Origin of the sequence: Actinomadura fulvescens (assembly GCF_039533225.1) — a bacterium.
Classification (GTDB): Bacteria; Actinomycetota; Actinomycetes; order Streptosporangiales; family Streptosporangiaceae; genus Spirillospora; species Spirillospora fulvescens.
In genome coordinates this window covers 53,682-110,637 of sequence record NZ_BAAATD010000018.1, presented here as the reverse complement: position 1 = coordinate 110,637, position 56,956 = coordinate 53,682, and the positions used below count along the sequence as shown (strand labels likewise).

Annotated in this window: 53 protein-coding genes (2 of these 53 only partly in view); 23 read left to right on the top strand and 30 right to left on the bottom strand. The window is 71.2% G+C overall.

The features are described 5' to 3' along the window. On the bottom strand, positions 1 to 301 hold the 5' portion of the coding sequence (locus ABD333_RS42465; protein WP_344548324.1) for a GNAT family N-acetyltransferase. Its footprint begins 188 nt before the window's first position; 301 of the gene's 489 nt are visible here — the first part of the coding sequence; its start codon is at positions 299 to 301; its stop codon lies beyond the left edge, outside the window. 77 nt (positions 302 to 378) lie between these two features. Here ABD333_RS42465 and ABD333_RS42460 point away from each other — a divergent pair, with 77 nt between their 5' ends. From ABD333_RS42460 to ABD333_RS42430, 7 genes are all read left to right on the top strand, one after another. After that, positions 379 to 612 carry an acyl carrier protein gene (locus tag ABD333_RS42460; RefSeq protein WP_344548323.1) on the top strand — a complete coding sequence of 78 codons (234 nt, stop codon included), beginning with the start codon at positions 379 to 381 and terminating at the stop codon, positions 610 to 612. Next, entirely contained in the window at positions 605 to 1,354 is a 750-nt protein-coding gene (locus ABD333_RS42455; RefSeq protein WP_344548322.1) for an SDR family NAD(P)-dependent oxidoreductase, read from the top strand. Before ABD333_RS42460 ends, ABD333_RS42455 begins: the two co-directional genes overlap by 8 nt. A gap of 71 nt (positions 1,355 to 1,425) precedes the next feature. Further along, positions 1,426 to 2,832, top strand: coding sequence for an AMP-binding protein (locus tag ABD333_RS42450; protein ID WP_344548321.1), 1,407 nt, complete (start codon positions 1,426 to 1,428; stop codon positions 2,830 to 2,832). After that, on the top strand, positions 2,829 to 3,932 hold the full coding sequence (locus ABD333_RS42445; RefSeq protein WP_344548319.1) for a LuxE/PaaK family acyltransferase: 1,104 nt from the start codon (positions 2,829 to 2,831) through the stop codon (positions 3,930 to 3,932). The genes ABD333_RS42450 and ABD333_RS42445 overlap by 4 nt, the downstream gene beginning before the upstream one ends. Continuing rightward, positions 3,929 to 5,164, top strand: coding sequence for an acyl-CoA reductase (locus tag ABD333_RS42440; protein ID WP_344548318.1), 1,236 nt, complete (start codon positions 3,929 to 3,931; stop codon positions 5,162 to 5,164). The genes ABD333_RS42445 and ABD333_RS42440 overlap by 4 nt, the downstream gene beginning before the upstream one ends. 46 nt (positions 5,165 to 5,210) lie before the next feature. Then, positions 5,211 to 6,914, top strand: coding sequence for a hypothetical protein (locus ABD333_RS42435; RefSeq protein ID WP_344548317.1), 1,704 nt, complete (start codon positions 5,211 to 5,213; stop codon positions 6,912 to 6,914). Further along, on the top strand, positions 6,904 to 7,980 hold the full coding sequence (locus ABD333_RS42430; protein WP_344548316.1) for a hypothetical protein: 1,077 nt from the start codon (positions 6,904 to 6,906) through the stop codon (positions 7,978 to 7,980). The genes ABD333_RS42435 and ABD333_RS42430 overlap by 11 nt, the downstream gene beginning before the upstream one ends. Before the next feature lie 81 nt (positions 7,981 to 8,061). On the opposite strand, the gene ABD333_RS42425 is transcribed toward ABD333_RS42430, so the two are convergent. Together ABD333_RS42425 and pseB are read right to left on the bottom strand one after the other, a co-directional pair. Continuing rightward, positions 8,062 to 9,186, bottom strand: coding sequence for a DegT/DnrJ/EryC1/StrS family aminotransferase (locus ABD333_RS42425; protein ID WP_344548315.1), 1,125 nt, complete (start codon positions 9,184 to 9,186; stop codon positions 8,062 to 8,064). Positions 9,187 to 9,190: 4 nt separating this feature from the next. Further along, entirely contained in the window at positions 9,191 to 10,174 is a 984-nt protein-coding gene (pseB, locus tag ABD333_RS42420) for a UDP-N-acetylglucosamine 4,6-dehydratase (inverting) (RefSeq protein ID WP_344548314.1), read from the bottom strand. 108 nt (positions 10,175 to 10,282) lie between these two features. On the opposite strand from pseB, the gene ABD333_RS42415 reads away from it, so the two are divergent. Further along, positions 10,283 to 11,005, top strand: a complete 723-nt coding sequence (locus ABD333_RS42415) for a cytidylyltransferase domain-containing protein (protein WP_344548313.1) — start codon at positions 10,283 to 10,285, stop codon at positions 11,003 to 11,005. Further along, positions 11,002 to 12,024: a PseG/SpsG family protein gene (locus ABD333_RS42410; protein WP_344548312.1), complete on the top strand. Its 1,023-nt coding sequence runs from the start codon at positions 11,002 to 11,004 to the stop codon at positions 12,022 to 12,024. Before ABD333_RS42415 ends, ABD333_RS42410 begins: the two co-directional genes overlap by 4 nt. Positions 12,025 to 12,028: 4 nt before the next feature. On the opposite strand, the gene ABD333_RS42405 is transcribed toward ABD333_RS42410, so the two are convergent. From ABD333_RS42405 to ABD333_RS42385, 5 genes are all read right to left on the bottom strand, one after another. Beyond that, positions 12,029 to 15,532: a bifunctional glycosyltransferase/CDP-glycerol:glycerophosphate glycerophosphotransferase gene (locus ABD333_RS42405; RefSeq protein WP_344548311.1), complete on the bottom strand. Its 3,504-nt coding sequence runs from the start codon at positions 15,530 to 15,532 to the stop codon at positions 12,029 to 12,031. Beyond that, positions 15,529 to 16,371 carry a CDP-alcohol phosphatidyltransferase family protein gene (locus tag ABD333_RS42400; protein ID WP_344548310.1) on the bottom strand — a complete coding sequence of 281 codons (843 nt, stop codon included), beginning with the start codon at positions 16,369 to 16,371 and terminating at the stop codon, positions 15,529 to 15,531. The genes ABD333_RS42405 and ABD333_RS42400 overlap by 4 nt, the downstream gene beginning before the upstream one ends. A gap of 193 nt (positions 16,372 to 16,564) precedes the next feature. Next, on the bottom strand, positions 16,565 to 17,725 hold the full coding sequence (locus ABD333_RS42395) for a glycosyltransferase family 4 protein (protein ID WP_344548309.1): 1,161 nt from the start codon (positions 17,723 to 17,725) through the stop codon (positions 16,565 to 16,567). Further along, positions 17,722 to 18,225 (bottom strand): hypothetical protein, encoded by a 504-nt coding sequence (locus tag ABD333_RS42390; RefSeq protein ID WP_344548308.1) that lies wholly within the window; start codon positions 18,223 to 18,225, stop codon positions 17,722 to 17,724. The genes ABD333_RS42395 and ABD333_RS42390 overlap by 4 nt, the downstream gene beginning before the upstream one ends. Positions 18,226 to 18,361: 136 nt before the next feature. After that, positions 18,362 to 19,270, bottom strand: a complete 909-nt coding sequence (locus ABD333_RS42385) for a LysR substrate-binding domain-containing protein (RefSeq protein ID WP_344548307.1) — start codon at positions 19,268 to 19,270, stop codon at positions 18,362 to 18,364. Between the two features lie 368 nt (positions 19,271 to 19,638). Here ABD333_RS42385 and ABD333_RS42380 point away from each other — a divergent pair, with 368 nt between their 5' ends. Both ABD333_RS42380 and ahpD read left to right on the top strand, forming a co-directional pair. Further along, positions 19,639 to 20,193, top strand: coding sequence for a peroxiredoxin (locus ABD333_RS42380; RefSeq protein WP_344548306.1), 555 nt, complete (start codon positions 19,639 to 19,641; stop codon positions 20,191 to 20,193). 1 nt (position 20,194) lies between these two features. Beyond that, positions 20,195 to 20,737 carry an alkylhydroperoxidase, AhpD family gene (gene ahpD, locus ABD333_RS42375; protein ID WP_344548305.1) on the top strand — a complete coding sequence of 181 codons (543 nt, stop codon included), beginning with the start codon at positions 20,195 to 20,197 and terminating at the stop codon, positions 20,735 to 20,737. Positions 20,738 to 20,937: 200 nt separating this feature from the next. Here the strand turns inward: ahpD and guaA are convergent, their stop codons facing one another. Beyond that, positions 20,938 to 22,515, bottom strand: coding sequence for a glutamine-hydrolyzing GMP synthase (gene guaA, locus ABD333_RS42370; protein ID WP_344548304.1), 1,578 nt, complete (start codon positions 22,513 to 22,515; stop codon positions 20,938 to 20,940). Between the two features lie 129 nt (positions 22,516 to 22,644). After that, positions 22,645 to 23,133: a hypothetical protein gene (locus ABD333_RS42365; RefSeq protein WP_344548303.1), complete on the bottom strand. Its 489-nt coding sequence runs from the start codon at positions 23,131 to 23,133 to the stop codon at positions 22,645 to 22,647. Positions 23,134 to 23,392: 259 nt separating this feature from the next. Between ABD333_RS42365 and ABD333_RS42360 the strand changes: the two genes are divergently transcribed. Beyond that, the gene (locus ABD333_RS42360; RefSeq protein WP_344548302.1) at positions 23,393 to 24,376 is read left to right on the top strand and encodes a zinc metalloprotease; all 984 of its coding nucleotides are present in this window, start codon (positions 23,393 to 23,395) and stop codon (positions 24,374 to 24,376) included. Here ABD333_RS42360 and ABD333_RS42355 read toward each other — a convergent pair. The 4 genes from ABD333_RS42355 to ABD333_RS42340 are packed head-to-tail and all read right to left on the bottom strand — an operon-like array spanning position 24,364 to position 29,326. Beyond that, a complete protein-coding gene (locus ABD333_RS42355; protein WP_344548301.1) occupies positions 24,364 to 25,080 on the bottom strand; it encodes a DNA alkylation repair protein in 717 nt (238 codons plus the stop codon). The genes ABD333_RS42360 and ABD333_RS42355 overlap by 13 nt on opposite strands. A 34-nt stretch (positions 25,081 to 25,114) precedes the next feature. Next, entirely contained in the window at positions 25,115 to 26,872 is a 1,758-nt protein-coding gene (locus ABD333_RS42350) for a GMC oxidoreductase (RefSeq protein WP_344548300.1), read from the bottom strand. A gap of 9 nt (positions 26,873 to 26,881) precedes the next feature. Continuing rightward, positions 26,882 to 28,447, bottom strand: coding sequence for a succinic semialdehyde dehydrogenase (locus tag ABD333_RS42345; RefSeq protein ID WP_344548299.1), 1,566 nt, complete (start codon positions 28,445 to 28,447; stop codon positions 26,882 to 26,884). A 54-nt stretch (positions 28,448 to 28,501) separates the two neighbouring features. Next, on the bottom strand, positions 28,502 to 29,326 hold the full coding sequence (locus tag ABD333_RS42340; RefSeq protein ID WP_344548298.1) for an SDR family oxidoreductase: 825 nt from the start codon (positions 29,324 to 29,326) through the stop codon (positions 28,502 to 28,504). Positions 29,327 to 29,415: 89 nt separating this feature from the next. Here ABD333_RS42340 and ABD333_RS42335 point away from each other — a divergent pair, with 89 nt between their 5' ends. Both ABD333_RS42335 and ABD333_RS42330 read left to right on the top strand, forming a co-directional pair. Beyond that, positions 29,416 to 30,075, top strand: coding sequence for an HAD family hydrolase (locus ABD333_RS42335; protein WP_344548297.1), 660 nt, complete (start codon positions 29,416 to 29,418; stop codon positions 30,073 to 30,075). A 301-nt stretch (positions 30,076 to 30,376) separates the two neighbouring features. Continuing rightward, positions 30,377 to 31,108, top strand: coding sequence for a TetR/AcrR family transcriptional regulator (locus ABD333_RS42330; protein ID WP_344548296.1), 732 nt, complete (start codon positions 30,377 to 30,379; stop codon positions 31,106 to 31,108). 365 nt (positions 31,109 to 31,473) lie between these two features. Here ABD333_RS42330 and ABD333_RS42325 read toward each other — a convergent pair whose 3' ends face one another. From ABD333_RS42325 to guaB, 3 genes are all read right to left on the bottom strand, one after another. Continuing rightward, on the bottom strand, positions 31,474 to 33,213 hold the full coding sequence (locus ABD333_RS42325; protein WP_344548295.1) for a glycerol-3-phosphate dehydrogenase/oxidase: 1,740 nt from the start codon (positions 33,211 to 33,213) through the stop codon (positions 31,474 to 31,476). 126 nt (positions 33,214 to 33,339) lie between these two features. Beyond that, positions 33,340 to 34,449 (bottom strand): GuaB3 family IMP dehydrogenase-related protein, encoded by a 1,110-nt coding sequence (locus tag ABD333_RS42320; RefSeq protein WP_344548393.1) that lies wholly within the window; start codon positions 34,447 to 34,449, stop codon positions 33,340 to 33,342. Positions 34,450 to 34,546: 97 nt separating this feature from the next. Further along, complete coding sequence (guaB, locus tag ABD333_RS42315; RefSeq protein WP_344548294.1) at positions 34,547 to 36,043, bottom strand: IMP dehydrogenase; 1,497 nt, start codon at positions 36,041 to 36,043, stop codon at positions 34,547 to 34,549. Positions 36,044 to 36,333: 290 nt separating this feature from the next. On the opposite strand from guaB, the gene ABD333_RS42310 reads away from it, so the two are divergent. Further along, a complete protein-coding gene (locus tag ABD333_RS42310) occupies positions 36,334 to 36,723 on the top strand; it encodes a DUF5319 domain-containing protein (protein ID WP_344548293.1) in 390 nt (129 codons plus the stop codon). A gap of 43 nt (positions 36,724 to 36,766) precedes the next feature. Here ABD333_RS42310 and ABD333_RS42305 read toward each other — a convergent pair whose 3' ends face one another. The 4 genes from ABD333_RS42305 to groES form a co-directional block, all read right to left on the bottom strand. Then, positions 36,767 to 37,579: a hypothetical protein gene (locus ABD333_RS42305; RefSeq protein ID WP_344548292.1), complete on the bottom strand. Its 813-nt coding sequence runs from the start codon at positions 37,577 to 37,579 to the stop codon at positions 36,767 to 36,769. Further along, positions 37,576 to 38,259, bottom strand: a complete 684-nt coding sequence (locus ABD333_RS42300; protein WP_344548291.1) for a sigma-70 family RNA polymerase sigma factor — start codon at positions 38,257 to 38,259, stop codon at positions 37,576 to 37,578. Before ABD333_RS42300 ends, ABD333_RS42305 begins: the two co-directional genes overlap by 4 nt. A 275-nt stretch (positions 38,260 to 38,534) precedes the next feature. Then, positions 38,535 to 40,163, bottom strand: a complete 1,629-nt coding sequence (gene groL / locus ABD333_RS42295) for a chaperonin GroEL (RefSeq protein ID WP_344548290.1) — start codon at positions 40,161 to 40,163, stop codon at positions 38,535 to 38,537. A gap of 104 nt (positions 40,164 to 40,267) precedes the next feature. Then, on the bottom strand, positions 40,268 to 40,576 hold the full coding sequence (groES, locus tag ABD333_RS42290; RefSeq protein WP_425546964.1) for a co-chaperone GroES: 309 nt from the start codon (positions 40,574 to 40,576) through the stop codon (positions 40,268 to 40,270). 245 nt (positions 40,577 to 40,821) lie between these two features. On the opposite strand from groES, the gene ABD333_RS42285 reads away from it, so the two are divergent. From ABD333_RS42285 to ABD333_RS42270, 4 genes are all read left to right on the top strand, one after another. Then, positions 40,822 to 42,126 carry a class I SAM-dependent methyltransferase gene (locus tag ABD333_RS42285; protein WP_344548288.1) on the top strand — a complete coding sequence of 435 codons (1,305 nt, stop codon included), beginning with the start codon at positions 40,822 to 40,824 and terminating at the stop codon, positions 42,124 to 42,126. Positions 42,127 to 42,286: 160 nt separating this feature from the next. Further along, positions 42,287 to 42,493, top strand: coding sequence for a zf-TFIIB domain-containing protein (locus tag ABD333_RS42280; RefSeq protein ID WP_344548287.1), 207 nt, complete (start codon positions 42,287 to 42,289; stop codon positions 42,491 to 42,493). A gap of 191 nt (positions 42,494 to 42,684) precedes the next feature. Then, positions 42,685 to 44,280: a hypothetical protein gene (locus tag ABD333_RS42275; RefSeq protein WP_344548286.1), complete on the top strand. Its 1,596-nt coding sequence runs from the start codon at positions 42,685 to 42,687 to the stop codon at positions 44,278 to 44,280. Positions 44,281 to 44,471: 191 nt separating this feature from the next. Continuing rightward, a complete protein-coding gene (locus ABD333_RS42270; RefSeq protein WP_344548285.1) occupies positions 44,472 to 45,431 on the top strand; it encodes a phosphotransferase family protein in 960 nt (319 codons plus the stop codon). Between the two features lie 9 nt (positions 45,432 to 45,440). Here the strand turns inward: ABD333_RS42270 and tsaD are convergent, their stop codons facing one another. The 8 genes from tsaD to ABD333_RS42230 form a co-directional block, all read right to left on the bottom strand. After that, positions 45,441 to 46,478 (bottom strand): tRNA (adenosine(37)-N6)-threonylcarbamoyltransferase complex transferase subunit TsaD, encoded by a 1,038-nt coding sequence (gene tsaD, locus ABD333_RS42265; RefSeq protein ID WP_344548391.1) that lies wholly within the window; start codon positions 46,476 to 46,478, stop codon positions 45,441 to 45,443. Continuing rightward, complete coding sequence (gene rimI, locus ABD333_RS42260) at positions 46,478 to 46,972, bottom strand: ribosomal protein S18-alanine N-acetyltransferase (protein WP_344548284.1); 495 nt, start codon at positions 46,970 to 46,972, stop codon at positions 46,478 to 46,480. Before rimI ends, tsaD begins: the two co-directional genes overlap by 1 nt. Next, positions 46,969 to 47,664: a tRNA (adenosine(37)-N6)-threonylcarbamoyltransferase complex dimerization subunit type 1 TsaB gene (gene tsaB / locus ABD333_RS42255; RefSeq protein WP_344548282.1), complete on the bottom strand. Its 696-nt coding sequence runs from the start codon at positions 47,662 to 47,664 to the stop codon at positions 46,969 to 46,971. Before tsaB ends, rimI begins: the two co-directional genes overlap by 4 nt. 207 nt (positions 47,665 to 47,871) lie before the next feature. Then, positions 47,872 to 48,570 (bottom strand): hypothetical protein, encoded by a 699-nt coding sequence (locus tag ABD333_RS42250; protein WP_344548281.1) that lies wholly within the window; start codon positions 48,568 to 48,570, stop codon positions 47,872 to 47,874. Positions 48,571 to 49,322: 752 nt separating this feature from the next. Then, on the bottom strand, positions 49,323 to 49,757 hold the full coding sequence (gene tsaE / locus ABD333_RS42245; protein ID WP_344548390.1) for a tRNA (adenosine(37)-N6)-threonylcarbamoyltransferase complex ATPase subunit type 1 TsaE: 435 nt from the start codon (positions 49,755 to 49,757) through the stop codon (positions 49,323 to 49,325). Between the two features lie 38 nt (positions 49,758 to 49,795). Further along, positions 49,796 to 50,878 carry an alpha/beta fold hydrolase gene (locus tag ABD333_RS42240; protein WP_344548280.1) on the bottom strand — a complete coding sequence of 361 codons (1,083 nt, stop codon included), beginning with the start codon at positions 50,876 to 50,878 and terminating at the stop codon, positions 49,796 to 49,798. A gap of 49 nt (positions 50,879 to 50,927) precedes the next feature. Continuing rightward, a complete protein-coding gene (alr, locus tag ABD333_RS42235) occupies positions 50,928 to 52,073 on the bottom strand; it encodes an alanine racemase (RefSeq protein ID WP_344548279.1) in 1,146 nt (381 codons plus the stop codon). 132 nt (positions 52,074 to 52,205) lie between these two features. Then, complete coding sequence (locus tag ABD333_RS42230) at positions 52,206 to 53,663, bottom strand: NAD(P)H-hydrate dehydratase (protein WP_344548278.1); 1,458 nt, start codon at positions 53,661 to 53,663, stop codon at positions 52,206 to 52,208. A 578-nt stretch (positions 53,664 to 54,241) separates the two neighbouring features. Between ABD333_RS42230 and ABD333_RS42225 the strand changes: the two genes are divergently transcribed. Next, entirely contained in the window at positions 54,242 to 54,514 is a 273-nt protein-coding gene (locus ABD333_RS42225) for a hypothetical protein (RefSeq protein WP_344548277.1), read from the top strand. 27 nt (positions 54,515 to 54,541) lie between these two features. Here ABD333_RS42225 and ABD333_RS42220 read toward each other — a convergent pair whose 3' ends face one another. Further along, positions 54,542 to 55,204: a hypothetical protein gene (locus tag ABD333_RS42220; RefSeq protein WP_344548276.1), complete on the bottom strand. Its 663-nt coding sequence runs from the start codon at positions 55,202 to 55,204 to the stop codon at positions 54,542 to 54,544. Positions 55,205 to 55,539: 335 nt separating this feature from the next. On the opposite strand from ABD333_RS42220, the gene ABD333_RS42215 reads away from it, so the two are divergent. The 3 genes from ABD333_RS42215 to ABD333_RS42205 all read left to right on the top strand — a co-directional run. Beyond that, positions 55,540 to 56,406: a helix-turn-helix domain-containing protein gene (locus tag ABD333_RS42215; protein ID WP_344548275.1), complete on the top strand. Its 867-nt coding sequence runs from the start codon at positions 55,540 to 55,542 to the stop codon at positions 56,404 to 56,406. A 39-nt stretch (positions 56,407 to 56,445) separates the two neighbouring features. Further along, positions 56,446 to 56,664: a DUF397 domain-containing protein gene (locus ABD333_RS42210; protein WP_344548274.1), complete on the top strand. Its 219-nt coding sequence runs from the start codon at positions 56,446 to 56,448 to the stop codon at positions 56,662 to 56,664. Positions 56,665 to 56,826: 162 nt separating this feature from the next. Continuing rightward, positions 56,827 to 56,956: the 5' portion of a DUF397 domain-containing protein gene (locus tag ABD333_RS42205; protein WP_344548273.1), read on the top strand. The gene runs 92 nt beyond the window's last position; the window shows 130 of its 222 coding nt (coding positions 1-130); it begins with the start codon at positions 56,827 to 56,829; its stop codon lies off the right edge, out of view.

Below are 56,956 nucleotides of genomic sequence, written 5' to 3'. Positions count from 1 at the left end.
GCTCCAGGCCGAGCCAGGCGGGCAGCAGCTCTCCGCTCGCGTCCAGCCCGTCGAGGTCGAGGTAGAAGCCCCACCAGGCCCCGGCGCCGTCGATGCCGGAGAAGGTGACCACCCCGCACGGCGTGGAGCGGTGCTCGTACACCAGCACGCGGCGGGCCGGGTCGGCGCGCACCCGCTCCCACCAGCGGCGGTGTTCGAGCTCGCCGATCTCGTGAGTGGTGAAGCTGGCCCTGCGGACCTCCGGGTGGTTGCGCCAGCGGCGGAGCGCGCCGAGGTCGGCGTCGGACACGTCCCTGAGCATCACACCCCCCTTGACCATGGCACCGTCGCTACAATCCGTGGTTGAGCCAGCACGATACGCCATCACGAGGGGGAGCCGTGATCGATGACGAGAGGCTGCGCCGGGTCTTCCGCAGTGCCCTCGACCTGGGGGAGGACGTCGTGGTCGACGTCCTGGAGTACCGCGGGATCGACAAGTGGGACTCGCTCGCGCACATGTCGCTCGTCGCGGCGCTGGAGGACGAGTTCGACATCATGATCGACATCGACGACGTCATCGACATGAGCTCGTTCAGCAAGGCGCGGGAGCTTGTGGAGAAGCACGTTGTCTGAGCTCGCGAGGCCGGAGAGCCCGGGGCGGGTCGCGCTCGTCACGGGTTCGTCGCGCGGCATCGGGCTGGCCGCCGCCCGGCGGCTGGCGGCCGACGGCTACTCGGTGGTCCTGCACGGACGGACCGCCGGCACGGCGGAGGCCGCGGCCAAGGAGTTCGACGACGAGCCGCTGGCCGTCTCCGGCGACGTCGGCGATCCGGCCGCCGTCGCCGAGATGATGCGCGCCGTGTTCGGCCGCCACCGCCGCCTCGACGCCCTCGTCGTCAACGCGGGCGTGCACGAGGCGGGCATGCTCGGGATGACGGACGCCGACAACGTGCGGCGGCTCTTCACGGTCAACGCCGCGGGCGCCGCGCACACGCTCCAGGCCGCCGTGCGCCTGATGCGCCGTGGCACCCGTCCCGCCGTCGTCATGCTCTCCTCGGTGATGGGCACGAAGGGCGCGCCCGGCCAGGCGGTCTACGGCGCCTCCAAGGCCGCCGTGCTCGGCCTCACCGTCGCCGCCGCCAAGGAGCTCGGCCCTGCCGGCATTCGCGTCAACGCGGTGGCCCCGGGCTTCGTCGACACCGACATGCTCGCGACCCTGCCCGCCCCCGAACGCGAGGAGCGCGTCGCGGCGACCGCGCTCGGCCGTCTCGGCCGGCCCGAGGACGTGGCCGACGTCGTGGCGTTCCTGCTGTCCGACGACGCCCGCTTCGTCACCGGGCAGGTCATCGGTGTGGACGGGGGGCTGGTCCTCTGACCTCGCCCATCACCACCCTCACGGGAGCCGCCGGCACCGGCGCCGCCGACAAGCGAGCGGCCGGCACGGGCGTGCCGCGGACCGACACGCTGCTCCACCCCGCCGCGCGGCTGGTCGACGCGGCCACCGGCGCCGCGCTCTCCGGTGGCGCACTGCGCGCCCGGGTGGACGAGGCGGCGACCGACTACCTGCGTGCCCCCTCCGGGCTCGTCATGGCGCGCACACCGATCTCGGTCGACGCCGCCGTGCGCTATCTGGGCGCGATGGCGGCGGGACGCCCGATCGTGCTGCTCGACCCCGCGCTGCCAGCGGCCACGACGCATGACCTGATCCGCCGTTACGAGCCCGCCGTGCTGATCGGTGGCACGGACGCGCCGGACGGTTATCGCGCGGCCGAGTTGCCCGCGCTGGGGCGGGCCTGGTGCCCGGAGCGGCCGCCCGAGACCGAACCCCATCCCGAGCTGTGCCTGCTGCTCGCCACCTCCGGTTCGACCGGCAGCCCCAAGCTCGTCAGGCTCTCCCGGACGGCCGTGCTCGCCAACGCCCGTTCCATCGCGGCGGCGCTCGGCATCGACGGCGACCAGGTGGCGCCGACGAGCCTGCCGCTCTTCTACAGCTACGGCCTGTCCGTCCTCAACAGCCATCTCGTCGCGGGTGCCACCGTGGTGTTCGAGGCCGAGGGCATCGTCGGCCGTGCCTTCTGGACGGCGGTGACCGGCCACGGCGTCACGTCGCTGGCGGCCGTCCCCGCCCAGTACGAGATGTTGCGCAGGCTCCGGTTCGACCCCGCCCGTCATCCGGCCCTCCGGACGCTCACGCAGGCCGGCGGACCGCTGCGCCCGGAGCTGCTCACCGATTTCGCGGCGCGCATGGCCGCGGTGGGCGGAGACCTGCGGGTCATGTACGGGCAGACCGAGGCGACCGCGCGCATGACCGTGCTGCCTCCGGGCCGGCTCGACGACAAGCCGGACTCGGTAGGTCCCGCCGTCCCGGGCGGACGGCTCGCGATCCGGGCAGGCGACGGCGAGCCGGTGACGTCTCCGCGGATCACAGGCGAGGTCGTCTACCAGGGGCCCAACGTGATGATGGGATACGCCGAGCATGCCGCCGACCTCGCCCGCGGCGACGACCTGAAGGGCACGCTCGCGACCGGCGACCTCGGCCACCTCGACGACGAGGGCTTCCTCTACCTGACCGGGCGGCTCAAGCGCATCGGCAAGGTGTTCGGCACCCGGCTCAACCTCGACGACGTCGAACGCCTGGCCGCCGGGCTCGGCGGCGTGGCGGCGGTCGGCGCCGACGACCGGGTGGTCGTGTGGGCCGAGCGCGCCTCGGCGGAGGCCTGCCGCGGCGCCGCCTCGGCACTGGCCGAACGGCTGCGGCTGCATCACACCGGGGTCGAGGTCCGCGGCATCGACCGGCTCCCGCTGCTGCCGAACGGCAAGGTCGACTACCGGGCGCTGGAGGCACGCTCATGACGGTCACGGCCGAGGACGTCTTCGGCCTCGCCCAGCACGACAAGGAGGCGCGGCTGCTGCGCGAGCTCGCCCGGCTGACCGCGCACCACCGGAGGGAGTGCGCCGCGTACGACCGGATCCTGACGGCGACCGGCCACACCGGGGGCCGTCGCTACGGCGCGGTGGCCGAGCTGCCCTGGCTGCCGGTCAGGATGTTCAAGAACCACGTGCTCAAGAGCATCCCTGACGACGCCGTGTTCCGCGTGCTGACCTCAAGCGGCACCACCGGCGCGGTCAGCCGGATCCACCTGGACAGGGAGGCGGCCGCCACCCAGGCCCGGATGCTCGCCCGGACGATGCGGGCCGTCCTCGGCGGGCACCGGCTCCCGATGCTGATGGTCGACAGCCGGGCGATGGCGCGCTCGTCCAGCGCGCGGGCCGCCGGGGTCCTCGGCATGGCCAACTTCGGCCGCGACCACACCTGGATCCTGGACGAGCACGACCGGCTCGACCTCGCCGCGCTGAAGGGCTTCCTAGCCCGCCACGGCGCCGCCCCGTTCCTGATCTTCGGCTTCACGTTCATGGTGTGGCGCTACCTCTACGAGCCTGCACGCGACGCCGGCCTCGACCTGTCCCGGGGCCTGCTCGTGCACTCCGGCGGATGGAAGAAGCTCGCCGCACAGGCTGTGGACAACGCCGAGTTCCGGGCCAGGTTCGCCGAGCACACCGGCCTGACCCGCATCCACAACTTCTACGGGATGGTCGAGCAGATCGGCACCGTCTTCCCGGAGGGCCGGAGCGGAGGCTCGCTCTACTGCCCGGAATTCGCCGATGTCGTCGTCCGCGATCCCACCACGTGGGAGGAGACCGAGCCCGGAGTGCCGGGGCTCCTCGAAGTGGTCAGCACGCTGCCGCGTTCCTACCCCGGACATGTCCTGCTCACCGAGGACCTCGGCGTGGTCCACGGCGTCGACGACGGCGACTGGCCCGGCAAACGTTTCTCCGTGCTCGGACGGCTGCCGCGGGCCGAGGCCCGGGGCTGCAGCGACACGTTCGCGGCACATCCGGAGGGTTCGAAGGCTCCGGAAGGTTCGGAGGGTTCGGAGGGTTCGGCGGCATGAACGTCCGGCAGCACTTCCCCGCAGGCGAGCCCGTCTCCGTCGAGACGCTCCTGGCCGAGGTCACCGCTCCCCCGGTGAACGGCGATCCGCTCTCGTTCGGCGACGAGCGCGTCCGCGACTTCCTCGGCGCGGTGTCGCGCCGCCTGCTCAAGCCGTCGGTCACGCGCCGCCACCCCGAGCTGGGCGCGCTCGGCTTCTTCCTGCGTCCGACCGAGCTGGCCCGGGTCGTCGACAGCGCGGCCGAGCGCTCGCCCTACCGTCTCCGCTTCCCGCGCGGGCTCGTCTTCCACATCCCGCCCGCCAACGTCGACACGGTCTTCGTCTACTCGTGGGCACTGTCGGCGCTCGCGGGCAACGCCAACGTCGTCCGCCTGTCCACACGCGGCGGTGGCGCCTCCGAGGTGATCCTTCGGGTGCTGCACGACGCCCTGGGCGAGGCCGACCCCGCCGTGGCGCGGACCCAGCGGCTCGTCGGCTACGAACGGTCGGACGCGACGACCCAGGCGCTCTCGGCGGCCTGCGACCTGCGGGTCGTCTGGGGCGGCGACGCGTCGGTCACCGCCGTCCGGCGCCACGCGCTGCGGCCACAGGCCCGTGACCTGACCTTTCCCGACCGTTCCTCGCTGGCGGCGATCTCGGTGACCGGCTGGCAGGCCGCCGGCCCGGAGCGGCGCCGGGCGGCCGCGGAGGGCCTCGCGAACGACGCGTACTGGTTCGACCAGGCGGCCTGCTCCTCGCCGCGCACGCTCTTCTGGGTCGGTGAGGCGTCCGCCGCCGGCACCGCCCGCCACGAGTTCGAAGAGCTGCTCGCGCAGGTCGTCGAGGCACGCGGCTTCACCGTGGACGCCGCCATGGCCGTCGAGAAGCGCGTCGGCGCCTACGGCATGGCGGCCGAGGGAGCCGCGTCCGCCATCCGCTTCCACGGCAACACGGTCACCACCCTCGACCTCGCCGAGCCGGCTCGCCTGCCGCGCCGCTGGCTGGGCGCGGGCACCTTCGCCTGCGCCGTCGTCGACCACCTGAACGACCTGATCCCGCTGATCTCCCGCAAGGACCAGACGCTCAGCACGTTCGGCTTCGCGCCCGCGACGCTGCGGGCCTTCGCCGCCGCCGCCGGCCGGCGGGGCGTCGACCGCATCGTGCCGGTCGGGTCGGCGCTCTCGTTCGCCGCGACCTGGGACGGCTACGACCTGCTCCGCGAGTTCACCCGCGTCATGACGATCTCACCATAGGTATTGCCCGTGCATCTCACCTGAGAGCCGACCCGGGGGGGTCCCAGTGAGACTCAACGCCGCAACCGAGAACTACGACAGGTTCCTGTCGGTGGCCTCGGTCTTCTGGCGCAACAATCTGCCCGCGACACAGGGCGACGGCTGGATCGTCGTCGAGGCGATGCACCACCAGTTCCGCAACGTGCTCCGCAACCTGGCCCTGGCCAACGCGATCCGGCGGGTGACTCCGGCGCGTGTCCTCGTGCTGACCGGCACGGACGACAGCTGGTACGAGACGGTCTGGGAGGACTTCAACGTCGAGAAGGTGCGGCGCCTCTGCGAGGCCTTCGCCGTGACCGAGGTCGTCGACGTCCACGACCTGGTCGACCGGGTGGCGGCGGCCCCCGGCGACGGCCCGCCCACGTTCGATCTCTGCGGGCGCGCCCTGACCGTCCGGCCGTCGTCCATCGATCCGGAGGTTCTCGACGGGTTCGCCTACGCCTCCGCGTGCAGGCTCGATCTGTTGCCACGGCTGGAGGGAGACCGCCACGACAACCGGCGGCTGCGCGAGCAGCGACCGCGATCGGCGGCGTTCGCCGCCGTGTACGAGACGCTCTTCCGCGCGCTGGAGCCGATCGCCTTCGTGACGAGCCACGTGGACTACGACCCGTGGGGCCTCGGCACGGAAGCGGCGATGCGCCTCGACGTCCCGGTGGTGCACGTCCAGTCCACCGGATCGCTGAAGGCCTACACGCTCTTCCCCGAGCACCGGCAGGGCGAGGCCACCTTCCGGGCCGAGCTCACGCGCCAGATCGGGGCCCGCTTCGACCGGGACGTCTGGGGCAACCGCGACATCATCCGGCCCGCGGCCGAACTGGTCGCCTGGCGCACCCGCGGCAACCTGGGCCGCCCGAGTTGGTGGCGGTTCGGCCCCAACGCGCTGTGCGAGCTGACCAACCTGACCGAACGCGAGCAGTTCCGCGCCTACGGGATGGCCAAGCTGGGCCTGGACCCCGATCTCCCGGTCGTCACGGTCTTCAACCACGCGGTCTCGGACGCGCTCGGCACCAACCGCGAGGTCTTCGCCGACCTGGCCGGCTGGTTCGAGGAGACGGTCGCCTTCGCGGCCACCCAGACCCAGGCCAACTGGCTCCTGCTCGATCATCCGAACCAGGACAAGTACGACCGCACCGGGATGTTCGACGAGCTCGCCGCCTCCTACGGCCACGCCGGTCACCTGACGTTCATGCCGAGCGACGACCTGTCCAAGAACGCGATGTGGAGCCTCACCGATCTCGGTGTCACGGTCCGCGGCAGCGTCAGCAACGAGCTGCCCGCGTTCGGCACGCCCGTCATCCAGGCGGGCTGGTCGGAGTGGAGCGCGTGCGGCGTGTCGACCGTGGTGGCCGACGCGGGCGCGTACTGGAAGACGCTCACCGCCTCCATCGAGGCGCTGACCCGCGGCGAGGCCCTGATCGGCGCGGAACAGGTCGAACGGGCCCGGCTGTGGTCCTGGTTCTACCGCAGCGCGACGGACGTCCCGTCGCTGCTCGTGCCGCACTGGGACGTCATGCCCGAGGAGCTGCACCTGCGCACCCTGGAGATCAACATGAGGGCGGTCGAGAGCGACGGCGACCCGCTGTTCACCTCCGTCCACCGCATGTGGACCGGGCGCGAGCCGTTCCTCACCAGGTTCGATCTGACCGATCCCGAGTCGCTGGCGCGGCTCCTGCCCCCGATGAGAGACGGCGGTGCCGGCGATGCCCGCTGACGACAACGGATACCTGGCGACGAGGTACGACCACGACCAGGCCGGTCTCGTCCCGGCCCAGCTCACCAACGGCAAGAGCGCCGCGTTGCGGGTCACCGAGGGATTCCTGCGCCGGGCGGGCAACGTGGGCCGGTGCATCGCGTCGCCGGCGGCCCTCGGCCTGAGCGCGTCCGCCGTCGGCGACGAGCCGGCCCGGGTGACGCTCCGGCTGAGCCTGGACCGCCACACCGCCACGTACTGGGATCGCTACGTGCGCGAGGACGTGCCGCGATCGGCGGCCGAGCAGCCGCGATTGGTCGTCGTCTGCGCTCAGCGCGCGGTCCGCGGGGCCCTGTTGCTGGCCCCGCGCCCGGCGGGCAAGGGGCGCGCGATCGGAGAGCTCGGCGTTGCCCTCGCGCCCGACGAGATTCCCGCGGGCGGCCTCGCGCTGTTCGAGCTGTGGGGGGCCCACGAGTGGCGGCCCGTGAACGGCGCGGCCGTGACGTCCGGGCTGGCACCGCAGGCGACGGCGGGCCTGGTGGTCAACGCCATCTCCGTCGGCCCCGCCGCCTCCTCGGCCGCGTGGTCGGCCGGCCGCACGCTCGACGCCCGCACGAGCGAACGGCTCGGGCTGGTGAGCACCGGCGGCCTCAACGCCCGGATGCTCACCGAGCAGGGCCCGACCACCCTCGGCAGCGGCATGCTCGTGGTGAACCCGTGCGACGTGGCCGCCGCCCGGCTGAACTTCGGATGGGCACGCGGACCGTCGCCCGCCTCCCGCGCCGCCAGGAACGGTGCGCGCTGGCGGCGGCAGCTCGATCGGGCGCGCAGGAAGGCCGTGGTGCTCGCGCAGCGCGGCCTCGAAGTCGCCGCGTCGCCCGGGCCGAGCGCCCTCGACGGGCTGCGGGTCGAAGCCCTCGGGCTGAGCGACGGCACGGTCACGCCCCTCACCGCCACCTACCGGCCGGAGGGCGGCTTCACCGTCGTCGTGCCGGGCCAGGGCCAGCCGATGTTGCTGACGATCTCCCAGCGGGGCGGCCCGGGGTCGGCCACCCGCTTCAGGCTGATCGACCACACCCCGATCTGACAGCGGCGGCCCGGCCCCGAACTCGCGGGGCCGGGCCGGCGAGCGGCCCTGCCGGCGAGCGGCCCTGCCGGCGAGCGGCTCTCAGGCGAGGATGTCGCGCAGTGCTTCCACCGCCCGGTCCTGGTCGGCGTCGGTGAGGTCGGGGAACAGCGGCAACGACAGCTGCTCGGCGTAGAAGGACTCCGCCACCGGGCACATCCCGCGCCGGTAGCCGAGATCTTCGAAGACCGGGTGCCAGTAGGCCGGGATGTAGTTGACCTGGACTCCGATGCCCGCCGCGCGCATCCGGTCGTACACCTCGCGGCGCCGCCCGTCCAGGATCCGCACCGCGTACAGGTGCCACATCGGATCGGCTCCCGCCCGCGCCACCGGAAGCCGCAGACCGTCCACACCGGCGAGCAGTTCGTTGTAGCGCGCCACGAGACGGGCACGGCGTGCCTTGAAGTCGCCGAGCCGCCGGAGCTGGCTGGTGCCGAGCGCGCACAGCACATCCGGGAGCCGGTAGTTCAGCCCGAACGTGTGGACCTCCTGGTGCCAGCCGCCCTCGCCCGGCGCGCGGAGCCGTTCCGCCTCCCGCACCAGCCCATGGCAGCGGAATCTGCGTGCCCGGTCGAGCAGCCCGGGATCGGCCACCGCCACCGCGCCGCCCTCCCCGGTGGTGGCGTTCTTGGTCGGGAAGAACGAGAAGCTCGTGAGATCGGCGAGCGCGCCCGACGCGACACCGTCGAGCCGGGAGCCCAGCGAATGTGCGGCGTCGGCGGCGAGCAGCGCTCCGTGCTCGCGCGCCAGCGGCCGCAGGGCCGCGTAGTCGGCCGGATGGCCGGCGTAGTCGACGGCCGTGACGACCTTCGTCCGGGGAGTGAGGACGGCCTCGGCCGCCCGCGGGTCGAGATTGGCGGTGTCGTCACTGACGTCGGCGAACACCACGCGCGCCCCCAGCAGCATGGCCGTCGACGCCGTGGCCACGAAGGTCATCGGGGACGTCACCACCTCGTCGCCGGGGCCGACTCCGGCCGCCGCGTAGGCGACGTGCAGCGCCGACGTCCCGGACGTCACGCTGACGCACGGCACTCCGCCCGTCCAGGACGCGAGCGCGGCCTCGAACCCGGCGACGGCGGGACCGGTGGTGAGCCAGTCACCGCGCAGCACTTCGGTGACCGCGGCGATGTCGGTGTCGTCGATGGACTGGCGGCCGTAGGGGAGCACGTCGTCACCCGCAGGTGGCGAGCAGGCGCTGCAGGTCGTCCGGCGTCAGCCACATGTCGTTGCTGTCGGACCGGTAGCAGAAGCCCTCGCTCACCGGTTCGCCGCCCTGCGGGGGAACGTAGCCCCAGGTCGCGATCGTGGGCATGACCACGTAACGGCCGGGCAGCATGACCGTGCGCCGGCTGTCGTCCGGCGCGATCATCTCCTCGTGCAGCTTCTCACCGGGCCGCACCCCGATCTCGTGGATCACGCTGTCGGGCGCGACCACCCTGGCGAGGTCCATGATGCGCATGCTCGGGATGCGCGGTACGTAGAGCTCTCCGCCGCGCATCAGCCCGAACGAGTCGACGACGAACTCCACCGCCTGCTCCAGGCTGATCCAGAAGCGCGTCATCCGCTTGTCGGTGATGGGCAGGCTCTCGCCCCGTTCGGCCAGCCGCCGGAAGAACGGGATCACCGAGCCGCGGCTGCCCATCACGTTGCCGTAGCGCACGACCGAGAAGCGCGTGTCGTAGCTGGCGGCGTAGTGGTTGGCCGACACGAAGAGCTTGTCGGCGACCAGCTTGGTGGCCCCGTAGAGGTTGATGGGGCTGGACGCCTTGTCGGTCGACAGCGCGACGACCTTGCGCACGCCGCAGTCGATGGCCGCCTCGATGACGTTCTGGGAGCCCTGGACGTTGGTCTGCACGTACTCGAACGGGTTGTACTCGGCCGTGTCGACCTGCTTGAGCGCCGCCGCGTGCACGACGTACTCGACCTCGTGCATGGCCCGGCGCAACCGTTCGCGGTCGCGGATGTCGCCGATGAACCAGCGCAGCCGGGGGTCGTCGCCGAAGAGCCCGCGCATCTCGTACTGCTTGAGCTCGTCCCGCGAGAAGACCACCACCCGGCGCGGGTCGAGGTGCTCCAGGGCGTAGCGCAGGAAGGCCTTGCCGAAGGAACCGGTGCCGCCGGTCAGCAGGATCGAAGAGCCCTCGGTCGCGACCACTTCAGCTACCCCCCGTGAATGTTCCATAGCTGTCGGTAATTGCGTGCGGTAGCCTAGCGCCTCCTCGGTATGACCACGCCGACCAGGGGAAATGTCGTGTCCTTCCGTATGACCGGAATCATTCAGGCCCGTATGGGGTCGACCCGCCTGCCCGGCAAGGTGCTCGTTCCGCTCGCCGGCCGGCCGGTGCTCGGCTGGGTGATCCGTGCCGCCGGCGAGAGCGGGGTGCTCGACGACCTGGTGGTGGCGACGACCGACCTCGCCGAGGACGACGCGGTCGCCGCCGCGTGCGAACGGCTCGGCGTCGCCGTCCACCGCGGCTCGGCCGACGACGTCCTCGACCGGTTCCTCGGGGCGCTGGAGGCGCATCCCGCCGACGCGGTCATGCGCTTCACGGCGGACTGCCCGCTGCTCGACCCGGCCGTCATCCGGACCGTCGGCACGGCGTTCCGCGCGCTGCCGGGCCTCGACTACGTCAGCGGAGGGCTGCCGCACACGCTGCCGCGCGGTCTGGACGCCGAGGTCATCGGCGCCGCGGCGCTCCGCCGCGTCGGCCGGGCGGCGACCGGCGAGCACCGCGTGCACGTGACCTCGTACGCCTACACGCATCCGGCGGAGTTCACCGTCATGGGGCTCACGTTCCCGCCGTCGGCCGCCCACCTCCGGGTCACCCTCGACACGCCCGCGGACCTCGCCCTCCTCCAGGCGGTCACCGGCAAGTTCGGTGACGCGCCGATCCCCTACCGGGAGCTCGTCGACTGGCTGGAGCTCAACCCGGAGGTGCGCGCGCTGAACGCGGACGTACGGCAGAAGGCGCTCGCCGAAGGGTGAGGGTCGGGATCAGATGCGACGCCGGGATGGGCACCGGCGTCGGACATCTCGTCCGCTGCGTCGCCCTCGCCGAGGAACTCGTGCGGCGCGGCGTCGCGGTCATCTTCCTCGGTGAGGTCGCCGGGCCGCCCTGGATCAGGGCGGAGCTCACGGTCCGGGGGCTGCCCCTGATCCCGGCACCGGCGGCGCCCGGCGCGCTGGCGGCGCGGGCCCGCGCCTTCAGCCTGGACGTTCTGGTCATCGACTCCTACGCGACCGATCCCGCCTGCGCGGACGCCGTGCGGCGGGCCGGCACCACCGTGCTCGCGATCGTCGACGGGGACCACCGGGGCCAGCACGCCGACCTCTACCTCGACCAGAACCTGGGCGCCGAGCACCTCCCGATCGAGCTGCCGGCGGGGTCGTCGCGGCTGGCCGGCGCGGAGTTCGTGCTGCTCCGCGACTGTGTACGGCGGCTCCGGCCGCACGCGCCTCGCCAGCCGCGCGGCGGTGTTCCCCGCGTTCTGTGCTTCCTCGGAGGAACGGACGCGGCCGACGCGGCGGCGGCCGTCATGCGCCTCGCGGTGGCCACGGGCGCCCCGTTCGCCGCGACGGTCGTGGCGGCGCGCGAGACGTCGGCCCAGGACGTGGCGGCCATCGAGCCGTCGCCCGGCCAGTCCCTGGTGCCCGTCCCGCCCACCGCGCGCATCGCCGAGCTGGCCGCGGACGCCGACCTTGCCATCTGTGCTGCCGGTTCCTCGATCTGGGAGCTCATGTGCCTGGGCGTTCCGTCGGCGCTCGTCCATGTCGCCGACAACCAGCTGATCGGTTACCGGGCCACGGTCTCGCGCGGCCTGGCGGCCGGGCTCGGGCATCCCGCGCGGCCGTCCGAGGGGGCGGAGGAGACGCTGCGGCGGCTCCTCACCGATCCCGGCGAACGCCTCGCCACCGCCGCCCGCGGACACGCGTTCATCGACGGACGTGGCCGCGAACGGGTGTGCGACGTTCTGCTCGACACCGCCCGGTCACAAAGGGCTTGAGTGGTTACGTGCCGCCTCCGAGCTCGAACATGCGCCGGATGACCCGTTCGGCGGCGTGCCCGTCGTCGTACGGGCAGAACTTGGCCACGAACGCGTCGTAGGCCGCCGCGGAGCCCTCCACCGCCTCGTCCAGCGAACGCAGCGCGGCGATGGTCTCCGCCGAAGACCGCAGTAGCGGACCGGGCGCCTCGGCCTCGAAGTCGAAGTAGAAGCCCCGCACCTGGTCGCGGTACTTCTCCAGGTCGTAGGCGAAGAACACCATCGGCTTGCCGGTGACGGCGAAGTCGAACATGGCCGACGAGTAGTCCGTGACCAGGACGTCGGCGGCGAGATAGAGCTCGGCGATGTCGGGATGGCCCGACACGTCGATCACGAAGTCGTCCACCTGGGACCAGGAACGGTCGGTCACGAGGTAGTGCGTGCGCAGCAGCAGCACGTGGTCGTCCCCGAGGGCGGCGCGTGCCTCGCCGAGATCCAGGGCCAGCTCGAACGCGCGCCTGCCCCGGGCGAAGTAGAGGTCGTCGCGCCACGTCGGCACGTACAGGATGATCCGCTTGTCCGCCGGGACGCCCAGCCTCCGGCGCACCTCGGCGGCGATCCGCGGTGCCTCCGGCCGCAGCAGGAGGTCGTTTCGGGGATAGCCCGATTCCAGGATCTCGCCTTCGTACCGGTAGGCCTGCCGCATGATCGGGCTGGTGAAGGGGTTCGGCGAGACCAGGACGTCCCAGCGCGGCACCTCCCGCTCCACCCATTCGAGCGTGGCCTGCCTCAGGTGCGGAAGGGCCGGGACGTCGAGGGACAGCTTCTTCAGAGGCGTGCCGTGCCAGCACTGCACGTACGTCTGGTCCGGCCGCTTGACGAACCACGGCCACTGGGCCTCGTTGCCGACGATGTACCGCGCTCTGGCCAGCGCTTCGTAGTGGTCCTTCGTGCCGACGAGGACGGTACGGGCACCGTGCGGCGCCGTGAACTGGCCGTCGCGCGACACCCAGACGCATTCCAGGCCTGTGCCCTGGCGGACGAGTTCCTCGTAGACCGCGCGGGGATTGCAGGAGTACTGGCGGGCCATGTACGAGTCGAAGACCACGAGGTCGCGGAGCGGTGCCGCCCGCAGCCGGGGATAGTCGGCCGTTTTGAGCCGCTCCTGGGCGTAGGCGCCTCGTTCGTCCTCGGCCAGCGCCAGGCGGACGCGCACCTGGAGCGAGCCGCCCGCCTGGGCGAGGAACGCGATCTCGTGGGCACCGGCCGTTCTGGCCTCGGGAAGCTCCGAGACGACGGTCCGTTCGACGATCACTTCGGCGTCGCCGTCCTCGGGCCGGCCTGTGGCGGCGAAGAACTGCCAGGTGCCGGGCGTCATCGGGCGCGTGGAGCCGAGGGCCGGCATCGCCTCGGGCGAGAAGGCCGCGGTGAACCGCCCGCCTTCCCATTCGAGGGGGACGGTGTACTCCTCGGCCGCCCGGTTGTGCCGGACGACGAGGCTCTCCGGCCGGCCTCCCTCGCCCGCGAAGTCGCCCGCGAGCCGGATGCGGCCCTCGTCGCTCCAGCCGATCTCGGTGACCACGGGCGCGCAGGGCCGCACTACGCCGAGCAGGTTGCCGTACCGGGTCCGGGTGAGGGCCAGTTCCCAGGCCCCGACGGGATAGCGGCGCTCGGGCACGTCGACCGCCAGTACCGGTTTGACCGTTCCCGCGCCGCCCGTCAGCGTGAGCTCCCACTCTCCGATGCCGCCGGGCGCGGCCTTCTCCTGGAGGGACACCATCTCCTCCAAGGGCAGCGCCGCGCGGAAGCCGCGGTGTCCGCCGACCGGCGCGGAGGCCTGGACGTCCCCCGACACCTTCAGATCTGCCTGCCTGCAAGCCGCGACCACCCGCGTGGGGGCCGCTTCGCCGGCACCGGCCGTCCAGCCGTCGAGCTCCAGCGCGGCGCCCGCGCGGCGATGGCCCGTGACGAGCGCCTTGAGCGGTTTGACGCGGACGGCGAAGCCCTCGGGACCCGCCACGGGCTGGATCCAGACGTCCCCGTCCTCCTGCCGCGACGGCAGCCAGGCCGTGTGCTGGCCGGGCGGGCTGCCGAGGCGGCCGCTGCGCCTGGTCCCGGCGACGACCACCTCGGCGTGCAGTTCCCACTCGCCGGGCCGCCTGCCGTTCCGGCCGAGCAGCGACGAGTCGATCTCGGCGGCGAACCCGGCCCAGTCGTAACAGACGAACGGGTGGTTCAGCTCGGCGGTGACGTCGGGACGCCGTACGCGTTCCGCGTTGAGCCTGACCCGCCTGCCGCCGCGTGCGTCCCGGAGCCACAGCTTGAGCCGCGCTTCGCCGGGCGACGCCACGTCGAGACGGTCGATGCAGGCATGGCCGGTGACCAGCAGCCGGTCGCCACGCCATTCGACGGTGTCGACGCGTCCACGGAACTCCAGCTCGCCGGTGACGTCGTAGACGGCCTTGGGGATCGCACGCGTCCGGTCCTCGAAGTAGGGATAGCGTGCGTACCAGCGCGGCCTGATCCGCCCCTGCCGGGTGACCGGCGCGTTGACGAACTCCGCCTTCCGGTGCGGGGCCATGACCTCCAGCAGTTCGGGGAGCATCCGCCGTCCGAGCAGGTGCGCCCAGAGCCTGTCGAACGCGTCGAGCCCCTCGATCGCACGCCGGTCGGCCCGTTCGGCGAACCGCACCCCGAGGTCGAGCAGCCGGGCCTGGTCGGCCACGGGCACCGTGGGCAGCGCCTTCACGAGCTGTTCGAGCTCTCTGCCGAACACCTGGCGATGGAAGGTCCGCGAGAGCCTGGGCGCGTGCGCGGCGAGCACGTCGCAGACCTCGGTGACCGCGGCCATCCGTTCCTCCAGGTCGCGCGGCTCGTCCCGCCGTTCCGCCGGAGTACTCGCGGACTTGCGCCACCAGTAGACGGCGGTGTCGAGCACGTCCACGGCCGAGGCGAACACGTGGGCGCGAACCGAGACCGCGGCGTCCACGTAGCGGCCCCTGGCGAACGAGAGCCCGTGCTCGTCCCAGAACGAGCGGCGGTACACCTTGTTCCACACCCTGCGGTCCCGGAGCAACGCCGCACGCCGGGTGATGTGGGTCCGTTCGGCCGAGGAGTCGAACGGCTCGCGGTGCGCGCGCGACTGGAAGGTGCGTCCGGACTCCACCCGGAGCACGTTGCCGCAGGCCAGGTCGGAGCCTGTCCGCTCCAGCGACCCGACGAGCAGGTCATAGGCGTTGTGGACCACCACGTCGTGGGCGTCCGCGAACGCCAGGTACGGCGCACGCGCTCGCCTGACACCGGCGTTGCGAGCGGCCCCGACGCCCGCGTTCTCCTGCTGCAGCAGGACGAACCGCCGGTCCCGGTCCGACATCGCCTTGGCGATCACGGCGCCCGCGTCGGTGGAGCCGTCGTCCACCATGATCACTTCAAGGTCCGGCAGCGTCTGCCGCGCCAGCGACTCCAGGCATTCCGCGAGGTGGGACTCCTCGTTGTGGAAGGGGACGACGACGCTGATCACGGGTGTCATTGGTCTCCTGCGCGGGACGGCGCCGACAGGGCGACGGCGTGCGGCGGCGCGGTGGGCGGGGCGGCGGTGTGCCGTTCGGCGACGGCACGGGTGTACGCGCGGCTGCTCACCCAGAACCGGTAGACGATGAGGAACTCGAACGCGAGCAGGAGCAGACCGGCGGCCGCGGTGACCGGGATGATCGCACCGGTCAGCGGCCCGACGATGAACGTGGCCATCTGGAACTCGATGCCGCTGACCAGGTGCATGCGGATCCTGCATCGCAGCAGGCGCCGCCGGACCCGCCGGTAGCGCGCCGGCTCGGGCTCGGGCCTGGCGTCGAGGGGCTCGCGGCCGGACTCCCGAAGGCCCTCGGCCATCCTCCGGCGCGCCTTGGCGATCTGCGGGCCGTTGAGGTAGCGGATCATGTCGAGGGCGAGGATCGCGAAGCCGAGCCAGAGATAGGCGATCTGCCCGGTGGCGGCGTACTGCCCGCCCGCCAGCGCCAGCGCGCACAGGCCGTCCCGGACACGGTCCAGCATGAAGTCCAGCCAGGCGCCGAAGGGCGACCCCGTGCCCCGCAGCCGAGCGATCTTCCCGTCCACGCAGTCGAGCACGAACCCCAGGTGGTAGAGCAGCGCGCCCACCGCCAGCCAGCCGGGAGAGGCCTGCGCGAAGCACCCCGCCGCGCCGAGGCCGAGAGCGAAGGCGGAGAGGGTGATCTGGTCGGGGGTGAACGGGGTGCGGTTGGCGATGACCCACGCCAGCCGGACGGCGATCGGATCGACGAGCAGCACCGTCCACCACGCGTCGCGTTCCTTGCGCACGGCGCGAACGTCTTCGAGTGAGTACGTTGCCATGAAGCCCAGCATGCTGACCGGATGTGTTCGCCCAAGAGCGCATCGCCATTAGCGCACCGTCGCCTGACCCAGACTTGACCGGCGCGTGGGCGGGCCTAGCAGCGCGCGGGCGGACCCAGCGGCGCGTGGGCGGGCCTAGCGGCGCGTGGGCGGGCCTAGCGGCGCGTGGCGGGCCTAGCGGCGCGTGGCGGGCCTAGCTTTGGGCGCCCCGGCTCTTGGACGGTCCGGCGGCGCCGGCCTTCTTCGCCTCGATCAGGTCGGTGAACAGCGCCTCCCACCGGCTCCGGATCTCGTCGGGCCCGTACCGCACGGCGGTCGCGCGGGCCGCCTCGCCGAGCCGGCGCCGCAGCGGCGCGTCCTCGATGAGCCGGCAGAGCGCGGCGGCGAGCCCGTCGCCGTCCTCGTGCGGCACCAGGAGCCCGTTCTCCCCGGTCACGATGATCTCGTTCGGCCCGGTCGGGCAGTCGAAGCTCGCCACCGCCAGCCCGCAGTTGAGCGCCTCCAGCAGGGTCATGGGGAAGCCCTCGAACCGTGAGCTCAGCGCGTAGATCGAGGATCCGGACAGTTCCCTGTCCAGGTCCCTGGTCCGCCCCATGAGGAAGACATGGTTGTAGAGGTGGTGCAGGTGGATCAGCTTGCGCAGGCGGTTCTCGGCCTTGCCCGACCCGTAGAGGCGCAGCCGCCAGTCAGGATGCCGGTCCGTCACCTTGGCGAAGGCGGGAATGAGCAGGTCGAAGCCCTTCTGGCGCGTCAGCCGTCCCGCGGCGACCACGACCTTGCTCGTATGGTCGGTACGCGGCGCGGTGAGGCTGTGCAGCGGGTTGGGGATGTGCGCGGTCCTGACCCGGCCACCGAGCGCCCGGTCGTACTCGGCCCGGTCGCCGCGGGTCAGCGACACCACCGCGTCCAGGCGCGGATAGTCGTCGAGAATGGCCGCCCGTACCGCGGGCTTGTAGCGCCCCAGGTGCATGTGGTCCTGCGCCACCCGTACCAGCCGTTCGGGCGCGTGGCGGGCCGCCAGCAGGTTGAGCCCGGGACGGGTGGTGACCAGCACTCCGTCGTCCAGCCCCTGGAGGAAGGCGGCGAACGTGTCCTCGACGGTGCGGGTGAACACGTCCTTGGCGGGTTCGCCGACCGGCACCTGGACGCCGGGTTCGCCGCCCGCGCCGGATGTGACGACATCGACCGTCTCCACCCGGGGGTCGATGGCGAAGTGGCTGCCGGCCTGGCGGCGGACGACGCTGGCGAGCCGGACCTCGTGACCGGCGGCGGCCATGGTGTTGGCCTGGTTGATGACGGTACGGATGGTGCCGCCCATGCCGTACGCGTGCAGCAGCACGTAGGTGATCTTCATCGGGCACGCCGGCTTTCCACGGTGAGGGTGTCGTCGGGGCGGTAGCGGGGCCGGACCCTGAACCGTTGCCACCCCTCGACGCGCTGCCACGGGAACGTGATCGACTCCGCCTTCGGCGGGACGCCGCAGTACCGGCCGAGGGGGAGGTCCAGGCGCTCCTCCTCGTACTCGGAGATCAGGCGCAGGTCCCAGCAGGCGTGCACGATCGGCAACGGCAGGCGCAGCGACCCGATCGGCACGGCCACCTCGAACCGTTCGCCGGCCACGGTCGCGATGAAGGGTCCAGGCCCGCGCCAGAACGTCCGGCGCGCGCTCTGGAACGGCCGGAGCGCCCGGCCGCGCGCCGAAACCGGCGGGGCGGGCGGGCGCGGCGCGAGGCGCAGCCGCCACAGCAGGTCGCCGGGGACGGACGGGGGCAGGACACCGACGAGCTTGATCTCCTCGTCGCGTGCCCAGACCTCGTCGATCTCGGCATGCCGGTGCCCGCTCCCCGTCTTCATCGTGTCCCCTCACCGACGCGTCAGTTGCCAGGAGTGAACCGCAGCGCTCCGGAATGCGCTGAGCTTTGCCGCCGCACTTACCGACAGCCGGACGAGAGTGGCCAAGACTTTGCCTCGGGCTTGGGAAGGCCTGGCTTCAGGCGGTCTGGACGCGGACGCGCGCGTCCGCGTCGGCCACGGCGGAACGGACGCTTTGCGCGAGGGCCTCGAACTCGTCGGCGCGAGGAGACGTCGAGCGGTAGGTGAGGCCGATGCGCCGCTGTGGGGCGGGGTCCGCGAAACGGTGCACGGCCAGCCCCGGTGCCCGGCGGGTCTCCACGGGAAGGGCGGTCTCGGGAACGAGGGTCACGCCCAGCCCGCCCGACACGAGCTGGACGAGGGTCGCCAGGCTCGTGGCGTAGGTGGCGGCACCGGCCCGGGCGCCCACCTCGCGGCAGACGTCCAGGGCCTGGTCACGCAGGCAGTGGCCCTCGTTGAGAAGGATGACGTCCAGGTCGTTGAGCGCCGAGCGCGGCAGCGGCCGGTCCGGGTGCCCCAGGTCATGGGTCTCGGGGGCGACCAGGGCGAAGTCCTCGTCGTAGAGGGGCAGCTCGGTCACGCCCTGAGCCGGTGTGGGCAGGGCCAGGAGGATGACGTCCAGCCGGCCGGCGAGGAGCTCGGCGGTGATGGAGCCGGTCTGTTCCTCGCGGACCGACAGCTCCAGCTCGGGGAACTCGGCGGCCAGCCGTGGCAGGACGACGGGGAGGAGGTAGGGCGCGACGGTCGGGATCACTCCCACCCGGAGGGGGCCGACGAGGGGGCCGCGGGCGGAGTGCACCTCCTCGACCAGGCGGTCCAGCTCCGTCAGCACGCTCTCGGCGCGCCGCGCGACGCGTTCACCCGCGGGTGTCAGCAGCACCTTGCGCGTCGTGCGCTCGACGAGCTGGGTGTCCAGGGTCTCTTCGAGGGCCGCCACCGCGCCCGACAGGGCGGGCTGGCTCATGCGCAGCGCGGCGGCGGCGTCGCGGAAGTGCAGATGTTCCGCGAGCGCCAGGAAGGCGCGCAACTGGGCGACCGTCGGCCTGCTGATAGCCGGTTCCTATCGCTCTGGTGAGACAGATGCCTTTCACCTTTCACGATACCGGGAGCGCAGGTCTCCGGCCCTCCGTCCGCGGTTCCACCTACACTCGCCATCACAGAGCGTTACCAGGGGCGGTGCACCTCTGATGTGATTTACCTCAACCGGTCGATTCGGCTTCATTCCGGCATAGACGTTTTACCAGGCGTTCTGCCGACTGATAGGCAAGCCCTATCGAGCGATTGAGATAGATCGATTTTTCGTCTCAGGCCGGGATGCGCCACCCTGAGTGACGGCTGTGACCGGAGGTGCCTCCGGACGCCACCCGAACCTGACTCGCAATCGAAGGAGCCTGCGTGCTTACCGTCGGTGACAAGTTCCCCGAGTACGAGCTGACCGCCTGTGTCTCGCTGGACGCTGACAACGCGTTCGAGACCATCACCCACAAGTCCTACGAGGGCAAGTGGCGCGTGGTGTTCTTCTGGCCCAAGGACTTCACCTTCATCTGTCCGACCGAGATCGCGGAGTTCGGCCGGCTGAACGAGGAGTTCGCCGACCGCGACGCCCAGGTGCTGGGCGCCTCCACCGACAACGAGTTCGTGCACTTCGCCTGGCGCAAGGACCACCCGGACCTGCGCGACCTGCCGTTCCCGATGCTGTCCGACCTCAACCGCGAGCTGACCTCGGCCCTCGGCATCCTGACCGAGGACGGCGTCGCCCAGCGCGCGACGTTCATCGTCGACCCCAACAACGAGATCCAGTTCACGATGGTGACCGCGGGCTCGGTGGGCCGGAACGTCAAGGAGGTCCTGCGGGTCCTCGACGCCCTCCAGTCGGACGAGCTCTGCCCCTGCAACTGGAACAAGGGCGAGGACACGCTCGACGCCCAGAAGCTGATGGCCGGGGTCTGAGATGAGCGTTGACAGGCTGAAGAGCGCCCTCCCGGAGTACGCCAAGGACACCAAGCTCAACCTCGGCTCGGTGACCTCGACCTCGCAGCTGACCGATCAGCAGCTCTGGGGCACCGTGCTCGCCACCGCCCTGGCCAGCCGTAACACGCAGGTCATCCGGGAGCTGGCCGAGGAGGCCGGCGACTACCTGTCGGCCGAGGCGTTCCAGGCGGCCAAGGCCGCCGCCTCGATCATGGCCATGAACAACATCTACTACCGGGCCACCCACCTGATCGGTGACGAGACCTACGCCACCCTGCCGGCCAAGCTCCGCATGAGCGTCATCGGCAAGCCCGGCGTGGACAAGCTCGACTTCGAGCTCTGGTGCCTGGCCGTGTCGGCCGTCAACGGCTGCGGCCGGTGCCTGGAGTCGCACGAGAAGGTCCTGCGCGACGGCGGGCTCTCCCGTGAGCTGATCCAGGAGGCGCTGCGGATCGCCGCCGTGGTGCACGCCACCGCCGCCACCCTGGACGCCGAGGAGGCGCTGGTCCCCGCCGGCGTCTGAACCACCCGCTCAAGGCCCTGGTGAGAACGCCGCACAGGCACCCTCACCAGGGCCTCAGCATCCACCACGCCACAAGAACAAGCCCCTCCCGCCCCGGGGGCTGACCCTCTTCTATTGTCAAACGCCCAGGTGGGGCCGTGGAAGTGGAATAGCATTCTGTGGACAACGCCGCGGCCGGTGGGCGGCCGGGTCCGGTGGGGTCACTCCCACTCGATGGTGCCCGGGGGCTTGCTCGTGATGTCGACGGTGACGCGGTTGATCTCGGGTACCTCGTTGGTGACGCGGGTCGAGATCTTCTGCAGGACGTCGTAGGGCAGCCGGGCCCAGTCGGCGGTCATCGCGTCCTCGCTGGTGACGGGCCGCAACACGACGGGGTGCCCGTACGTGCGGCTGTCGCCCTGGACTCCCACGGACCGCACGTCGGCGAGCAGCACCACCGGGAACTGCCAGATCTCGCGGTCGAGACCGGCCCGGGTCAGCTCCTCGCGCGCGATCGCGTCGGCCTCGCGCAGGATGTCGAGGCGTTCCCTGGAGACGGCGCCGATGATGCGGATGCCGAGGCCCGGCCCGGGGAACGGCTGGCGCCAGACGATCTCGGCGGGTAGTCCGAGCTGCTCGCCGAGTGCCCTGACCTCGTCCTTGAAGAGCGTGCGCAGCGGCTCGACCAGTTTGAACTGCAGGTCCTCGGGCAGCCCGCCGACGTTGTGATGAGACTTGATGTTGGCCGCGCCCGTACCGCCGCCGGACTCCACGACGTCGGGGTAGAGCGTCCCCTGCACGAGGAACTCCACCGGCTCCGCCTCGCCCTGCTCCGCGCCGAAGGCGATCTCCCGGGCCGCCTCCTCGAAGACCCGGATGAACTCGCGTCCGATGATCTTGCGCTTCTCCTCGGGCTCGGTGACCCCGTCGAGCGCCGCGAGGAAACGTTCCTGCGCGTCCACCACGTGCAGGTTGACGCCGGTCGCCGCGACGAAGTCCTTCTCGACCTGCTCGGCCTCGCCCTTGCGCAGCAGCCCGTGGTCGACGAAGACGCAGGTGAGCTGGTCGCCGATGGCGCGCTGGACGAGGGCGGCGGCCACCGCGGAGTCGACGCCGCCGGACAGGCCGCAGATGGCGCGCTTGCCGCCGACCTGGGCACGGACCGCCTCGATCGACTCCTCGGCGATGTTGACCATGGTCCAGTTGGGCCGGCAGCCGGCGCCCTCGTACAGGAACCTGCGCAGCACCTCCAGCCCGTGCTCGGTGTGCAGCACCTCCGGATGGAACTGGACGCCGTAGAAGCCGCGCTCGGGGTCCTCCATGCCGGCCACCGGCGTCACGTCGGTCATGGCCGTCACCGTGAAGCCCGCGGGCGCCCGGCTCACGAAGTCGCGGTGCGACATCCACACCGACTGGTGCACGGGCATGCCCTGGAAGAGGGTTCCGGGATCGGTCACCGCGATGGTGGCGCCGCCGTACTCGGCGACCTCGGAGTTCTCCACCGTCCCGCCGAGCGCCTGCGCCATCGCCTGATGCCCGTAGCAGATTCCGAACGTGGGGACGCCGAGCTCGAACAGGCCGTCCGGAACGACCGGCGCGCCCTCCGCGTAGACCGAGGCCGGACCGCCCGACAGGATGATCGCCTTGGGCTTCCTGGCGAGCATCTCCGCCGCCGGCATGGTGGACGGAACGATCTCGCTGAACACATGACACTCGCGCACGCGCCGCGCGATCAGCTGCGCGTACTGCGCACCGAAATCGACGACGAGAACGGTGTCAAAAGACTGGTCGACGGACACCAACAGCGCCTTTCGCAGGGCAAACAGGGTTTCGGCGAAGGACCACCAGTCTAGAAGCCATCCCGAACGTCAGGGGTCAGGCGGGGTGGGTCAGGTGTCAGTCGGGAGTGACGTGCGTCCGGGGCCGCCTCAAGAGGGCACCGCGACCCGCGCGGCACGCTGGAGGCCGATGTCGGTGACCGCCTGCGCGGTGGCCTGCTCCATGGCCAGCTGGGCGGCCTCGCGGCAGAGCGCCGAGTCCGGGGCCACGATCTGGCGTTCCGCCTTCTCGGCGGCTTCGAGGGCCGCGCAGGCGGCACGCTGCGCGTCGTCGACCGCATGGCTCGCCACGCACCACTCCTCGTGGGCGATGGCCTGGATGATGGCGCGCGACGCCCACGCGGACTCGGTGGCGAGCTCGGAGAGCCTGCGGGCCGTCCCCTCCAGCGTGGAGGCGGGCTCGTCGGGTGCCAGGTCGACGACGCCGAGGGCATGCATCTGCGCGGCGCAGGCCGCGTGGACCACCCGCTTGGCGGCCACCGCGGCCGCCGCCTCGTCGGGTCTCCCGCCGGCCTCGGCGGTAACGTGGGCGAACCGGGCTGCGAGCCGGGTGTATGCGATGACGTGCTGGATCGGCATTGTGCGCGGGCCTTCCCCGAACGGAAAATGTCGGTAAGTCAGTTATTTACGCCATCTGACCACATGTGTGAAGAGTTGCCGGAAGTAATTTTCCACACGTTCACAAGTCGCCAGATACGTCACGTACCGCACCCGCTCGATAACGGTCGACTTTCGGTCAGCTTGATCGCGCATGTCGGCGGGCCACTCTCTGGTACTTCTTGGTCACATTGTGCGTTCGCTTCGTCTCCCCGCCCGCCCCGGATCCCCGAGGACCGACGTGAAGCTGCTCGTCGCCGCCGCCGTACTGGTCGCCGCGTCCATCTCCCCTATGTCCACGCCGATCGCACCCGCGCGCGCCGCGCCGGAGCCCGCGGGGAGCACGACCGGCACGCCCAGCGGCTGCGCCCGGCCGGACGCCCGGATCCGGCCCGGCGCCCACGGAGCGCGGGAACGCAACGAGCTCACCCCGGCCGAGGCCGTCGACGTGGAACGCGAACTGAACGGGCTTCTCGCCGCCCTCGGCACGAAGGCACCAGCCGCCGGCGCGTCCGGCGCGAAGGCGTCCGGTACCGGCCAGCAACGGCGGCAGGCGTCCATCCGGCGCTGGATTCCCGTCTACTTCCACGTGCTGCACGACGGCTCGCGCGGCAACCTGCCGACGGCGCTGATCAAGCGTCAGATCGCGACCATGAACGCCGCGTACGGCGGCGGCCTCGGCGGCGCCGACACCGGCTTCAGGTTCGCCCTGCGGCGGATCACCCGGTCCGACAACGCCGACTGGTACCGCTACCCCGAGACGTACGAGAACACCTACAAGCCCCGGCTGCGCAGGGGCGGGCCGGGCACGCTCAACCTCTACAGCGCCGACCTCGGCGACGAGCTGCTCGGCTGGTCCACCTTTCCCTGGCTGTACAAGAACGAGCCGAAGCTGGACGGCGTCGTGCTCCACATCGGGAGCATGCCGGGCGGATCGATCGATAACTTCAACCGCGGTTTCAGCGGCGTCCACGAGACCGGGCACTGGCTCGGGCTCTACCACGTGTTCCAGGACGGCTGCGCGAGCCCTGGCGACCGGGTGCCCGACACCCCGCCCGCGCGCGAGTCCACCGACGGCTGCCCGGACGGCAAGGACACCTGCGCGGCCGCCGGCCGTGACCCGGTCCACAACTTCATGGACTACAGCTTCGACGCCTGCATGAACAACTTCACGGCGGGCCAGGGCGTACGGATGCACAAGGTCTGGTCCGCCTACCGCGGCTGAGCGTCGCCCGGGGGCAGATGGCGAACGGCCTCGCGGAGGGTCACGCCGGAGATCGTGCCGGTCCGTGCCGCCACCCAGTCACGGACCCAGTCCGCGTGGCCCTTCTTGGACAGCTCGCGCAGCACCCAGCCGAGGGCCTTGCGGATGAAGAACTCGCGTTCCCCGATCAGCTCGTCCCCGTACGCGGAGATCCGGCCGAGATCGGGATCACCGGCGCGCACGCCCGCCAGCAGCGCCAGCATCGCGGTCCGGCGGATCCAGAGGTACGGGTCGCCCACCCAGCGGTCGAGCACGTCCGCCAGGTCAGGGACCCGCACGACCAGCCCGCCGACCACCTTCTCGGCAAGATGATCGACATAGACCCAGCTCGCCGACTCCCTGATCAGGCGTTCGGCGAAGTGCAGGTCGCCGGGCTCCAGCACGGCCGCCCGGCGGACCAGGACCTCGATCGCCGCCATGCGCGTCTCGTGAACGGGACGTCCGGATTCGGTCACCGTCCACAGGGCCTCCGCGAGCGCGAGGACGTCCTCCCTGCGGGAGCCGCCGCGCACGGCCGAGACCGCGATCTTGCGGAGCGTTCCCATCGGGACACCGAGGTGAACGAAGTCGCTCTTGAGGTAGCGCTTCTCGTTCTCCGCCCGCGCCGGATCGGCCTGCGCGCGCAGTTCCTTCTCGATCCGCGCGGCCTCGTGAGCGACGTCCATGGGGGTCACGGTACGCCGCGCCCCCGTCAGGAAATTACGTGATCTCGACGATCGGCAGGCGCAGGGCGGCCGGCGCGTCGGCCGGGACGGCCGGGTTCTTCGGGAGGACGGCGGTGAGCCGCCGGTACCCCGTGCCGAGCGCCGGGCGGAGGTCGTCCTCGCCCCGGTTGGGCCAGAACGACATCGCGCGTTCGGCCTGCGCGGTGATCGTTAGCGACGGGTTGACGCCGAGGTTGGCCGAGATGGCCGAGCCGTCCACGATGTGCAGTCCCGGGTGGCCGTAGATCCGGTGGTACGGGTCGATCACGCCGGTCTCGGGCGAGTCGCCGATGACGCAGCCGCCGAGGAAGTGGGCGGTCATCGGGATGTCGAAGAGATCGCCCCAGGAGCCGCCCGCCATCCCGCCCACCTCCTCGGCGAGGATCCGGGACGCCTCGTGGCCTTCGGGAATCCAGGTCGGGTTGGGCTCGCCGTGCCCCTCGGCCGCGTGGACGTCCCACCCGAACGGGCCCTTCCTGGGCCTGAGGGTGATCGAGTTGTCTCGGGTCTGCATGACCAGCGCGATGACCGTCCGTTCGGACCAGGTGCGCACGTCGAGGAGCTGCAGCAGGTCCTGGGGCCGGCGCGCCACGTGGCCGAGGAACTTCAGCCACCGCGGCCGGTGGCGCTCACCGGGACGGTCTCCGTCCACGAGGAGCGTCTGCAGCCCGGCCATCAGGTTCGAGCCCTTGCCGTAGCGCACCGGCTCGATGTGGGTCTCCGGCGTCGGATGGAACGACGAGGTGATCGCCACGCCCTTGGAGTAGTCGGGTCCGGGCACGCCGTTCTTGCGGCCGGCGCCCAGGATCGCCTCGGAGTTGGTGCGGGTGAGCGTGCCCAGCCGGTCGGAGATCGCGGGCAGCAGGCCGGTCGTCTTCAGCTTGTGCAGCAGTTTCTGCGTGCCGTACGTACCGGCCGCGAACACCACCTGCTCGGTCGTGAGGACCTTCCGGTTCCGGCCGAACGAGCCGGTTCGCACGATCTCCACCTCGTAGCCCCCGCCCGCCAGCGGGCTCACCCGGGTGACCCGGCTGAGCGGCATCACGCGGGCACCGGCCTTCTCGGCGAGGTAGAGGTAGTTCTCGGTGAGCATGTTCTTGGCGCCGTGCCGGCAGCCGACCATGCACTCGCCGCACTCGATGCAGCCGCGCCGCCGGGGCCCGGCGCCGCCGAAGTACGGGTCGTCGCTCTCCACGCCCGGCCCGGCGCCGAAGTGCACGCCCACCGGGGTCTTGACGAACGTGTCGCCCTTGCCCATCCGGTCGGCGACCTTCTTGATCTCCACATCGGCCGCGGTGGTGGTCGGGTTCTGGACGACGCCCAGCATGCGCCGCGCCTGGTCGTAGTACGGGGCGAGCTCGGCCTGCCAGTCGGTGATGTGGGCCCACTGGCGGTCCTTGAAGAACGGCGCGGGCGGCACGTACAGGGTGTTGGCGTAGTTGAGCGATCCACCGCCGACCCCCGCGCCCGCGAGCACCATGACCCGGCTGGCCTTGGCGCCGCGGATCAGGTGGATGCGCTGCATCCCGGTGAGCCCGAGGCCCGGCGCCCACACGTACCGCGAGACCTTCCAGTTGGTCTTCGGCAGCCCGGGGTAGCGCGACCCCGGGGCACCGTCCGGCCCGCTGTCGAAGCGGCGCCCCGCCTCGATGACGCCGACCTTGTAGCCCTTCTCGGTCAGCCGCAGCGCGGACACGCTGCCGCCGAACCCGGATCCGACGACGAGAACGTCGAAGTCATGCCTGCCGGCCACGAAGACCTCCTACTTGATCCGCAGCCGCTTCATGACCTTGATGCCGGTGGCCATGACATTGGCGAACTTGTCGAACGAGACGTTGCCGGGCGGCTCCAGATCCATGACGTGCTGGCTGGCGATCGTCTGGACCTCAGTGAACTTGAGGATGCCCTCGGAGCCGTGCCGGCGGCCGACGCCGGACTGCTTGAAGCCGCCCATCGGGGCGTCATAGGAGGCGAAGGCGGCGCCGTACCCGTCGTTGATGTTGACCGTGCCCGCCTGGATCTTCGCGGCCAGCTCGCGGCCGCGTGCCACATTCTTGGTCCACACCGAGGCGTTGAGGCCGTACTGGGTGTCGTTGGCGGTGGCGACGACCTCGTTCTCGTCACGGAACTTGTAGATCGCCACCACCGGGCCGAACGTCTCGTTCGCGCACAGGTCCATGTCCGTGGTCACGTCGGTCAGGACCGTCGGCTCGTAGAACCACGGGCCGATGTCCGGGCGCGCCTTGCCGCCCGCCAGCACCGTCGCGCCCTCGTCGACCGCCTGGTCGACGTGCTTGCTGACCACGTCGAGCTGCCGCTGGAAGGTCAGCGAGCCCATGTCCGCGTCGAAGCTCAGGTCGGTGCCGAGCTTCATGTTCTGGACGTTCTCGACGAACTTCGGCACGAAGCGGTCGTAGACGTCCTCGTGCACGTACATCCGCTCGATCGAGATGCACAGCTGCCCGGCGTTGGTGAAGCAGGCCCGGACGGCCCCGCGCGCGGTCCGCTCGACGTCGGCGTCGGCCAGCACGATCATCGGGTTCTTGCCGCCGAGCTCCATGGAGTAGCCCACCAGCCGCGGCGCGACCTTCTCGGTGATCGCCCGGCCGGCCCGGGTCGAGCCGGTGAACGAGACGTAGTCGGCGTTGTCGATCAGCGGGTCGCCGACCTCCGCCGGCTCGCCGACGACGATCTGCCACAGGTCCCTGGGCAGGCCGAGCGCGACCATCAGATCGAGGATCCACAGGCTCGACAGGCAGGTCTGGGTGTCGGGCTTGTGGATCACCGCGTTGCCGGCCATGAGCGCGGGGGCGATGTCGCTGGCGCCGAGCGAGAACGGGTAGTTCCAGGGGGCGATCAGCGCGACGACGCCCTTGGGGTGGCGCATCTCCTGGACGCGGGTGAGGCCGGGCATCATGCCCTGGCGGCGGCGCGGCCTGAGCAGCCTCTCGGCCCGCCTCGCGTAGTAGAGCGAGCACAGCGCCACGTCGAGGAACTCCTCCATGGCGTGGCGGCGGGCCTTGCCGGTCTCCAGCTGGATGACGTCGAGGATCTCTTCGCGGCGGTCCACCAGCGCGTCGGCCAGCCGCAGGAACGGCTTGACCCGCTCCCGCACCGGCAGCGCCGCCCAGGCGCGCTGTGCCTCGCGGGCGCGCTCGTAGGCCGTCAGCACGTCCTTGGAACTCGACACGGGGAGCGTCGCGAGAGGCTCGCCGGTGAAGGGGGCCGGGATGGTGGTCTTGTCGGCGCCGTCAGCCACGATGTGGGAGGTCAGCCGCTCGATCAGGGCAGCGGAGAGCGTACGCTCGGAGACCGTCGGAGATGCCATGTCAGCAGACTATGACCACCCGGACATTTCTCGCTACCCGCAAGTAATGAGACATCAACCCCTGCGCCACTCGGGCGAGTCCAGCGCGCCCGCCGCCTGCGGACCCATCAGGCCGAGCGCGCCGTCGACGAACAACGACGCGCCGGTGATGTAGGACGCCCCCGGAGCGGCCAGGAAGGCGATCGCGGCCGCCACCTCACGCGCGTCTCCGGGACGGGCCAGCGGATACCCCGGCCTGGTCTCCGGCCGCGGCGGCTCGTCCGCCTGGCCGGTCATCGGCGTCGCGATCTCGCCGGGGGCGATCGTGTTGACGGTGATGCCGTACTGCGACAGCTCCAGCGCCAGCACCCGGGCGAGCATGCGCAGGCCTCCCTTGGCCGCGCAGTAGGGGCCGGCGCCGACCCGCGGATACTCCTCGTGGACGCTCGTCACGTTGATGATCCGGCCGCCGTGACCGGCGGCGGCCATCCGCCGGGCCGCCTGCCGGGAGCACAGGAACGCCCCGTCCAGGTCGACCGCCACCACCGAACGCCACTCGTCGTACTCCATCTCCAGCACAGGCCGCATGCTCCCGGTGCCGGCGTTGTTGACCAGGACGCCCACTCCCCCGAGCTCGTCCGCCAGCTCGTCCACGACGGCCGCGGCGGCCACCGGTTCGGTGAGGTCGTGCCGCCGTACGGCGGCGCGGCGGCCCCGGTCGGACACCTCGGCCGCGGTGCCCTGGGCGCCCGCCTCGTCGGAGTGGAAGGTGATCCCGACGTCGAAGCCGCTCTCGGCGAGGGCCACCGCCGTGGCCCTGCCGATCCCGGAGTCCGCTCCCGTGATGATCGCCACCTGGTCGTACCCGGTCCCTGAGATCGGTGCCTTGAAATCGCTCATGATCAGGCCTTTCCCCGCAGAACGGCCCTCTACCGCGCGGCGGTGGCCGGGACGCTTGCCACCCGCTCACGGTGGGTAGGAAGGCCGGCATGTCGCGAGCAGTGATCTTCGATGTGGACGGGACGTTGGTCGACACCAACTACCTGCATGCGGTGACCTGGTGGCAGGCGTTCCTGCAACACGGCCACACGGTCCCGATGGCCGCCGTCCACCGGGTCATCGGCATGGGCTCGGACAAGCTGCTCGACCAGGTGCTGCCCGGCTCCCGCGATCGCGACCAGGACGACTCGATGCGGGCCGCGCACAAGGCCCTGTACGCCCAGTACTGGACGCGGCTGCGCCCCTTCGACCACGCGGCCGACCTCCTGCGGGCCTGCTCACGGGCCGGCCGGACGGTCGTCCTGGCCAGCTCGGCCTCCGCGGAGGAGATGCGTGCGCTGCGCACCGCCCTGGACGCCGAGGACGCGATCGACTGCGCCACCTCCTCCGCCGACGTGGCCGAGAGCAAGCCCGCGCCGGACCTCGTCCGCGCGGCCCTCGACGAGGCCGGGGTCGCTCCGGGCGACGCGGTGTTCGTCGGTGACGCCGTCTGGGACGTGGAGGCGTGCGGCCGGGCCGGCGTGCCGTGCGTCGGCGTGCTCTCCGGGGGCCTCCCCGAGAGCGATCTGATCAAGGCGGGCGCCGTCCGGGTCTATGCCGATGTCGCCCGGTTGTGGCGGGAGTTCGACGAGAGCCCGCTCGCGCACTGACTTCCCGCAATGGCCCTGCCGGTTTAACGGCAATTGGCCATGCGGAAAGGCCAAGCATTGACCTGCCGGATAGGTGTTTCTAACTTCGGGCGCTAACCGGACTATCCACGCAATGCGGATCGTTATCCGCTATGCGATTCGGGAACGTTCCATTTCGACCCTTCTCGCGTAAGCGGCGGATTGACCATGACCTCTCGGTGTATTCCGGAAAGCGGAGAAACCCACACGCCGTTGTTCCGGGACGTCCGCTGCCGCGCGTCTCCGGGTCGATGGTGCCGCGTCCGAGGAGGAGATCGACGACATGATCAATGTCCACGTGGAACCGGGACCGGAAGCGAACGGATCCGGCGGGCAGGGGGGCGGCGGCAGCGACCCCGGGCGACCGGCACCGCGCGACAACGGCTTCGCCGATACCGGCAAGGGAGGGCGACGGCGCGAGCGCCGTGAGATCACCCGGACGGCCCTGCTCGGCGCGGCCGAACGGCTCTGGGCCGAACGGGGCATCCACGGCGCCTCACTCGACGACGTGGCCTCGTCCGCCGGCCTGACCAAGGGCGCGGTCTACTCCAACTTCGCGGGCAAGACCGATCTGCTGCTCGCGCTGCTCGAAAGCTACACGCGCGACCGGATCGGCACCGACGTCTGCGACGAGCTCCGCGACGCGGACCGTTCCACCGACAAACGCTTCGAGCGGGCCGGGCACGCCTACGCGCGCCGGCTCGCCGGGGAGGACGCGCGGCTGCTCGCGCTGCTGCTGGTGGAGTTCTGGCTGTACGGCATGCGCGACTTCGCCGCCGGCTGGCGCCTGGCCGACTGGTACGCCGAACGCCGGGAAGCCATCGCGCGCGGGCTCAAGCTCGGCCAGGCCGACGGCGTCGCCGCCCACGACCGCGCCGCACTGGCGATGGCGCTCGACTTCGGCCTGGCGTTCCAGCACCTCCTGGACCCCGAGCGAGTGCCCGCCCAGCTCTACGCCACCGGCATGCGCCTCCTCCTGGGCGACGCCCTACCCGGCGACAACACGGTCGCGTAGGCCGTGTTTCATAAGTCGCGTCCGTAGCGAGCGGCGTCCAGGCGCGTGCATCGCAAGGCGGAGGAAGGAGTCAGCCCGGTTCAACACGGCGAGGCGCGCCTGGGCGTCGCGCAGTAGGACGCCCTAGGACCCTGGCCACGCACGCGAGCGCGCGACCGGGTCGTGCAGCGAGCCGAAGGCGAAGCTGCACGAGAGATCGCGAAGCGATGTCGCGCTCGCCGCTTTTGCGGTTCGGGGTCCGAGCCGCCAGGCGAGGACCCCGAGGCCGCGAAAGCCAATAAACACAGCGCGGTTCGGCCCGCGAGCCGCCAGGCGAGCGGGCCGAGGCCGCGAAAGCCAAAAACGAAGCCGCGAAAGCCAAAAAGTCAAGGACTAGCCGTGGGGACGATGTCGGGGGCGCCGCGGCGGCTGGCGTCGGCCTCCTGGTCGCCGTCCTGGTTCTGGGAGTCGCGTTCGGCCTCGATGCGCTTGCGGTAGTACTCCACCTCGCGGTCGGTCTGCTTCTTGGACCAGCCGAGCACCGGGGCCAGCAGGTCGGCGGCCTCCTTGGCGACCCCGATGCCGCGGTCCCAGGTCTCGATCGAGATGCGGGTCCGGCGGGCCAGGACGTCGTTGAGGTGCCGGGCGCCCTCGTACGCGGCCGCGTAGACGATCTCGGCACGCAGGTAGTCGTCCGCGCCGTCCAGCGGCTTGCCGAGGTCCGGCTTCTCCCTGATGAGCGTCAGCAGGTCGTCCACGAGCGTCCCGTAGCGCTTCAGCAGGTGCTCGATGCGCGCCACGTGCAGGCCGGAGACCGAGGCGAGCCGGTGCCGGGAGTTCCACATGGCCTGGAAGCCGTCGCCGCCGACCAGCGGGATGCGGTCGGTGCACGACTCGGCGACCTTGCCGTCCAGGCCGTGCGCGACGGCGTCGATGGCGTCCTTGGCCATCACCCGGTAGGTGGTGAACTTCCCGCCGGCGACGAGCACCAGGCCGGGCACCGGGTGGGCGACGATGTGCTCGCGCGACAGCTGGGAGGTCTCGTCGCGCTCACCCGACAGGAGCGGACGCAGGCCCGCGTAGACGCCCTCGACGTCGTCGTGGGTGAGCGGGGTGGTGAGCACCGAGTTCACGCGTTCGAGGACGTACTCGATGTCGGCGCGCGACGCCGCCGGGTGCGCCTTGTCGAGGTTCCAGGCGGTGTCGGTCGTGCCGATCAGCCAGTGCCGGCCCCACGGGATCACGAAGAGCACCGACTTCTCGGTGCGCAGGATGATGCCGGTGGACGAGTGGATGCGGTCCTTGGGCACCACCAGGTGGATGCCCTTGGAGGCCCGCACGTGGATCTGCCCGCGCCCGCCGACGAGCTCCTGGATGTCGTCGGTCCAGACGCCGGTGGCGTTGACGACCTGCTTGGCGCGCACCTCGCTGGTGGTGCGGGACTCCAGGTCGCGCACGCGGAGCCCGGTCACCCGCTCGCCCTCGCGCAGGAAGCCCACGCACTGGGTGCGCGAGGCGATCTGCGCGCCGTACTCGGCGGCCGTGCGCAGCGCCATCATCACGTAACGCGCGTCGTCGACCTGCGCGTCCCAGAGTTGGATCGCTCCAACGAAGGCGTCGCGGCGGAGGGAAGGCGCCAGCCTGAGCGCCCCCTTGCGGGTCAGGTGGCGGTGGTGCGGCACTCCGCGGGTGCTCCCCATCGAGAACGCGAGCGCGTCGTACAGCGCCACGCCGGCGCCGAAGTAGCCGCGCTCCCACACACGCTTGGTCGTCGGCAGGAGGAACGGGACCGGCCGGACCAGGTGCGGCGCGATCCGCTGGAGCAGCAACCCGCGCTCGGTCAGCGCCTCTCGCACCAGGTCGAAGTTGTACTGCTCCAGGTAGCGCAGACCGCCGTGGATGAGCTTGGAGGAACGCGACGAGGTGCCCGAGGCGAAGTCGCGGGCCTCCACGACCGCGACCGAGAGGCCGCGGGTGGCGGCGTCGAGCGCGGCCCCGGCGCCCACGATACCCGCCCCCACGACCACGACGTCGAACTCCTCGTGGCCCATGCGGTCGAGCGCGGCCGCGCGCTCCGCGGGCCCCAGCCGCGAGCTGCCCAGTCCGGTCTCCGGTGATCCCGTCATCGCGATTCCCCCATGCGGGTCGGCTCATTACGTGCCTTACCTACCCAACAGTAAGGACGGCACCACCCAGGAGCCACCGATTCGACCCTGTCCGTCACCCGGTGATCATCCGGCCGCCGCCACCGCTCAGCGGGCCTGCGGGGCGACCACGACCTGGACGCGCTGGAACTCCTTGAGCTCGGTGTAGCCCGCGGTGGCCATCGCGCGGCGCAGCGCGCCGATAAGGTTCATCGAGCCGTCGGCCACGTGTGACGGGCCGTACAGGATCTGTTCCATCGTGCCGATCGTGCCCAGGTTGAGCCGGGTGCCGCGGGGCACGTCGCCGTGGTGCGCCTCGCTGCCCCAGTGGTTGCCGCGGCCGGGCGCCTCGATGGAACGGGCGAACGGCGAGCCGATCATGACCGCGTCGGAGCCGCAGGCGAACGCCTTGGCGATGTCGCCGCTGTTGGTCATGCCGCCGTCGGCGATGACGTGCACGTACCGGCCGCCGGACTCGTCCATGTAGTCGCGGCGGGCCGCGGCCACGTCGGCGACCGCGGTCGCCATCGGCACCGCCACGCCCAGCACCGTGCGGGTGGTGTGGCCCGAGCCGCCGCCGAAGCCGACCAGCACGCCGGCCGCGCCGGTGCGCATGAGGTGCAGGGCCGCGGTGTACGTGGAACAGCCGCCGACGATCACGGGGACGTCGAGGTCGTAGATGAACTGCTTGAGGTTGAGCGGCTCGGCCCGTCCGGACACGTGCTCGGCCGAGACCGTGGTGCCGCGGATCACGAACAGGTCCACGCCCGCGTCGATGACGGCCTTGTGGAACTGCGCGGTGCGCTGCGGCGACAGCCGCGCCGCGACCGTGACCCCGGCGTCGCGGATCTGCTCGATCCGGCGGCCGATCAGCTCCTCCTGGATCGGCGCGCTGTAGATCTCCTGGAGCCGGTGGGTGGCGCGGGCGTCGTCCAGCGAGGTGATCTCGGCCAGCAGGGGCTCGGGGTCCTCGTAGCGCGTCCACAGGCCTTCGAGGTCGAGCACGCCGAGCCCGCCGAGGTTGCCGATCGCGATCGCGGTGGCCGGGCTGACGACGCTGTCCATCGGCGCGACGACCAGCGGCATCTCGAACCGGTAGGCGTCGATCTGCCAGGCGACGCTGACCTCCTCGGGGTCACGCGTACGGCGGGACGGCACGATGCCGATGTCGTCGAAGGCGTACGCCCGGCGACCGCTCTTACCCCGGCCGATCTCCACCTCAGCAGCCACTGGTGCTTCCTCTCATGACTCCGCCGTGACCATGGAACCGGTGTGAGGTTCCTCGGTCACGGCGGGAAAAGCCGACGTCTTCAGGTTAGCGGCCCTGGTAGTTGGGGGCCTCGACGGTCATCTGGATGTCGTGGGGGTGGCTCTCGCGCAGGCCGGCCGCGCTGATCCGCATGAGCTGGCCGTGCTCGCGGAGCTCGGGGATCGTGCGCGCCCCGGCGTACCACATCGACTGGTGCAGGCCGCCGACGAGCTGGTGGGCCACGTTGGCCAGCGGGCCGCGGTAGGGCACCTGGCCCTCGACGCCCTCGGGGATCAGCTTCTCCTCGGCGTTGACGTCGCCCTGGGCGTAGCGGTCCTTGGAGTAGGAGACACCGCGCTCGCGGTTGCGCATGGCGCCGAGGGAGCCCATGCCGCGGTACGACTTGTACTGCTTGCCGTGCACGAAGATCAGCTCGCCCGGGGACTCCTCGATGCCGGCCAGCAGGCTCCCGAGCATCACGGTCTCGGCGCCGGCCACGATGGCCTTGGCGATGTCGCCGGAGTACTGCAGGCCGCCGTCGCCGATGACCGGCAGCCCGGCCTCGTTGGCCGCGCGGGCCGCCTCGAAGATCGCGGTGATCTGCGGCACGCCCACGCCCGCGACGACGCGGGTGGTGCAGATGGAGCCGGGGCCGACACCGACCTTGACGCCGTCCGCACCGGCCTCGGCCAGCGCCTTGGCGCCCGCGTAGGTGGCGACGTTGCCGCCGACCACGTCGACGCGGGAGTTGGCCTTGATCTTGGCGACGGTGTCGGCGACGCCCTTGGAGTGGCCGTGCGCGGTGTCGACGATGATGACGTCAGTGCCTGCCTCGATGAGCGCCTGGGCTCGGCGGACCGCGTCCTCGCCGACGCCCACGGCGGCGGCGACGATCAGCCGGCCGTCGGCGTCCTTGGTGGAGTGGGGGTACTGCTCGCTCTTGGTGAAGTCCTTGACCGTGATGAGCCCGCGCAGCCGGCCCTCCGCGTCCACCAGCGGCAGCTTCTCGATCTTGTTGGTGGCCAGCAGCGCGAACGCCTCGTCCCTGGACACGTCCACCGGCGCGGTCACCAGCGGCATCGGGGTCATGACCTCGCGTACCGGCCGCGCGTGGTCGGTCTCGAAGCGCATGTCGCGGTTGGTCACGATGCCGACCAGCACGCCGCGCACGTCGGTCACCGGCACGCCGGAGATGCGGTAGCGGGCGCAGAGCTCCTCGACGTCGGCCAGCGTGGCGTCGGGCAGGCAGGTCACCGGGTTGGTGATCATCCCCGCCTCGGAGCGCTTGACCCGGTCGGCCTCGGCGGCCTGCTCCTCGACCGACATGTTGCGGTGGAGCACGCCGATGCCGCCCTGGCGGGCCATCGCGACCGCGGTCCGGGACTCGGTCACCGTGTCCATCGCGGCCGACACCAGCGGGATGCGCAGCGAGATGTTGCGGGTCAGCCGGGTCGTGGTGTCGGCCTCTCCCGGTTGCAGGTCGGAGTAGCCCGGCAGCAGCAGCACATCGTCAAAGGTCAGGCCCTGCGGGAGGAACTTCGCGGACTCGGCTGCGGGGTTCATGAGGACCTTCCCAGTAGTCGTGGCGGGATCGTGCGCATCGTGAACACTGCCAGGTCACGGCGGCCTGTTCCCATGGTAGGGCGTCGCAGGGCCCCGGACCCGCCGCTTACCGGGGTGAGGCGCGTGGCGTTGATGACACTCGGTAACGCCCAGGACAAGGCACTGAATTCCCTACCGATCCATAAAGACTCCTTTGCCGGGCATTACGGAATGCCATGGACCCCTGGTCGTCGGCGCTCGGAAGAGACAGGGGGTGCACTAGGTGGGGCATCGCGCAGTAGCGTGGGGGTGTGCACGACGATGCCCCGCTCGATCCGTTCGCCGGTGACCCCGAGGACCCGGCGGCGTCGCTCGGCGACCCCGGGGAGGAGATCGCTCCGCTCAGCGTGGCGGAGCGGGAGGACGTGCTCGCCGACCTCGCCGACCTGGAGGTCTTCCGCGCCCTCCTCGAACCGCTGGGCGTTCGCGGGCTGACCGTCGACTGCGGGGACTGCGGCAAGCTGCACTACATCGACTGGGACCTGCTCCACGGCAACCTGCGGCACCTGCTCGATCAGGGCCTGCCCCGCGTGCACGAGCCCGCGCTGGCGCCCGACCCGGTCGACTACGTGAGCTGGGAATACGCCCGCGGCTACGTGGACGGCGTCATCGACAGCGAAGAGGGCCGCGAGAGCGAGTGACGCCCCGGCCGAGCCGCCCGGCCGGCCCGGCTGCCGATGGCCGTCATCGGCCGTAGCGGTCGCGGTAGCGATCGAGCCTCTTCTGGGCCTGCTTGCGGATGTCGTCCAGCTTGCGCTGGGCATCATCGTCGTCGCCGCCCCTCCGGGGACTCTGGAACGGCCAGTCGCCCGGGCCCTGCCCGCGGGACTTGGGCGGCAACAGGTCTTCGAGCTTGCCCTTGAGGTCCTCGATCTGCCGGCGCACCTGATCAGGCTCGGGTTTCCGCGCGCCCGGCCGACCCTGGACGGGGGCCGGTGCGGGGCCCTTGGCGCCGGGCGTCGCGCTCGGCGCGGTGGGACGGCTCCTCGGCTCCAGCCGGTCCACGCGCGGCTCCTCGGTGACCTTGGGCGTCTCCGGAGCGGGCGCGGAGCGCGGCGTGAGATCGCCGCCCGCCGCCGCGACGCCGGTGCCGGCCAGGACCACGCCCACGACCCCGAGGGCGACGAACGTACGGGAGCCGCGGCGCCGGGCGCCCGGAGCGGAGGGGTCGGCGCCGCCCCCCTCGTCCGCGTTCTTGCCCGGCGTCACACCGGGGTCGTCGGTGTCGGCATCGGCGTCGATGTCGGCGACCAGCGCGTGCAGCAGGCGTACGGCCGGGTCGCCCGAGACGCGTTCACCGGACGAGCCGGACGGCGCGGCGGTCTCAGAAGCGGCAGTGCGGCGGGCGGCCAGGTCGTCGAAGAGCGCGTCGGTACGGCGCACGGCGGTCAGGTCGGTCTCCGGCGGTGGCACGGGCGTCGGGCTCCCCGGCACCGGGGGCGCGCCGGACATCGAAGGCTCGACCGGATCCGGGGCGCCGTGGCTCCGTTCCGTCAAGCGATCGACTCCTCTCGTGCCATCGCGCGAAGCCGGGCCAGTGCCCGGTGCTGCGCGACGCGTACCGCCCCCGCGGACATGCCCAGCACATTACCGGTCTCCTCCGCCGACAAACCCGCCACCACTCGCAGGAGCACCAGCTCACGCTGGTGATCGGGCAGGCGCGTCAGCAGGTCGCGGGCGCGCTGCGCCTCGATGTAGCGCACCACGGTCTCTTCGGGACCGGGCCGGTCGTCCGGCCCGTCCGGGAGGTCCTCGGTCGGCACGGCGGCCCGCACCGCGCTGCGCAGCGCGTCAGCGATCTTGTGCGCGGCGATGCCGAAGACGAACGAGGCGAACGGACGCCCCATGTCGCGGTAGCGGGGCAGCGCGGACAGCACCGCGATGCACACCTCCTGCGCCACGTCGTCGGCGATGTGGTACTGCCCGGAGACCCGGCCCAGGCGGGCGCGGCAGTAGCGGACCACCATCGGGCGGACCTGCCCGATGAGCACCTCGATCGCTCCAGGGTCGCCCTGGACGGCGAGACTCGTCAGCTCTTTGAGGTCGCCTTCGTCGGCTTTCGCCGAACGGACGACCCGTACTCCGCGTCCGGCGTCGGGAGCTGTCGGGGGGGCGTCACCCCCCGAGGGCTCGGTAGCGCGCGCGGTCGTGGTCCCGGCGAAGGCTCCCTCGGTCACGAGAGCATGATGCCCAGCAGGGTCGGGCCTGTCTCCCCCGTCCACGACAACGGAATGGTCACAGTGCGGGGAGAATGCCGTCGATATCACGCAACGCGGTCAAATCGTCGCTCCTGGTGCCGTGAATGCCCCACAGGTCGCAGCAATCCGTCACAAACAGCTCAGCTAATCGGAAAGCACACTGACACCCTCAAGCCACGCAGACGGCAAAGGCCCCCACCCGCCGGGTGGGGGCCTCCGCTTCGATCGTTCAACCGATCACCGGCAGGCGGCGATCAGTGGCCGTGCCCGTGGCCGTGGCCGTGACCGCCGCCGGCGGCCTCGTCGGCCTCCTCCGGCTTCTCCACGACCAGCGCCTCGGTGGTGAGCAGCATGCCCGCGATCGACGCGGCGTTGGTGACGGCCGAACGGGTCACCTTCACCGGGTCGATGACGCCCTGGGCGACCAGGTCGCCGTACTCGCCGGTCGCGGCGTTGTAGCCGTGGCCGGCGGGCAGCTCCTGCACCTTGGAGACGACGACGTAGCCCTCCTGGCCGGCGTTCTCGGAGATCCAGCGCAGCGGCTCGACCAGAGCGCGGCGCAGGGCCTCCGCACCGGTGGCCTCGTCGCCGGACAGGCCGAGGGCGTCGAAGCCCTCCTTGGCCACGTGCACCAGCGCGCTGCCGCCGCCGGGCACGATGCCCTCCTCGATGGCCGCGCGGGTCGCCGAGATGGCGTCCTCCAGGCGGTGCTTCTTCTCCTTCAGCTCCACCTCGGTGGCGGCGCCGACGCGCAGCACGCAGACGCCGCCGGCCAGCTTGGCCAGGCGCTCCTGCAGCTTCTCGCGGTCCCAGTCGGAGTCGCTGTTCTCGATCTCGACCTTGATCTGGCTGATCCGCCCGGCGACCTCGTCCTGCGCACCGGCACCGTCGACGATCGTGGTCGCGTCCTTGGTGACGGTGATCCGGCGGGCCCGGCCGAGGTCCTCCAGGCCGATGCCGTCGAGCTTGAGGCCGATGGCCTCGCTGACGACCTGGCCGCCGGTCAGGGTGGCGATGTCGCCGAGCATCGCCTTGCGGCGGTCACCGAAGCCGGGCGCCTTGACGGCGACCGACGTGAAGGTGCCGCGGATCTTGTTGGCGACGAGCAGCGCCAGGGCCTCGCCCTCGACGTCCTCGGCCACGACCAGCAGCGGCTTCTTGGTCTGGGCGACCTTCTCGGCCAGCGGCAGGAACTCCTGGACGTTGGAGATCTTGCCGTCCACGATCAGCACGTAGGCGTCCTCCAGGACGGCCTCCATGCGCTCGGCGTCGGTCACCATGTGCGGCGACAGGTAGCCCTTGTCGAACTGCAGGCCCTCGGTGAACTCCAGCTCCAGGCCGAAGGTGTGGGCCTCCTCGACGGTGATGACACCGTCCTTGCCGACCTTCTCGAACGCCTCGGCGATCAGCTCACCGATCTTGGCGTCCTGCGCGGAGATCGTCGCGACACCGGCGATGTCGCTCTTCTCCTCGATCTCGCGCGCGGCCTTGAGGAGCTGGTCGGAGACGAACTGCGCCGCCGCGTCCATGCCGCGCTTGAGGCTCAGCGGCGAGGCGCCGGCGGCCACGTTGCGGATGCCCTCGCGCACGAGCGCCTGGGCCAGCACGGTCGCGGTGGTGGTGCCGTCACCGGCGATGTCGTTGGTCTTGGTCGCCACTTCCTTGGCGAGCTGGGCCCCCAGGTTCTCGTAGGGGTCCTCCAGCTCCACCTCGCGGGCGATGGTGACGCCGTCGTTGGTGATGGTCGGCGCGCCGAACTTCTTGTCGATGACCACGTTGCGGCCGCGCGGGCCGATGGTCACCTTGACGGCGTCCGCGAGAGCGTTGACGCCGCGCTCAAGGGCCCGGCGAGCGTCCTCGTCGAATTCCAGGATCTTCGCCATACGGATTGACTCCAAACTCCGTTGTACGGCAGACACGTCACGCGAGCGCCCCGGATCCGCCCCTTCTTCGGGCGCATCCGGGGCGCTGCGTCACGTCTCGGTGATTACTTCTCGACGATCGCGAGGACGTCGCGGGCCGACAGCACGAGGTACTCCTCGTTGTTGTACTTGACCTCGGTGCCCCCGTACTTGCTGTAGAGCACGATGTCGCCGACGCTCACGTCGAGCGGCACTCGCTCGCCCTTGTCGTCGACGCGACCCGGGCCCACCGCCAGGACGGTCCCCTCCTGGGGCTTCTCCTTGGCGGTGTCGGGAATGACCAGGCCCGACGCGGTGGTGGTCTCGGCCTCGAGCGGCTGGACCACGATGCGGTCCTCAAGCGGCTTGAGAGCAACCTTGGTGGCGGTCGTCACGATCTGACCTCCCCTTCGTGGTGTCCTCGGCCGACCTCGGCGAGGCCGGCCGCACATATGGCAGAAGAGGCGACCCTGGACCGGCCTGTCGTCGCGGGTGCCAGACCGACCTTGTCGCTGTGTTGGCACTCTCGACTGGAGAGTGCCAGTCCGGAGACTATGCAATCCCCGGTAACGCGTCAACACGAACACGGTCAAGCCCCGCACCGTCTTCCGGTGTTCCTCACGGCGCTACCGTCCACCCTATGGACATCGCGTCGTTCTCGAGCCTGCTCACGCCCTCCGGCCAGGCGATTCTCGCCGAAGCCGCGGGCTCGGACCTGAGCGACGACGCACTCCTCACCACCGCGTCCCGGCTCCGTGAACGTCACCCCGCCGACCTCGTCGCCGCCGCTCTCACCCAGGTGCGCCTGCGTGACCGCGCACGCGCCAAGTTCGGCGCGGACGCCGCCCGGATGTACTTCACCCCCGCGGGCCTTGAACAGGCCACCCGGGCGTCTGTGGCCGCGTATCGGGCCCGCCGCTTCGCCGCGTTCACCGAGTCCGCCGCGTTCACCGAATCCGCCACGCTCACCGAATCCGCCACGCTCACGCAGGCGGGCTCGACGCTGGAGCTCGGGTGCGGCATCGGCGGCGACCTCATCGCCCGGGCCCGTGCCGGGGTGCCGGGCACGGGCGTCGAGCTCGATCCGCTGACTGCGGCGGTGGCGCGGGCGAACGTCGAGGCGTTCGGGCTCGGGCGGCTGGCGTCCGTGCGCGAGGGGGACGCGACGCGGGAGGACCCGGACGGGTACGGGACGGTGTTCGCCGATCCGGGCCGGCGGACGGCGCGCGGGCGGGTCTTCGATCCCAGGTCGTACGAGCCGCCGCTGGACACGGTGCTCGAACTGGCGGGCCGCGCGGCCGGCGCGTGCGTGAAGGTGGCACCCGGCATCCCCCACGAGGTGGTGCCGGACGGCGCCGAGGCCGAATGGGTCTCGGTCGGCGGCGAGGTCAAGGAGGCCGCGCTGTGGCTCGGCGAGCTGGCCGGAAGCGTCCGCCGCCGCGCGACGCTGATCACCGAGAGAGGCCAGGGCGGAGCCGAGGTGAACGTCGAGACGCTGACGCCTGAGCCCGGGCTGGGCGATCCGGCCGTACGGGAGTGGGGCCGCTACCTGTACGAGCCCGACGGCGCCGTCATCCGGGCGAGCCTGGTCGCCGAGGTGGCGGCGCGGGTGAACGGCGGGCTCGCCGATCCGCGGATCGCCTATGTGACCTCCGACGAACTCGTCCAGACCCCGTTCGCCGCCGCCTACGAGGTCGAGGACGTCCTGGGCTTCTCGCTCAAGCGGCTGAAGGCCGAGCTGCGGCGCCGCGAGGTCGGCGTCCTCACCGTCAAGAAGCGCGGCTCGGCGGTCGACGTCGACCGGCTCCGGCGCGACCTCGGCTTCGCGCGTAAGGCGCCCAGGGGGGCGAAAGAGCTGACGCTCGTTCTGACCCGGGTCGGCACGGCGCCGATCGCGCTGTTGACGCGCCCGGCAGGCCATCGCACTCTTAATCAATCCCAATGATCTCCGCGCGGCCCGAGAACGCCAAGCGACCACGGGCAACGCGCCACGACAGAGCAAATCCTGAGCACATTCCGGCATTGCGCGGACTATGGTTTACGACAGACCGGCAAGGTTGTATGAACCAGGCCGCGAAACGGCACCGCTTGATCAGGAGGTGGCGATGCAATGCCCCAAATGCCATGCGGGAATGGTGGGCTACCAGCGCGACGGCATCCTGATCGAGCAGTGCATGGTCTGCCGGGCCGTGCTGATCGGTGAATATGAGCTGGTCAGGCTGGTGGAGACCTGCGGCTGCACGCTGCCGCCGCCACTGCCCAGCAACGGGCACGGAGGACGGCACTACGAGGGACGACACCGCCGGAATTGAGCAGATCACCCGAAACGCCACACTCGTAGTGATGGGCCATGTTCCGCACCACTCGGGAAACAAGCGCATTCTACAGAACTCGCAATGTTCTCTGCTCCCTCTCATAAGCACGCTGTAGAAGCACTACAGTTGGGCCCTCACGATTCATTGCCGCGCGTTATTTCGCCGCGTCGGCACACGAAGGAGCATCGGTGGAAACCAATCACAACTTCCTGCAGACGGGGGGTCAACCGGTCTCGGATCGGATGCGGGAGTTGCTCGCCCGTGCGGCGCAGGACCACGTCTATGAACAGCGCTCACAGGGTCAGGTCCTGGATGAGATACGCCAGCGCCTGGAAGGTATGGAGTGGCTGCTCCGGGAGGTACGGGAGCGGGAGCTCAACGGGCTGACGGGTCAGCTCGACAACGTGCGGGGCCAGGTCGACGACCTGTCCAGCAAGCCGCCGGAGTGGGCCGAGGGACTTGCCGAGCACATCGAGGCGGTGGGCGAGCGGGTCAAACCCGTCGCCGAGTTGCCGGCGCTCTGGGCCGACGTCGGAGTCGTGGCCGAGAACGTCGACGAGGGTCTCACCCGGCTGCAGGCGGTGCTGGACTCCGCGCAGAGCATCAGCGACGCCACCCAGCAGGCGGCGCAGCGGATGGAGGAGATGACCAAGCGCCTGGACAAGCTCCAGGGCAGCATGGAGGCCGCCTCCGTCCGTTTCAACCGGCTTGACAAGTCACTGGCCGAGCTGGGGCACCGGGCCGAGAAGCTCGAACATTCGATCACCGGGGTCACCACCCGGGTGGACCAGTCGCTCGCCGAGATGGCCGAACGGGTGGAGCAGGGTCTGGAGGCCGTCAACGGCCGGGTCGAGGGGGTCGGGGGACGGCTGGACGGGCTCGATGGCCGACTCGAGGGGCTGTCGGGCAAGCTCAACGGGCTGGACGGCCGGTTCGAGGGCATCGACGACCGGATCGACGGCGTCAACGACCGGATCGGCCAGCTCCCCGCCACGTTGGAGATCTCCGAGCTGCACCGCAAGCTGACCGAGCTGCTCCAGCGGCCGGCGGTCGACAACAGCGACCGCTTCGACGCGCTCGAAAAGCACCTCGTCGACGCCGTGGACCCGCTGCGGGAGGAGTTGCGCGCCCGGCCGGACCGCGACGAGGTCAAGGCGACGATGTCCCAGATCGCCGAGACCGCCTACAGCGACGTCGCCAAGCGGATGGAGGAGTTCTCCCGGCGTTTCGAGGACGTCCACGAGGACGTGCGCAAGCGCATCGAGGGCATCCACGAGGAGCTCACCAAGAGGGTCGACGGCGCCCTGGAGGAGTTCACCACGCAGGTGGAGATCGTCTCCCGGCGCATGGAGTCGGTGCACATCGACGTCACCAAGCAGGTGGAGTCGGTGCACAACGAGGTCTCCCGCCAGGTCACCCGCGCGCACGACGACGTCAGCAAGCGGATCAACGGGATCCACGACGACGTCGCCAAGCAGGTCGACAGCATCCACGAGGACGTCTCCAAGAGGGTCGGCGGCGTCCAGGAGGAGTTCGCCAAGCGCGTGGAAGGCATGCATGAGGAGGTGGCACGCCGCGCCGCGGACGTGCAGGCCGAGGTCGGCAAGCGGGTCGAGGGCGTGCAGACGGAGGTCGGCAGGAAGGTCGACAGCGTCCACGGCGACGTCACCAAGCAGGTGACGGCCGTGCACGAGGACGTCCTCAAGCGGCTCTCGACGCTGGAGGAGACCATGCTGGCGCTGGCCGAGGCGCTGCTGCGGCCCCGCCGCGACGGCAAGGAGTGAGGCGGTCTCCATTGGTCACGGTGAGGTGGGGCGTCCGGCGAGGCGCCCCACCGATGGCCACGACGGCACCACGAAAGGCCCGTGAGGACGGCACGGAGGAGATTCCTCATCCCAAGAAACGCCGACGACGTGCGTTTCGTTACGTTCCGTCTTTGTAAAATCACTCTCAATACCCATCGGAATCCGTTTTCATGGATCTCGTGACCCAGAGCCCGCCTGCCTGCCTGCCGATCGGTGCCCCGCCAAGCCGCGCCACCCTGCGCTGGGTCGAGGAGTGCCTCGGCCAGGGTGCCGAGGTCAGGATGATCCGCCCGCTGGCGGGCGGCGTGGCGCACGTCAACCATGCCCTCCTCGTCGAGAGCCGTGCGGGCAGCGCGCACCGCCTCGTCCTCCGCCGCTGGCTCCCCACGAGCCCCGGCCGGCCGCACGACGCCCCGTTCGCCCGGGGCGGCTCGGACTTCTCACCGGAACGCGAGATCGCCGCGCTGGCCCTGCTGGCCGCCGCCGAGATCCCGACCCCCTCGCTGGTCGCCGCCGACCCCGCCGGCGCCTACGGTGACGCGCCCGCGCTGCTCATCACCCGGCTGATCGGGCACCCGCCCCGGCCCGCCCCCGACGACCTGCCCGAATACCTCATCCAGTTCGCCGCGGCGCTGCTGGGCGTGCACGCGTTGAACGGCGCGTCCACGATGCCGCCCTACGTCCCGTACAACCGGCTCGACCCGCGCACGCCGCCGGCGCACGCGATCCGCACCGAACTGTGGCGCCGCGCCTACGACGTCGCCTCCAGGCCCGCGCCAGAGGCGCCGTCCCGGTTTATCCACCGCGACTACCAGCCCGACAACACGCTGTGGTCGTACGGGCGGCTCACCGGCGTCGTCGACTGGTCGGACGCCTCGTACGGGCCGGTCGCCGTCGACATCGCACGGATGCGGCTGAGCCTGGTGCTGCGGTACGGCAAGCCCGTCGCCGACCGGTTCCTGGCCGCGTTCGACCAGGTGTCCGGCGGCTACCCGCACGACCCGTACTGGGACGTGCGCTGCCTGCTCGACCTGCTGCCGGAGGAGCCCGGCCGGACCATCTCCGAGGCCCACGTGCCGCTCATCGAGGACTATCTGGCGGCACTGCTCGCCGAGCTCGAAGCCCGCTGACGCTCGGCGCTAGAGCAGCACGTGCTCGATCGGCAGGCTGGAGTCGGCCGGCAGGGCGAGCTCTGACGGGGCCATGCCGGAGGCGACCAGCTCGGAGCCCAGCGCGGCCACCATGGCGCCGTTGTCGGTGCACAGCTTGGGCCTCGGCACGCGCAGCCGTACACCCGCGGCCTCGCACCGTTCCTGGGCGAGCGCCCGCAGCCGCGAGTTGGCCGCGACACCGCCGCCGATCAGCAGGTCCCGGACGTCGTTGTCCCTGCAGACCCGCAACGCCTTGTGGGTGAGGACGTCGACCACCGCCTCCTGGAAGGAGGCGGCCACGTCCGCGACCGGCACCGGCTCGCCGGCGCGCTCCCTGGCCTCGACCCAGCGCGCCACGGCCGTCTTGAGGCCGGAGAACGAGAAGTCGTACGTGCCGTCGGCGTACTTGCCGCGCGGGAACGCGATCGCGGCCGGATCGCCCTCGCGGGCCATCCGGTCGATCACCGGACCGCCGGGGAAGCCGAGGTCGAGCACGCGGGCGACCTTGTCGAACGCCTCGCCCGCCGCGTCGTCCACGGTCGAGCCCAGCGGCCGTACGTCGGTGGCCACGTCGGGCACCAGCAGCAGCGAGGAGTGCCCGCCCGAGACCAGCATGGCCACGCAGGGCTTGGGCAGCGGCCCGTGTTCGAGCTGGTCGACGGCCACGTGCGCGGCGAGGTGGTTCACGCCGTACAGCGGCTTGCCGAGGGACAGCGCGTAGGCCTTGGCGGCGGCCACGCCGACCATCAGCGCGCCGGGCAGCCCGGGACCCGCGGTGACGGCGAACGCGTCGATGTCCTCGAACGCCACCCCCGCGTCGGCCAGCGCACGCTCCACCGTCGGCGTCATCGCCTCCAGATGGGCGCGCGAGGCCACCTCGGGCACCACCCCGCCGAACCTGGCGTGCTGCTCCACGCTGGAGGCGATCGCGTCGGCGAGCAGCGTGTGACCGCGGACGATGCCGACCCCGGTCTCGTCACAGGAGGTCTCGATGCCCAGCACCAGGGGCTCGGAGTCTCGGATCATCATTGCTCCCGGGTGAAGCCGACGGGCGCGCGGCGAGCCGGGCCGCCCATGAGGCGGCGCATCACGATGGCGTCCACGTCGGACGGCTGGTAGTAGCGCTTGCGGACGCCGACACGTTCGAAGCCGAACCGTTCGTACAGCCGGTGGGCCGGGTCGTTGTCGGCGCGCACCTCCAGGAAGACCGCCTCGCTGCCACGGCGGGCCGCCTCGTCCAGCAGCTCGGTCAGCAGCGCCGCGCCGATGCCGGCGCCCCGGCGGCCGGCCCGGACCCCGATGGTCTGCACGTCCGCCTGCCCGCCCGCGGCGGACAGGCCCGCATAGCCGACGATCTCTCCGTCCAACTGGGCGACCACGTAGTGACGGGTGCGCGGCTGGTCGGCCAGCTCGCCACGAAGCATCTCCTCGCTCCAGGCGTCCTCCGGGAACAGCTCGCGCTCCAGCCGCAGGACGGCGGGCAGATCGTCGGCGGTCATGGCGCGCAGGAGGTACGTCATGGCCGCGCTCCGCTCGACGGGGTCACCTTCTTGCGCGGCCCGGGCTCCTTGGCGTCGGGACGCCGCAGGTAAAGCGGCTCGGGAGCAAGCAGTTTGGGTCCGGCTCCGCCCGACAGCCGGGTCACCACCAGCTCCGCCAGCGCCGTCGCCGTGGGCAGCAGGGGCGCGGGGTCCTGCCCGGGCGTGCCGAGCACATCGGGATACAGCGCCGCGCCCTCACCGATCACCGGCAGGTCGCCCGCGGCCCGCACCTCGGTGGGCCGCCCGACGGCGGGCTCGGTCGTACGGAAGTCCGCCGAGTCGTACCGGGCCCAATAGACCTCCTTGCGCCGCGCGTCGGTCGCCACGGCGAACGGCGCCGTCCGGCCCGAGGCCCACGCGATCACGTCGAGCGTGCAGACGCCGTGCACGGGAACGCGCAGGGCCTCGCCCATGGCCCGCGCGGTGACCAGCCCGACGCGCAGCCCGGTGTAGGGACCGGGGCCTACGCCCACCGCCAGCGCGCTGAGATCTTCGGGGGCCGCCCCCGCCTCGGCGAGCACGGCCGCGATCGAAGGGGTGAGCAGCTCGGTGTGCCGACGCGGATCCACCGCCTCGGTCGCCGCGCGGCCGACGATCCCCTCGCCCGGAGACCACTCGTACAGCGCCACGGTGACCGCGGCGGTCGCGGTGTCGAAAGCCAAGACCAGCACGAACTCAAAGCTTAGTGCCTCTGTTCACTTCTTTTACGGCCTTGCCCCCTCGCCTGGCGGCTCGGGGGCAAACCGCAAAAGCGGCGAACGCGGCATCGCTTCGCGATCTTCGCTTGAAGCTTCGCCTGCGGCTCGCTTCAGCTCAGGTCACGCGTTCGCGTGCGGGGCTGGGGTCGCCGCGCCAGGACAATGGCGCCGGGCGGGCGTTCAGCCGGCGTCCAGACCCGTCACCGCACTCTTGGCGGCATCCAGGGCGCCGTCGATGGCGCCGGACGAACCGAGGGGTGAGCCCTTGTTGGAGCCCGAGTAGTGAACCGTCACCAGCACGTTGCCGACGCGGAGGTTGGCGATGGCCTCGCCCGACCCCTGGCCGTCGTCCACGCTGTAGACCACGTAGCCGTCGTCGCCGACGTCGGTGAGCCGGCGCTTCTCGGTCAGCTCCTGGCCCGCCAGCAGGGCCTTGCCGGACTCGTCGGCCTTGCGCTCGGTCTCGAACGAGGCGCGGGCGGCGTCGGTCGCGCTCTTGTCACCCGTCGCGGCGATCGCCCGCAGCTCCACGGTCAGCTGGCGCTTGCGGTCACCGGTGTAGGCGCCCCAGACGCATTGGTTCTGCCGGTCGTTGCTCTGGTAGTTGTCGGCCTGGGTGCGGTCGGCGTTGGGCGCGAGCCGGTCCGCCAGCTCGCCGCCGACCAGCTGGCACGCGTCGGGCACGAGCGACCGCTCGCCCTTGGTCAGCGGGGTGCTGTCGGACGCGCCACTGTTGGCGACCTCACCGCCGCTGTGCGTCCGTTCCCCCACCCCGAGCCCGCTCATGATCGCGAACGCGGCGAGCACGCAGGCCGCCGCACCGGCCACCACGCCCGCCAGAACGAAGACCCAGCGGCGGCTCGCGGGCCGCTCACGCACAATGCGATGGCTGCCACTACCCGACCGACGAGACCCGCTCTCACGCATCGGACGCGACCCGGTCCCCCGCATCGCCCCGGAGTCGGTCTGGCCGATACCGCCACCCGAACCAGTGCCATGGACACCGCCTGCGCCGGTGACCGGGACGCCACCCGGACCCGTGCCTTGGACGCCACCTGGGCCGATGACCGGGACGCCACCCGGACCCGTGCCTTGCACGCCACCCGAACCGGTGACCGGGACGCCACCCGGACCCGTGCCTTGCACGCCACCCGAACCGGGGCCGTAGACGCCGCTTGGGCCTATGGCCGGGAGGCCGCCTGGGCCGGTGCCTTGGGCGCCGCCCGCTCCGGTGACCGGGACGCCACCTGGACCTGTGCCGTGGACGCCACCCGGGGCCGTGCCGTGGACGCCGCCCGAGCCGGTGACCGGGGTGCCGCCTGCGCCTGTGTCGTGGACGCCACCCGAGCTGGGCGGGGGGCTGCCCGGAGCGGGGCTTTGGGGGGCGCCTGGGCTTGTGTCGCGCGTCGGGTGAGCGCCGCTTCCCGGGCGTGGGTCGATGCCGGCGTGGCGATAGGCCCCGCTGTCCGTGCCGTGATTCCCGTTGCGATGACTCCCACTCACCGGTCCCACTCCCACCCGAGGAATCTGCGCTATGTCGCGAAGGTGTGGTTCGTTCCGGCAAAGAGTACGACATGTAACCGTAAAGTTGCCCGGTTGCACTTACGGAAAATCGTCGGTGTTTCTCCCCATCAGCCCAGATCGTCCCGTAGATGGGCCCAGCGTTCGCCGACACCGGTGAGGTGCACCGACCGTTCCTCGGAGCCCTCGTCGTGCCCGCGAGAAATGATCACTTCTAGACGATCTTCGGTGAGGCCCTCGGCCAGTCCCTCGCCCCATTCCACGATCGTGACCGAATCCGCCACCGAGGCGTCCAGGTCGAGATCGTCGAGTTCGGCGAAACCGCCCAGCCGATAGGCGTCCACGTGCACCAGGGGCGGCCCGCCGCACAGCGAGGGATGCACCCTCGCGATCACGAACGTCGGCGAGGTGATCGGCCCGCGCACCTTGAGGCCCTCCCCGACGCCCTGCGTGAGCGTCGTCTTGCCGGCGCCCAGATCGCCGGTGAGCACGAGCAGGTCGCCGGCCCGGACCAGCCCGGCCAGCCGGAGCCCCAGCTCCCGCATGTCCGCGGCGGTGGGCACGGCCAGGGTCAACGGCTCGCTCACGCGGTGCGCTCCTCGCGTCGGGGCAGGACTCGTTCGATCAGGCGGCGCAGACCGCCCGTGACCACGCCGGGGTATTCGAGCGGCAGGACGTGGCCGGCGTCCCCGACCTCGACCAGCTCCGCGTCCGGGTGCAGCTCGGCGATGCGGCGGCCGTGCTCGGGCGGCGTCAGCCGGTCCTCGCCGCCGACCATGACGAGCGCGGGGACGGTCCCGATGGCCTCCAGCGCGGCCGACTTGTCATGGGAGATCAACGACGGGTAGAACTCCGCGATCACGTCGATCGGGGTGGTTCTGATCATTTGTTCGAGGAAGTCCACCACGGTCGGGCTGACGTACTTGTCGGCGAACGCCATCCGCCGGGTGACCATGAAGGCGATGTCCGCCCCGTACCCTCGTGCCCGGTCGACCAGCGCCGCGCTGCGGCCGAGGCCGCGCAGGGTCGACGGTGCCAGCGGGCGGAGCGCCTTGGCGAGCACCATCGGCAGGCCGAGCGTCAGCTCGGCGAGCTCGCCGGAGGAGGTGTTGACCAGCGCCACGGCCTTGACCTGGCTCCCGAACAGCTCCGGGTGGGCCGCGGCCAGCGCCATGATCGACATGCCGCCCATGGAGTGCCCGACGAGCACGACGGGCTCGTCCGGACGGATCGTCGCGCGCAGCACCGCGTGCAGGTCGGCGCCGGTCTGGTCGATCGTGGCGTGCGTGGGCTTGCTGCGCCCCGACCGGCCGTGGCTGCGCTGATCCCAGAAGACCATCCGCGGCTTGGTGCCCTTCGCCGCCAGATCGCGCCGCTGGTAGTGCCAGGAGTCCTGGTTGAGCGTGTAGCCATGGCAGAACACCACGGTCAGCGGCGCGTCGTCCGGGCCGTCGATCTCGACGTGGAGCGGCAGGCCGTCGTCGGCAAGGACCGTCAGCGGCCGGCCGCGTAGCTCCCCGAACGGCTCTCCCGCGTCCGGGTCGGGACGCAGCCGGACACGCCCGACCGCCAGCCGCCGCAGCCCGACCGCGGCCCCCACCCCGGCCGCGCCGATGCCCGCCACGGCACCGGCGATGCCCATCCTGCGCTTGTTCCTGCTCTTCATACCTGCCTTGCCCTGCCTTTCTGGAGGCGCCGCCCAGACGACCTCCCCATCAGGCCTTGCTCCGCTCCGGCGCCTCGCCGCCCTCGTACACCCTGGGCACGCGGAAGCCGATCCGGGTGACGATCTCATACGAGATCGTGCCGAGCGTGTCCGCCCACTCCTGGGCGGTCGGCTCACCCCGGTCTCCCGGGCCGAACAAGATGACCTCGTCCCCGGCGGACACGGTGTCGTCCCCCAGGTCGATGACGAACTGGTCCATGCACACCCGGCCCGCGATCCGGCGGCGGGCGCCGCCCGCGAAGACCTCCAGCACGTTGGAGCCGTGCCGCGGGATCCCGTCGCCGTACCCGGCCGGGACCAGCGCGAGGGTGGTCTCCCGGTCGGTGACGTACGTGTGGCCGTACGAGACGCCGCTGCCCGCCGGAACCCGTTTAACCGAGGCCGTGCTGGCGGTGAGCGTCATGGCGGGCCGCAACCCGAACGTGCCGAGCTCGGGCACCGGCGTCAGCCCGTACATGGCGATGCCGGGCCGCACGAGATCGAAGCGGGCCTCCGGCAACGTCAGGATGGCGGCCGAGTTGGACAGGTGCCGGACCTCCGGCCGGACCCCCGCCTTCTCGGCGTGCTCGACGAGGTCCTTGAAGACCCCGAGCTGGCTCGCCACCGAGGGATGCCCGGGTTCGTCGGCGCACGCGAGGTGCGAGTAGAGCCCCACGACCCGCAGATGCCCGGCGGCCTCGGCCTTGAGCGCGGCGTCCACGAGCGCGGCCCAGTCCGCCGGGGTCGACCCGCCGCGGCCCATCCCGGTGTCGGCCTTCAGCTGCACCCGCGCGGGCCTGCCGGCCCGTTCGGCCGCCGCCGCGATCTCCTCGACCAGCCAGGGCGTGCCCGCGGTCAGGTCGACGTCCAGCGCGATGGCCTCGTCGTACGGCTCACCCGGCACGCCGAGGCAGACCAGCGTCCGGACGTCGGTGACCCCGGCCCGGCGCAGGTCGAGCGCCTCAGCGAGCTTGGCGACGCCCAGCCAGGTGGCCCCGCCCGCGAGCGCCGCACGGGCGGCGGGCACCAGCCCGTGGCCGTACGCCTCCGCCTTGATCATGGCCATGACCTCGGTACCGCCGGCCCGCTCCCGCAGCAGCGAGACGTTGTGGCTGATGGCGGCGAGATCGATGCGCGCCTGCGCTGGACTCCTCATAGTCACCCAGTGTGCCGGTCCGCCGGCCGTGAATGGGCTGCGTTCCCCCGCTGCGCCACGCCCGACGGCACGCTCCCCGTGAACGCCCGTGGCGTTCCTCACCCATTTGGACGCGATCGCACCCCGCCGGGTTCACCCGGTGAGGCTGCGGAAGGCGTCGGGCAGGGCGTTGATGACCTCGAACGCGCTGATCGGCGCGTCGGAGGGCGTGTCGTCCGGGCCGGCCGAGGCGAGCCTCCCCGCCAGCCCGTGCAGGTAGGCCCCGGCCGCCGCGGCGTCCAGCGCCTGCGTCCCGCCGGCCAGCAGCGCCCCGATCAGTCCCGACAGCACGTCCCCGGTCCCGGCCGTGGCGAGCCGTGGCGTACCGGTCGGATTGACCCGTACCGGACGGTCCTCCTCGGCGATGAGCGTCGTCGATCCCTTCAGCAGCACGACCGCGGACAACTCCGCCGCCGCCCGCCGTACATGCTCCAGCCGCCGCGCCTCGATGGTCTCGCGGTCGGCGTCCAGCAGCCGGGCCAGTTCGCCGGCATGGGGCGTCAGAACGGTCGGGGCCTCCCGCCGCAGCAGATCCCTGCGCCGCGCCAGGATCGTCAACCCGTCCGCGTCCACCAGCACGGGCAGATCGGTACCGAGCACCGCCTCGACCAGCGCCTCCCCGTCCGAGCCGGTGCCGAGCCCCGGCCCCACGACCCAGGCCTGCACCCGCCCGACCCGCTCCAGCGCGTCCCGCCCGGGCTCGATCACCGTGGTGACGGCCTCGGGCCATCGATGCCTCACCAGCTCCACGGCATGCGGCACCGAAGCGAACCGGACCATCCCCGCGCCCCCGTGCACCGCCCCGCCCGTGCTGAGGACGGCCGCGCCGGTGAACTCGTCGCTCCCCGCCAGGACCCCGACCACGCCCCGCCGGTACTTGTCGGACTCCGGCCCGGGCTCAGGCGGCCGAACGTCCCCCGGCCAGGCCGCGACGACGTCCGGATCAGGCAGGTCCAGCCCGATGTCGACAAGCTCCACGACCCCGGAGTACGCCGCCCCCGGGTCGATCAGAAGCCCCGGCTTGTAGGTCCCGAACGTGACCGTCACATCCGCTCGTACGGCCACGCCCTCCACCCGTCCGCTACTGGCGTCGACCCCGCTCGGCACGTCACAGGCCACGACCACCCCGGCGGCCTCCGAGGCCCGCCGCGCCAGCGTCGCGTACGGCTCCCGCAGTCCCCCGGCCCCGCCGATCCCGGTCAGCCCGTCCACAACAAGATCGGCGTCCTCGATCCCGGCGTCCTCCGCCAGCCGCCCGCCCGCTCTCCGCAACGCGGCCAGCCCCTCCTCATGGATCTTCGAACCGGCCGCGACGGCGGTCACCCGGGCCCCCCGCCCGGCCAGCCGCGCCCCGGCATACAGGGCGTCGCCCCCGTTGGAACCGCCCCCCACCAGCAGGACGACGTCGGCCCCGTACACCTGCGGCAACAGCCCGGCACAGACGGCCGCCAGCCCGGCCGCCGCCCGCTGCATCAGCGTGCCCTCCGGCAACCGCGCCATCAGCGCCTGCTCAGCGGCCCGCACCTTGCCGACCTCGTGCGCGTACCTCATCCGAATTCCCCTTCACAACCGCCGTGGCGATCCCCCGTCACCACCCGCCCCACGATCACCTACCCACCCTGCCACGCCACGCCACAGCGGTTCAGGCCGCCGCCCACCGGCGGCCGGCCACCTGCCGGATCATTTCGATGGATTCACGAACGCCGAGACTCCGCTCGACCAGCCAATCGAAGTCGAATTCTCGACGGTATTCGCGCGCCACGATTTTATCCCTGAATATTGCTCGCTGTCCGACCCTCGGTGCGCATGGCCGTGTGATGCGTGACGTCGGTGCAATAAGGCGCGTTCGAGCAAAGTGTACGAGCTCAGACCGGCACCATGATCCACGCCTAGACAACAACCGCAGCTCGTCCTTCGGCAGCGCGGCGGCCTCCGACACCCGCTCCAGCAGTTGATTCGGTCGATTGGTCGGACGCTGTCGGCAAGCAGCATTGCACATTGCATCACTTTGATTGCAGCAATGGAATCAGGCTCACCGAACGAAAGAGCGGTCGAGCTCATCGCATTACTCACCTCGCCATTGCGACGGGCTGTGTCTTCCTTTTTGGACTCACGGTCGTCATCTCATCGTGGTTCCTGAAAACCCTGTCGGCCAGGCTCGAATTCGCTCCGCGATCGCCGTGACGGGTCCCCGGCAGACCGCCTACACCACACTGATCCTGGAACACCTCGTGATCGCCTGGGAGCTCAGCGCGATCTCTCGTCAGGGGCTGTACGCGAGCGCCACGTCCGAGATGCGTGCTGCCGTGGGCGCCATCGCTCTCGGTGTGGCGATCGGCGGCGCGGCGGCCGGTTTTCTCTTGAGAACACGCGGACACACGCACAATGACCGTAAGGTGTGAATCGCCGAAAAGCGTGGTTCGCGCGGCTCAGGCGGCGGTGTGGTCCAGGTCGGGGAACGTGTGGGGGTCTTCGGTTACCAGGTGGAGAGCTTCGGTGGGGACGTGGACCCAGCCTTGGCGGCGGCGGCCCGCCACTTTGACCCGGACGTCGGGCTGATAGGTCTCCGGAGAGATGCCGTCGTAGGCGTGCTTGACGATGGTCTGGTAGATCTCCTCGGAGACGACCAGGGCGAGCGGTGCCGGCACCGCTTCCAGGCACTTCTTGAGGGGCCTGGCGTCGAGGAGGCGGCAGGCCACGTCGAGGGCCTCGCCGAAGTAGCCGTAGGTGTCGCGGTGGATCTCGCCGGCGTGCACGACGGCGCGCAGGCGGAGGCCGCGGCGCGGCCGTTCGTCGGGCGGCAGGCTCAGGTTGTAGTCGACCAGCTGCCGGGCGAGCTCGGGGATGAGGCGGCTCAGCAGGTAGGTCTTGGGAACGCCGTCGTCGGGGTGGATCAGCGCGAGCACGCCGTCGCCGCGGTCCTCGAACGGGTCGCGCCGCCGCGGTCCGATGCCGGTGTGGGCCAGCGCCTGGTCCAGCATGCGGTAGACGTGGCCGCGCAGCTCGCCTTTGATCGGGTTGGTCCGGAGCGGGCTCGTCGAACGTTCCATGTCGACGGCCAGGATGCTCCGGTGCAGGGGGAGATTGTCCACCGGACCCCTCCATTCTCCGGCCGGTCGGCCGGCAACCTTCGAGGGAAGACCACATGGGTGTGATCTCGGATGACCCGGCGAGGCTCCGTTGCCTGGCGCCTTGGGCGCTCGATCAGGCTCGTGACCCGGCCGAACGCCAGTCGTGGTGGGCCGCATCCATGATCGGCCGCTTGCTTTGATTGTGAACATCCGTAGGTTGCTGTGCAAGTTACAGTGTGATGTACGGCGCCGAAGCCTCGCCGCCGTAGAAACATCGCCACCCGGCTTGCGTCGTCAGCCCCTTCCCGGGGCAGACTGCGCACATAGCAACCCGTTGGGCGGGAGAGGCCGCAGCCATGAGCGCATCCCCACGTCCTTCCGTCCGGCAGCGGCGCCTGGCGGCCGAACTGCGCAGGCTCCGCGAGGAGCGGCGGCTGACGGGAGACGACGTCGCCGCCGAGCTGTCGTGGAGCACGGCGAAGGTGTCCCGGATCGAGAACGCGCGCACCGGCGCCCGCATCTCCGACGTCCGCCGGCTCCTTCGCCTCTACCAGGTGAACGGCCCGCACCACGACGAGCTCATCGCGCTCGCCGAGGACGCGGCCGAGAAGGGCTGGTGGGAGGAGTACCGCGACCTGATCGGCGGTTATCCGGACTTCATCGCGATGGAGGCCGAGGCCAACGCGATCAGGCAGTGGGAGACCCACACGATGCCCGGGCTGCTGCAGACCGAGGAGTACGCCCGCGAGGTCATCTCCGGCTGGAACGCCATCGCCACCATTCCGCCCCGTGAGATCGAGCGCCGGATCGAGGTCCGGATGCGCCGCCAGGAGATCCTGCGGCAGTCCCCGCGCCCCGCCGAACTGTCGGTGGTCATCGACGAATCGGTGCTCCGACGGCGGGTCGGCAACACATCGGTAATGCGGGGCCAAATTGAACACCTGCTCGCCATCACGGAACTCGACAATGTACGCCTTCGGGTGCTCCCCCTGGAAGGCGCCCATCCGGTGATGGAGGGTTCTTTCATACTCCTTGAATTCGCGCCTGTACACGACGTGATCTTTCCGGATGTCGTGCACACCGAGAGCCTGGCGGTGAGCCATTTCGAGGACGAGATGACGACGCACATGTATCGTCTCGCCTACCAGGCTCTTTGCGACTCCGCCTTGGACCATGCGGATTCCAAACGGTTCATTGCGGCGTCACTCGGGCTCTGGCGATAAGAAATCTCTCGCCAACCTATCTGACCCAAAGGACGTCCAGTGACCTCCGCTGAAAACGATCCGATCTCCTGGCGGAAGGGCAGCCGCTGCGCTGCCAACGGCACCTGCGTGGAAATCGCCGGCGCCTATGCCCCAGGAACCATCGCCGCGCGCGACGCCAAGCGCGGTGAGGCCGGCCCGGTGTTGCTCTTCTCATCCGGGGAATGGCGTACGTTCACCGATCGGATCAAGAGCGGGGAGCTCGACCTGTCGCGCTGACACCCGCCCGCGAACGACGGGGCGCCGCCGGAGAAGACTTCCGGCGGCGCCCCGTCGCCGTACATTGGCCACCTCTGTCCAGGTGATCTTCGCGGGCATGGGGTACAACATGGTGTGGCAACGGCGCCGGTTACCTCCCAACCATGCTCCGAAGGAGGTGGGATGCGGCCCGACTCGACATCCCCGATCCACTGGCGGACGAGCGCGCACAGCGTGGCGAACGGCACCTGCGTGGAGATCGCCCGGCTGGCCGGTCCGATCGGCCCGGCGATCGGGGTACGCGACAGCACGC

Coding starts and splice junctions, on each gene's coding strand:
- ABD333_RS42445 (WP_344548319.1), top strand. CDS start 2,829: ATGACGGTCACGGCCGAGGACGTCTTCGGCCTCGCCCAGCACGACAAG.
- ABD333_RS42440 (WP_344548318.1), top strand. CDS start 3,929: ATGAACGTCCGGCAGCACTTCCCCGCAGGCGAGCCCGTCTCCGTCGAG.
- ABD333_RS42430 (WP_344548316.1), top strand. CDS start 6,904: ATGCCCGCTGACGACAACGGATACCTGGCGACGAGGTACGACCACGAC.
- ABD333_RS42415 (WP_344548313.1), top strand. CDS start 10,283: ATGACCGGAATCATTCAGGCCCGTATGGGGTCGACCCGCCTGCCCGGC.
- ABD333_RS42405 (WP_344548311.1), bottom strand. CDS start 15,532: ATGACACCCGTGATCAGCGTCGTCGTCCCCTTCCACAACGAGGAGTCC.
- ABD333_RS42400 (WP_344548310.1), bottom strand. CDS start 16,371: ATGGCAACGTACTCACTCGAAGACGTTCGCGCCGTGCGCAAGGAACGC.
- ABD333_RS42395 (WP_344548309.1), bottom strand. CDS start 17,725: ATGAAGATCACCTACGTGCTGCTGCACGCGTACGGCATGGGCGGCACC.
- ABD333_RS42390 (WP_344548308.1), bottom strand. CDS start 18,225: ATGAAGACGGGGAGCGGGCACCGGCATGCCGAGATCGACGAGGTCTGG.
- ahpD (WP_344548305.1), top strand. CDS start 20,195: ATGAGCGTTGACAGGCTGAAGAGCGCCCTCCCGGAGTACGCCAAGGAC.
- ABD333_RS42365 (WP_344548303.1), bottom strand. CDS start 23,133: ATGCCGATCCAGCACGTCATCGCATACACCCGGCTCGCAGCCCGGTTC.
- ABD333_RS42355 (WP_344548301.1), bottom strand. CDS start 25,080: ATGGACGTCGCTCACGAGGCCGCGCGGATCGAGAAGGAACTGCGCGCG.
- ABD333_RS42345 (WP_344548299.1), bottom strand. CDS start 28,447: ATGGCATCTCCGACGGTCTCCGAGCGTACGCTCTCCGCTGCCCTGATC.
- ABD333_RS42340 (WP_344548298.1), bottom strand. CDS start 29,326: ATGAGCGATTTCAAGGCACCGATCTCAGGGACCGGGTACGACCAGGTG.
- ABD333_RS42335 (WP_344548297.1), top strand. CDS start 29,416: ATGTCGCGAGCAGTGATCTTCGATGTGGACGGGACGTTGGTCGACACC.
- ABD333_RS42330 (WP_344548296.1), top strand. CDS start 30,377: ATGATCAATGTCCACGTGGAACCGGGACCGGAAGCGAACGGATCCGGC.
- ABD333_RS42325 (WP_344548295.1), bottom strand. CDS start 33,213: ATGACGGGATCACCGGAGACCGGACTGGGCAGCTCGCGGCTGGGGCCC.
- guaB (WP_344548294.1), bottom strand. CDS start 36,043: ATGAACCCCGCAGCCGAGTCCGCGAAGTTCCTCCCGCAGGGCCTGACC.
- groL (WP_344548290.1), bottom strand. CDS start 40,163: ATGGCGAAGATCCTGGAATTCGACGAGGACGCTCGCCGGGCCCTTGAG.
- ABD333_RS42285 (WP_344548288.1), top strand. CDS start 40,822: ATGGACATCGCGTCGTTCTCGAGCCTGCTCACGCCCTCCGGCCAGGCG.
- ABD333_RS42280 (WP_344548287.1), top strand. CDS start 42,287: ATGCAATGCCCCAAATGCCATGCGGGAATGGTGGGCTACCAGCGCGAC.
- ABD333_RS42270 (WP_344548285.1), top strand. CDS start 44,472: ATGGATCTCGTGACCCAGAGCCCGCCTGCCTGCCTGCCGATCGGTGCC.
- tsaD (WP_344548391.1), bottom strand. CDS start 46,478: ATGATCCGAGACTCCGAGCCCCTGGTGCTGGGCATCGAGACCTCCTGT.
- rimI (WP_344548284.1), bottom strand. CDS start 46,972: ATGACGTACCTCCTGCGCGCCATGACCGCCGACGATCTGCCCGCCGTC.
- tsaE (WP_344548390.1), bottom strand. CDS start 49,757: ATGCGGGAGCTGGGGCTCCGGCTGGCCGGGCTGGTCCGGGCCGGCGAC.
- ABD333_RS42240 (WP_344548280.1), bottom strand. CDS start 50,878: ATGAAGAGCAGGAACAAGCGCAGGATGGGCATCGCCGGTGCCGTGGCG.
- alr (WP_344548279.1), bottom strand. CDS start 52,073: ATGAGGAGTCCAGCGCAGGCGCGCATCGATCTCGCCGCCATCAGCCAC.
- ABD333_RS42230 (WP_344548278.1), bottom strand. CDS start 53,663: ATGAGGTACGCGCACGAGGTCGGCAAGGTGCGGGCCGCTGAGCAGGCG.
- ABD333_RS42215 (WP_344548275.1), top strand. CDS start 55,540: ATGAGCGCATCCCCACGTCCTTCCGTCCGGCAGCGGCGCCTGGCGGCC.